This is a genomic window from Flavobacterium sp. (genome assembly GCF_035292545.1).
In the GTDB taxonomy this organism is placed as follows: Bacteria; Bacteroidota; Bacteroidia; order Flavobacteriales; family Flavobacteriaceae; genus Flavobacterium.
In genome coordinates, this window is record NZ_DATDPV010000040.1 from 115,343 (window position 1) to 173,013 (window position 57,671).

Consider the following 57,671-nt stretch of genomic DNA (forward strand, 5'->3'; position numbering starts at 1 on the left):
CAAAATGAATATTTTTTTGTGTTCGTTCAGAACAAAAATTATAGACTTTCAGCGCTTCTTCTTTTTGTGATGGAATATAATTGAAAATGATATCCGCATCGAGTTGCTCTACGGTGAAATCAATAATTTTCGCCATTTTTTCCAAAGGATAGGTTTTATACCATTCGCTGCCCAAAATGCCAAACATTACTAATGGTTTCGTTCCTTGTTGGATGCCAAACTTGGTCAATAGTTTTTTAGCTTCCTCAATTTCAGTTTCGGTCAAAAATATTTTAGGTTTGTAATCGGTAATTGGTTCTTTAATTAGTGGTTTTAAAAGCATCAAACGATTGTCAATCGCTAATCCTAATTCAGATTTCGTCCCGTTTTTAATCCTTTTTACAGTATGATTATAAAACATATTTGAATATCCTTTGTCGTAAGAGATTTTATATTTAGCTCCGGAAAACAATGTAATTAGATTGGTTTCGAGTTTACTGTACGCATCAATCACCACATCATAGTTTCTTTTTCTGATGCCAAAAATGAACTTGAACAATTTTGGATATGATTTTCTAACTTCCTGTGAAAGAACAATTATTTCATCAATATTAGGGTTTTCCAATAAAACATCCACACAATTAGGATAACACATGTAGTCGATTACAGCATCCGGATAAAATTTTTTGAGGTTGTTGCACAAAATAGTGCTCGTTAACACATCTCCGATTCTTTTCTGCTGTATGACTAATATTTTCATTATTTAAGATGTTTTTTAAAGGTGCTAAAATACAAAGTATTTAAAGAAGCCCAAGACTCAAAATAGAAATAAGAGAGAATTCGCCACAAAAGTTATATTTTTGCATCCAATAAATTCAATACAAAATGGCAATTAGCGGTTTAGTGATTTCTTTTAATGAAGAAAAAATGATAGGAAAGTGTATCGATGCGCTTTTTAAAGTTTGTGATGAAGTGATTGTAGTGGATTCACTAAGTAAAGACCGTACCGTTGAAATTGCTAAAGAAAAAGGGGCCATTGTTATTTCCCAATCGTTTTTAGGTGATGGTCCACAACGAACTCACGGATTGCCTTTTTGTAAAAATGATTGGATTTTGAATTTGGATGCCGATGAATTTTTGGACAAAGACGCCGCAGAGTTTATTCTGAAAGAGAAATATTTAGAAGGAGATCATGATGCGTTTAGTTTCAGGATAAAAAACTTTTTAGGCGACAAACTGATTGATTTTGCGGGTTGGTATCCCGATCATAAAGTTCGTTTTTTCAACAAGAAAACGGCTCATCCTTCTGATTCCATAGTGCACCAGAAAATCATAACCCAAAACGAAAAGAAAGTTTCCGTGCATATCTTGCATTACGGTTGGGATTCTTTGGATCAAATTATTGCGAAAAAAAATCAATATTCGGGTTGGCATGCACAGCAATTGTATGATCAGGGGAAAAGAATCAATTCCTTTAAACCGATTCTTAATGGGAAAGTTGCTTTTTTACGTTGTTTTTTCCTAAAAAAAGGTTTTTTGAATGGCATCGATGGATTATCAATTTCAATAATTCAAGGTTTTTTCTCTTATATGAAATATGCCAAACTGCTTAAAATCCAAAAGAAAAATAAATCCTAATCGATGGATAAACCTTATAAATAAAAAAATCCTTATCGGTTTGATAAGGATTTTTTTTATTGTTTAAAGTTTAGTAAAGCAATTAAACTGCCACATCATATTCTCTCAAAGCGTCATTCAAAGACGTCTTCAAATCCGTCGAAGCTTTACGTTTTCCGATAATCAAGGCACATGGCACCTGAAATTCTCCCGAAGGAAACTTTTTGGTATAACTTCCAGGAATCACCACCGAACGAGCCGGAACAAATCCTTTCATTTCAATAGGTTTTTCTCCTGTAACATCAATAATTTTGGTTGAAGCCGTCAAGCATACATTGGCACCCAGAACTGCTTCTTTTCCAACGTGAACGCCTTCCACAACAATACAACGCGAACCAACAAAAGCACCATCTTCAATAATCACCGGAGCCGCTTGCAAAGGTTCTAAAACCCCGCCAATACCAACCCCGCCGCTCAAATGGACATTCTTGCCAATTTGTGCACAGCTTCCCACGGTTGCCCAAGTATCGACCATCGTTCCTTCATCAACATAGGCTCCAATATTCACATAACTTGGCATCAAAATCACGCCTTTCGAGATATAAGCACCATGACGCGCTACTGCATTTGGTACAATTCGAATTCCTTTTTCGGCATATCCGCGTTTCAACGGAATTTTATCATGATATTCAAAAATACCCACTTCAAAGGTTTCCATTTTCTGAATCGGAAAATACAAAACCACCGCTTTCTTTACCCATTCGTTCACTTGCCAGCCATCGGCCGTAGGTTCTGCTACACGTAAGGTACCTGCATCCAATAAATCGATGACCTCCCTAATTGCCGAAGTCGTTTTTTCTTCCTGCAATAAAGCACGATTTTCCCAAGCTTGTTCTATAATGGTCTGTAAAGCGTTCATAAGATTTGATTTTGAACAAAGATAACTTTTTTAAACAACAGCCAAAAGAAGAAAGTAGGGTTTTTCAGGAGCGAATTGCTTGGTCTTTATTTATGATTCATTTTCCCGCTTTCCCTTTTATCTCTCCGCTACGCTGCGAGGATACCGGCTCAATCGGGGCTAAAAGATTGTTTTTTAGAATTTTAATTCTATTTTTATTTATAAATAATTTAATACATGTAACGTCGTAAGGGCTAATTTTTATTAATGATAAATTATTTTGGTAGATTTGTTTTAAATTGTAAATGCATTAGTTTCAATAATAATCTAAGATGAAAGACAATTTCTCCAAACAAGCTTCCGAATATTCAAAATTCCGTCCGCAATATCCGGACAGTATGATTGCTTATATCGTCTCGTTTATCAAAAATAAAGCTGTTGCACTTGACATTGCTACCGGAAACGGACAGGTTGCCCACAAACTGTCTCCTTATTTTGAAACCGTTTATGCTACAGATATCAGCGAAAATCAACTCAAATACGCCATTCAAGCTGATAACATAATCTATAAAAAGGAATCTGCCGAAAAAACTACTTTTAACGATCAACAATTTGACTTAATTACAGTGGCACAAGCCATTCATTGGTTCAATTTCGATTTGTTTTACAAAGAAATCCATCGGATCTTAAAACCAGACGGATATTTTGTTGTGATGGGTTATGGATTATTCTCTACAAATACGGATTCCGATAAAATAATTCAATATTATTATCATACAATTGTTGGGCCTTATTGGGATGCAGAACGAATTTATCTGGACGAAAACTATAAAACAATACCATTTCCTTTTGAAGAATTGAAAACAGAAAAATTTCAGAATGAATTGGTCTGGAGTTTTGAGCAGTTGATTGGTTATCTTCAAACGTGGTCTGCAACGCAACATTATATTGACAAAAATAACCAAAATCCTATTGATTTAATTCATGATGATTTAAAATTTTCATGGCAAAAAGGAGATAAGAAAGTGATTTTTCCTCTATTGCTAAGAATCGGAAAATTAAAATAGTACCTTTAAAATAAAATTAAATGCCAAGAATCCTCGCCATAGACTACGGACAAAAACGCACCGGAATTGCCGTAACTGATGAATTTCAAATCATTGCATCGGGTCTCACTACAATCCCATCCGCAACAGCAATCGACTTCCTGAAAGACTATTTCAGTAAAGAAAAAGTAGAGACAGTCCTGATTGGGGAACCCAAGCAAATGAATGGACAGCCCTCAGAAAGTGCTTCTATTATAAAAGGTTTTGTAACTCATTTTACAAATCATTTCCCAGAGATGAAAGTAATTCGCGTGGACGAGCGTTTTACTTCCAAAATGGCATTCCAATCCATGATTGACAGCGGATTAAAAAAGAAACAACGCCAAAACAAAGCATTAATCGACGAAATTTCGGCAACGATAATGTTACAGGATTACCTCTCCAGAAAGATGTTTTAATATTTTAATTCTGAGCGTTTTCGACGGGTTAAATTTACTTCGGATTAAAACATTTTGTATGAAAATTTAGCAAAACGATAACACAATTTACAAGTATCTTTGCTGCACAAATCACCATTATGACTGATACAAAGCTTCATCCACATACCGATGTTGTGCTTATAGGCGCAGGAATTATGAGCGCCACACTGGGCGTAATCCTAAAACAATTGCAACCCGATTTAAAAATAGAAATCTACGAAAGACTGGACCGCGCCGCAGCCGAAAGTTCCGATGCCTGGAACAATGCCGGGACGGGACATGCTGCTTTTTGCGAATTAAATTATACTCCTGAACGCGAAGACGGAAGCATCGATATCAGTAAAGCCATCAAAATCGCCGAATCATTTGAAGTATCCCGTCAGTTTTGGAGCTATTTAGTACAACAAAACTTTGTTGGTTCCCCAAATAATTTCATCGAAAGTATCCCACACATGAGTTTTGTATGGGGAGAAGAAAATGTCAATTATCTCAAAAAGAGATATGAAGCACTACATAAAAATCATCTTTTTGAAAGAATGGAATTCAGTACAGATTTCAATCAGCTCAATTCCTGGATGCCATTGGTTATGGAAGGTAGAGATAAATTGGCAAAATTAGCGGCAACGTTTATGCCTATCGGAACGGATGTAAATTTCGGTGAATTAACACGGAATATGTTCCAATATCTAATGAAACAAAAAGGCGTAACCATTCATTTCAATCACGAAGTCCGAAAACTGAAGCAAAAAGAAAGTGGGGAATGGAGCATTTCTATCGCAGATTTAGCCATAGAGAAAAAGAAAAAAATGCGGACCAAATTCGTTTTCATCGGTGCCGGTGGCGGTTCTTTACCATTGCTAGAAAAAGCCAATATTCCGGAAGGAGACGGTTTTGGAGGATTTCCAGTTAGCGGACAATGGCTCAAATGCACTAATAAAGCCATTATTGAAAAACATAAGGTGAAAGTTTACGGAAAAGCTTCTGTAGGCGCGCCACCAATGTCGGTTCCGCACATTGACAGCAGAATGATAAACGGTGAGAAAGCCCTATTATTTGGCCCTTATGCCGGTTTTTCTACCAAGTTTTTAAAGAACGGATCCTATTTAGATTTACCACTTTCAATAAAAGCGAACAATTTAATTCCAATGTTATCGGCTGGCTTTAATAATTTACCATTGACTAAATATTTGATAGACCAAGTGCGACAATCCCAAGAAGATCGAATGGAAGCACTTAGGGAATACGTACCCAATGCTGACAGTAAAGATTGGGAATTGGAAACGGCCGGACAACGGGTTCAGGTGATTAAAAAATCTGAAAATGGAGGCGGTGTTTTGGAATTCGGAACCGAAGTAGTCACTAAAGCGGATGGTTCGCTGGCGGTTTTGTTGGGTGCTTCGCCAGGAGCATCCACCTCAGTTTCTATTATGTTGGATTTATTGAAACGTTGTTTCAAAGACAAAATTGATACGGCCGAATGGCAGGAAAAACTAAAGGTTATGATTCCTTCTTATGGTCAGACTTTGAATGATAAACCTAAATTTTTAGCTGAAATCAGAAAAAATACAGCTGCGGTTTTGGATCTAAATAATTAAAATATTTTTAACTCACGTTCCGATAAATTATCGGAATTTGAGTCTAAGCGTTTTTCAATTCTTTTGTAGCTTTTACTATGTTTTCCGTTAAGTTGGTGAGCCAGATTAATTGTTCAATAACCAATTGTGCTTCCTGCATTTTCAATTGAAAAGCCTCTTCATCAATCGGATTTCCTTCTTTTAATTCTTTAGTGCGAATGTTTTTCAGTTCGGTAAAGCGCATGGCCAATTCTTCTTTATGGGTGTTTTCTGGAGACCCGATATTATTCTCTTTTAAAAGCAAAATAGCATTATCCAAATTTTTAATCACGGTGTCTACCACCACATTAAAAGCTTCCGAGGCTGATGTTGTTTTATGCGATTGGATATAAGTTCCCATTGATGCAGATGAAGAAAGTAAAGTGTGATTTAGCACCGCCAATTTATAGACTTGTGGCAATTGTTTTTGTTTCGATTTGGGTTCTTGTGCCATTCTTTGGAAAGAAGCCATCAGATTGCCAATTTCGATGAAAGCATGTTTTCGGGCTAACTTATAAGAAGTAGAGACTTCCCCTTTTTTATTATAAAAAATGGAAATTTCCTTTAAATAATTTCGATTGGCTTCAATGGATTTCTCCAGATAAACCGGAATGTTTAAAAACTCCCACGACGGCCATAAAAAGTAATTGGCGAGAAATGCCAAAACCGCTCCGACCAAAGTATCTAAAATGCGATATTGAACGACATCAACGATATTTGGAGTCAGAATTCCATAAATAAAAACCACATAAATGGTTACGAAAGTAGCGCCGATTTTATAATTTGTCTGAGAAAATGCAAATCCAAAAATCATGGCAATAACTGCCAATGCACCGATTACAATAGTATTATGAATTACCAAAAGAATCCCGAAAGCAATCAGACCGCCTAAAATGGTGCCGAAAATCCGTTGAAATGAACGTTGTTTTGTCAAGCCATAACCGGGTCGCATGATAACGACAATGGTCAATAAAATCCAATATACATTTTGAAAAGGCAGCATTTGACCAATAACAAAAGCAATCAAAATCGTAACCGTTAACCGCAGCGAATGCCTGAAAATTGTGGAGGAGAAACTCAAATTTTCAATTAAAGTGCTCAAAGGGTAATATTGTGGGGTCAGAAATTTTTCTAAATCTTTATCTTTTCCTTTAAAATCTTGTGGATTGATAGCTAAAGTAAAAGCACGTTCCACGATTTTTATCTTTTCAACTTGTTTTTCGGCATATTGAAGCATGGTGGTTAGCATAAACACACCTTCGGAAGCGGCCGTTTTTCCCAAATCATTTTCATAATCGGTGATGGCAAGTTCCAGCGCATTCATATCGTCAAATAACTTATGTTTCGAAACATATTTGGATCTGCTTTCCACACTTTTTGACAATTGTTTTAAAGTTGCCGCAAGATTGTAGGCCAAGTTTTGATAAGTAGCCAAAACCTTCGGATGATTTTGGAATTTTTGATGTAATTTATCATGATCAAACGAAGTAGATAAGGCCAATTCTAATATTTCTACCAAAGAAATAAAAACGATGAGCATCTTTCTATTTTGATTCGAAGATCCCGAACTGGTTCGATTTCCAATAAGAACTTCCCTTAAATTTTCATGAATGGCGTTCAGTTCGACCTGAAGTTGAAGTTGTTTTTTGATAATAGCCGGTTTGTCGGCATTGGCTTTCCATAAATCACCTCTTAACTTTAAGTATTTGGAAGTCAAATGGATGCATTCCGCGATTTGTATTTCGACATAACGATAAGGTCTGATATAGTAAAAAATCAGAGAAATCACTAGATAAAATAAACCGCCAGCCAGTATTAATCCACAGTGTTGCAACAATTGCCAGCCTTCATACATTTGGCTAAAAGCCAAACAAACGGATAGTAAACCTGAAAAGGAGACCAATGTAGCCCGATGTCCATAAACGGAAATCATCGATAATAAAAAAATCAATAAAATCAATACCGGATAAAAAAACCAGGGATAAGGATAAACCATATTGATGGCCAAAGCACTTCCTGCAACAATTATAGAGGCTACTAGAATTCCGTTGATTTTGTGTCTTAAATTACTGGAGATATCACTCGGAAATGTCAGTAAAGCCCCAATTGCTATGGTAAATCCAAGCTGAAACAACTCAAGGTAAGAAAATAGAATTACAGGAATAGCCGCAGCAATAGTAACTTTCGTTGCATTGGCAAAATTCATGCTGTCGGTAAATTTTCGGATTTGATAAACCATAAAATCGGATTACTGGCAAAGGTAAGAATTGTATGATTTATGGAGGGCATTAACCCCCATGATTTAAGACAAAATTATAAAAATTTGCTAATTATCAATTTGGAACAATCCAATGTCTATTTTTTCACTATTTTTGCCATCCGTATTTGAGGAAAAATTTCCCGAATACATTGTAGATAATACGTAATACAACAAAAATGATTTTACCAATTATAGGGTATGGTGATCCTGTTTTGAGAAAAATAGGTGAGGAGATTGCTCCTGAATATCCAAATTTAAAAGAAGTGATTGAGAATATGCATGAAACGATGTACAATGCCTGTGGTGTTGGACTTGCTGCTCCACAAGTTGGATTGGCGATTCGTTTGTTTGTGATTGATACGACTCCTTTTGGAGAAGATGAGGATTTATCGAATGAAGAGCAAAACCAATTGAAAAATTTCAAACGAACTTTCATTAACGCTAAAATGTTAAAAGAAGAAGGGGAAGAATGGGGTTTTAATGAAGGATGTTTAAGTATTCCGGAAGTGCGAGAAGACGTTTACAGAAACGAAAAAATCACTATCGAATATTTTGATGAGGATTTCAACAAAAAAACTGAGGTTTTTGATGGCTTGATTGCCAGAGTGATTCAACACGAGTATGATCATATCGAAGGGATTTTATTTACTGATAAAATATCGTCACTAAAAAAACGTTTAATCCAAAGAAAACTTCAAAACATTATGGAAGGTAAAACCCGACCTGATTACAAAATGAAGTTTGTGGCCAAAAAAGGCCGATAATTAAAAAATAAATTAATTTCAATATAAATAATTTTTAAAATGAATTTAGAAAAAATATTAGCCATTTCTGGGAAACCAGGTTTGTATGCATTAAAAGTTCAAACACGCTCTGGTTTTGTAGCTGAATCTTTATTGGATGGTAAAAAAATCACCGTTGGTTTAAAAAGTAATGTGAGTTTATTGTCAGAGATTTCAATGTACACACAAAGCGAAGAGAAACCTTTGGCAGAAGTAATGAGAAATATCGCTGTCAAAGAAGACAATGGACCTGCATTATCTCATAAAGAAGAAAACGCGAAATTGGTTGCTTATTTCAAAGAAATTCTTCCGGATTACGATCAGGACAGGGTATATCCTTCGGATATTAAGAAAGTTCTGAACTGGTACAACATGTTACAGGCAAAAGGAATGGTTTCAAAAGAAGCTCCAGTAGCCGAGAAAAAAGAAGAAGCTCCGGAAGCAGAAGTAGTTGCAGAAGTTAAAACTCCTGCCAAAAAAGCAAAAGCCGAAAAAGAGTAATTTTCCTATTAGAAAATATATTTTAATCCTGTCACGATACTTTTCGAGACAGGATTTCATATTTTTACAAAAATCAAACCCTTATGAATTCTAGACAAAAACAACTACAGGCTTTCGAGAGACTTTTGGATATCATGGACGATTTACGCGAAAAATGTCCTTGGGATAAAAAGCAAACCATGCAAACTTTACGTCACCTGACCATCGAAGAAACTTATGAATTGGGGGATGCCATTTTGGATAATGATTTAAGCGAAGTCAAGAAAGAACTGGGAGATTTGTTGTTACATATTGTTTTTTATGCTAAAATCGGAAGCGAAACCAACGATTTTGATATGGCAGATGTCTGCAATGAAATTTGTGATAAACTCATTCATCGTCATCCACATATTTACAGCGATACCGTTGTAAAAGATGAGGAAGAAGTGAAACAAAACTGGGAAAAACTAAAACTCAAAGAAGGGAAAAAATCAGTTTTGGAAGGGGTGCCAAAAAGTTTGCCGGCATTAGTAAAAGCCAGCAGGATTCAGGACAAAGTAAAAGGCGTAGGATTTGATTGGGAAGAATCACATCAGGTTTGGGATAAAGTCCAGGAAGAGTTGCAGGAATTGCAGGTTGAGGTCGAGGCCGGAGATCAGGATAAAATTGAAGCCGAGTTTGGCGACGTGCTCTTTTCAATGATTAATTATGCACGGTTTTTAAACGTAAATCCCGAAGACGCTTTGGAACGAACCAATAAAAAATTCATCAAACGTTTTCAGTATCTGGAAAGTAAAGCCGGGGAATTGGGTAAACCTTTAATGGATATGACTTTGGCCGAGATGGATGTTTTCTGGAACGAAGCAAAGAAGTTATAATTTACCAATTTTCTACTATATTTGAAAACCAAAACAGTCTAAATGTCAGAACATAAAACGGAATTAAAACGTTCCTTAGGATTAATAGATGCGACCAGTTTAGTTGCCGGTTCCATGATAGGTTCCGGAATTTTTATTGTAACATCAGCCATGGCCAGAGATATTGGTTCAGCAGCCTGGCTTTTAGTGATTTGGTTGGTGACAGGTTTAATTACGGTTGCGGCTGCATTGAGTTATGGAGAATTAGCTGGAATGATGCCTAACGCCGGAGGACAATTCGTTTACATTCAACGTGCTTATGGAAGATTGGTTTCGTTTCTTTATGGATGGACGGTTTTTACGGTAATTCAAACGGGTGTTATTGCCGCAATTGCGGTTACTTTTGCCAATTATGCCGCGATTTTTTTCCCTGTTTTGGATAATGTACTTTTTACGGTTGGTTCCAATTTTGCTTTTTCAAACAGTAAGGTTCTGGCTATTTTGAGTATTGTTTTATTGACTTATATCAATACAAAAGGGGTTAAAACCGGAAAAATAGTTCAATTAACATTTACTTCCGCAAAACTGTTTGCTCTTTTTTCCCTGATTATTTTAGGATTATATGTTGGTTTGCAAACGGATGTGTTGTCTGATAATTTCACAAACATGTGGCAGGCAAGTAAAACGATCGTCAATTCTGATGGGACGATTACGGTAACAAAATTGGCCGGAATGGCGCTTTTGGGAGCTGCCGGTGCCACCATGATCAATTCATTATTCTCGAGCGATGCCTGGAATAATGTTACTTTTATTGCCGGAGAAATTAAAGATCCGAAAAAGAATATTCCGCGAAGTTTGTTTCTGGGAACTTTGATAGTAACCGTAATTTATGTTTTGGCAAATGTTGCTTATTTGGCTTTACTACCAATAAATGGAACTCCAAATGCTTCCGATATTTTTAATAGCGGAATCATGTTTGCCAGTAACGACAGAATAGGAGCGGCCGCAGCGAGTATGATTATGGGAAATGTCGGCGTTTTTGTCATGGCGGCATTAATCATGGTTTCCACTTTTGGTTGTAACAGCGGATTGATTCTTTCTGGCGGAAGATTGTTTTTTGCGATGGCAAATGACGGATTGTTTTTTAAACAAGCAAAAGAACTCAATAAAAACCAGGTTCCGGCCAAAGCCTTATGGGTACAGTGTATTTGGGCTTGTGTACTTTGTGTTTCCGGTAAATTTGGGGATTTACTGACGTATGCTACTTTCGCGTCATTATTGTTTTATATTTTGACGATTTTGGGTGTTTTCATTTTAAGAAAGAAAGAGCCCAATGCAGAAAGACCTTATAGAGCTTTTGGTTATCCTGTTATTCCGGCTTTGTATATCGTTGTTACAACAGCAATTTGCGGAATTTTATTAGTTTATGATACCTTCAACACCGGCTTAGGATTGTGTATTGTAGCGTTGGGGATTCCGGTATATTATTTTGTAATGAATAAGAAAGACTAAAATGTGAGATTATTATTCAGCTAATTTTTTAAGCTTGGCAATGTCTTTCAGAACAATCTTTTTTCCAATCAATTCAATCAGCCCTAATTTTTTAAAATCAGATAACAAACGAATACAACTTTCTGTTGCGGTACCAATCATGCTGGCTAATTCGTCTCTTGAAAGTTGGACTTTTAAGGTGTCATCTTCGTTTTTACCAAAGGTGTCATGCAAATAAAGGAGTGTAATAGCTAATCTTTCTTTCACGTTTTTCTGTGCCAAATTAACCATAAGATCATCCGCATCTTTCAAATCCCCACAGATAGATTTCATCACACTCATCGAAAATTGATTGTTTTTGTCAAAGAAACCCATTACTTCGGTTTTCGGAATAAAACAAACGTGCATGTCCTCTAGAGCAACGGCGCTCAAATTTACCGGTTCGTCACTAATCATAGAGCGTTGACCCAATAATTCTCCTTTTGCAACCAGTTTCACAATATGGTCTTTGCCATTTGGACTCAATTTTGTGAGTTTGCAAATCCCGTCTTTTATGCAATAAATTCCATTTACATTTTCGCCTTCTTCAAAAATGACTTCACCTTTTTTAATGGTTTTTGTTGTTTTGCAATCAGCAAGTTTGAGAAGTTCATCTTTATTAAGCGATTTCAGTGAGCTGAATTCTCTTACAATACATTGTTCGCATTTGCTCATGGTATATAGTATTTATTTGGGCTTTACAAAATTACGACTTTATATGACAAATATCATATATTTAATACATTCAATTTCTAACCTTTGCAAAAGGTAAAATGAGCAAAGTTTATGGACACACAAAACTGTTTCCATTGTGGTTTAAATATTGTAAAAATAGAAGAAATTAATTTTGATGAAAAAAGTTTTTGTTGCAATGGTTGCAAAACCGTGTACGAAATTTTTAGCCTCAATGATTTGACATGCTATTACGATTTTGAAAAATCACCTGGAGCAACCCCGCAGGATATTAATGGAAAGTATGATTTTTTAGACAATGAAAGCATCGTTTCAAAATTATTGGAATTTCAGGAGGATACAACCGCTATTGTTTCACTCAACATTCCTCATATTCACTGTAGTTCGTGTATTTGGATTCTGGAAAATCTACACCGTCTTCAAAAAGGAATAAGCACTTCACAGGTTAATTTTCCCGAAAAGAAAGTCCGAATAACATTCAATCCTGAAACGGTTTCACTCAAAACTATTGTTTATTTGCTGAGTTCTATTGGTTATGAACCCTATATCAGTTTAGAAAATTATGAAACCGGCAAGAATAATGTAGACAGGAGTTTAACCTATAAATTAGGAGTCGCTTTCTTTTGTTTTGGAAACATCATGCTGCTTTCGTTTCCCGAATATTTCGAAGTTAAAGAATTTTGGTTGGATAATTACAAACCTTTTTTCCGTTGGCTGATTTTCTTCTTATCATTGCCTTCATTCTTTTATTCGGCGAGCGGTTACTATGTTTCTGCCTATAAAAGTATCAAAACCAAAATGCTGAATATCGATATTCCGATTGCTTTGGGAATTATTGTGATGTTTGTGCGAAGTACTTCCGATATTATTATGGATCATGGTTCGGGTTTTTTCGACAGCTTAACCGGATTGATTTTCTTTATGCTTTTAGGCAAAATGTTCCAAATCAAAACCTATAGTTTTTTGAGTTTCGAACGGGATTTTAAATCCTATTTTCCGATTGCTATTACCAAAATAAATACAGATACTTCCGAAGAAAGCGTTCCAATTTATGATATTCAAAAAGGAGATCGATTGCTGATCAGAAATCAGGAACTCATTCCGGTGGATGGCATTTTGATTAGCGAAAAAGCGGAAATCGATTATAGTTTTGTTACCGGAGAAGCCATTCCGATTACTAAAAAATCAGGAGATAAGATATTTGCCGGCGGAAAACAAATCGGTAAAATCATCGAAATGGAAGTCTTACATTCGGTTTCGCAAAGCTACTTAACGCAATTGTGGAGCAATGATGTGTTTCAGAAAAATGTGGAGCAAAAACACAAAACTATAACGGACAGCATCAGCCGTTATTTTACCCCCATTTTATTATTGATAGCCTTTTCCGGTTTTGGCTATTGGATTTTTATTGATACCGATACGGCTTTTAATGTTTTTACCGCGGTATTAATCGTAGCATGTCCATGTGCCCTGGCATTAACAGCGCCGTTTACGATGGGGAATATTTTAAGGATTTTGGGTAAACAGAAATTTTATTTAAAAAATGCTTTGGTTATCGAACAATTAGCCAAAGTAGACACGATAGTTTTTGATAAAACAGGAACAATTACGACCAATAAAAAATCGAATATTTCTTATGAAGGGAAGATACTTTCGGATGAAAATTTATTGTTGATAAAAAATGTACTTCGGGCTTCGAATCATCCATTGAGCAGAATGTTATATGAGTATTTGCCTGTTCAAATTTTGCAAAGTAAATCCGCGAAAGAAACCGAAAAGATAAAAGTGGATCATTTTGAGGAAATTACCGGAAAGGGAATTCAAGCTCAAATTTTTGGATATCAGATTCAAATTGGTTCGGCTGCTTTTGTAGAAAAATCGGAAGAGAACAGCATTCAGCAAACTTCGGTTCATATTAAGATTGATGGTATTTATTACGGGAAATACATTTTCAATAACCAATATAGAGAAGGATTAGAACAGCTTTTCAGAAATTTAAGCACGAATTATCAAATCAAAGTTTTGTCAGGTGATAATGAAGGAGAACGTTCCACTTTAGAGAAATTATTACCTAAAGGAACCGAATTGATTTTCAATCAGAAACCGGAACAAAAATTAGAATTCATAAAAAAGTTACAGGAAAACGGAAGCAATGTCATGATGGTTGGCGATGGGCTGAATGATGCCGGAGCACTGGCGCAAAGTAATGTCGGGATTTCGATTTCAGAAAATGTCAATGTTTTTTCACCGGCCTGCGATGCAATTTTGGATGCAAATGAATTTCAAAAACTGAACTATTTTTTGAAACTGTCTAAAAAATCCATTACTACTATCAAAATGAGCTTTGCATTATCGCTTTTGTATAATGTGGTCGGATTGTCTTTTGCTATTACGGGAAATTTGTTGCCTTTGGTTGCGGCCATTATAATGCCTTTGAGCACAATAACGATTGTAAGTTTTGTGACAATTATGAGTAATTATTATGCAGGTATGAAAAGAAATTTATAATGTTTATAAATGTTTTTTCAGATATATTTAACACAAAAAAATAAGTATGATAAATGTCATATTTTTTAATAAAGCAGCAATGTAATTTTGTTTAACACAAATTAAGGTATGAGTGTCATTTATTTATTAATCTCCATCAGTATAATCGTTGCGGTTGTCTTTTTTATTGCATTTATTTTCGCAGTAAAAACAGGGCAATATGACGACGATTACACGCCGTCTGTCAGAATGCTTTTTGACGACGAAATCAAAAAAGCACCCCAAAAGAATCTACAAACAACAGAAGAAAAACAAATTTAATTTATGGAAATGCAGCAGTTTTATTATGACAACAAAATTGTCAAAAAGTTTATTTATGCCACCATTATTTTTGGAGTAGTTGGAATGTTAGTCGGTCTTATATTGGCTACTATGTTTTTGTTTCCAAACCTGACGGATGGAATTTCATGGTTGAGTTTTGGAAGATTAAGGCCATTACATACTAATGCAGTTATTTTTGCCTTTGTTGGAAATGCCATGTTTGCAGGGATTTATTACTCTTTGCAACGATTGCTGAAAGCAAGGATGTATAGTGATTTATTGAGTAATATTAACTTCTGGGGATGGCAATTAATTATCGTCGCCGCAGCAATTTCACTGCCATTAGGTTATACGTCATCAAAAGAATACGCCGAATTGGAATGGCCAATTGATATTGCCATTACATTGATTTGGGTTGTTTTTGGTATTAATATGATCGGAACAATCTTAAAAAGAAGAGAGCGCCATTTATATGTTGCGATTTGGTTTTACTTGGCAACTTTCGTAACCGTTGCGGTTTTGCATATTTTTAATAGTTTGTCGTTGCCGGTATCTGCAATGAAAAGTTATTCTGTTTATGCAGGAGTTCAGGATGCTTTGGTTCAATGGTGGTATGGTCATAATGCAGTAGCATTTTTCCTTACAACACCTTATTTAGGACTGATGTATTATTTTATTCCAAAAGCGGCAAACCGTCCAGTATATTCTTATCGATTATCAATTGTTCACTTTTGGTCTTTAATATTTTTATATATCTGGGCTGGTCCACACCATTTACTATATTCAGCATTGCCAAACTGGGCACAGAATTTAGGGGTTGTTTTTTCAATTATGTTACTGGCACCTTCTTGGGGTGGAATGATAAACGGACTTTTGACTTTGAGAGGCGTTTGGGATAAAGTACGTGTAGATCCTGTATTAAAATTCTTCGTTGTGGCCATTACCGGTTATGGAATGGTGACTTTTGAAGGACCAATGTTATCGCTTAAAAATGTAAATGCTATTGCGCATTTTACCGATTGGATTATTGCACACGTTCACGTTGGTGCTTTAGCATGGAACGGATTTATGGCTTTCGGTATGATTTATTGGTTGGTTCCAAGAATGACCAAAGGTGCTTTATTTTCTGTTAAATTGGCCAACTTCCACTTTTGGATTGGAACTTTAGGAATTATACTTTATACACTTCCGATGTATGTGGCTGGATTTCAGCAACATTTGATGTGGAAACAATTTAATCCGGACGGAACTTTAACGTATGGAAACTTCCTTGAAACCGTGACGCAAATTATGCCAATGTATTGGATGCGTGCAATAGGAGGAACTTTGTATCTAATTGGAATGTTTGTTTTGGTTTACAATATTATCAAAACGGTTAGAGCAAACGCAGCAATCGAAGATGAATTAGCCGAAGCTCCTGAATTACAAAAAATCAGCAAGGGTAGAGTAAAAGGAGAAAAATTCCACCCATGGTTAGAAAGAAGACCTATTCAATTGACAATTTTAGCTACAGTAGCCATTTTAATTGGTGGAGTAATCCAAATTGTTCCAACGATTATGGTGAAATCTAATATTCCAACTATTGCGAGCGTAAAACCTTATACACCATTAGAATTGGAAGGACGTGACTTATATATCCGTGAAGGTTGTGTGGGTTGTCACTCTCAAATGGTGCGCCCTTTCCGAAGTGAAGTAGAACGTTATGGTCCACAATCTAAAGCAGGAGAATTTGTTTATGATCATCCATTTCTTTGGGGATCAAAAAGAACCGGACCGGATTTATTGAGAGTTGGAGGGAAATACAATGACAATTGGCATTTCAACCACTTATGGGATCCACAAAGTACTTCGGCAGGTTCAATCATGCCAGGATACAAATGGATGTTTGATAATGAAGCTTTGGATATTTCGAATATCGAAGACAAAATGAAAGCCATGAAAACCCTTGGCGTTCCCTATACTGATGCTGAAATTGCAAATGCTAAAAATGCTATAAAAGCACAATCGCTAAAAATTGAAGAAAATTTAAATTCTGATCCTGATTTTGTGAAAAGCTATGAAAATGGCAAGAAAGCGGCCCAAGCTAAAGGAGAAAAATTTGTACCGATGCACGAAAGAGAAATTGTTGCCATGATAGCCTACATCCAACGATTGGGAACGGATATTAAGGTAAAAAAATAATTAAATAATAACAGTTATGTTCGAACAAATAAAACACAATATGGAAACCATTGCAGGAGTTGCAGTATATCCAATCGTATCGTTGTTGATTTTCTTTATTTTTTTTGTTGTACTCGGATTCTGGGTTGCTTCTTATAAAAAAGAAAGAATAAATGAGTTGAGCCAAATGCCATTAGAAGACAATTAAAAGTATAATTTTTTAAAATTTAGAAAATGAAAAAATTAATCCCAGCATACGTTAGAGTCCCCGTTATTTTCTTTGCCATTTTTGGAGCAATGGAATATTTCATTGACTCTGGAGACCGTCCAGCTTTTATAAAATTTCCAATGGTTGCCTTGTTTTTGTTTGTATTTCTGTTTCTTCTGATTGCTATAGAAATTACAGTAAGTGCAATCGATAATATTACTTATATTTTGCTCACAGACGAGGAAAAAAAGAAATTGCAGGAAGAAAATGAATTGCGTTTAAAATCAGACGGATGGTATAAAAAAATGATGAACTCACTGACTAAACAAGAATCAGTAGAGAGCGAAGCAAGTCTTTTGTTACATCATGATTATGATGGAATCAAAGAATTGGATAATAATTTGCCTACGTGGTGGAAATATTTATTCTATGCTTCTATCCTTTTTGCAGGCGTTTATTTGGTGCAATATGAAATCATGGGAGGCGATAACCAGGAAATGGAATTCAAAAAAGAAATGGCTCAAGCCAAAATTGATGTCGAAGAATATAAGAAAACTGCTCCGGATTTAATGGACGAAAAAACGGTTACCTTATCAACCGAACCGGCAGATTTAGCATCAGGAAAAACAATTTACACTGCCAATTGCGCAGCTTGCCACAGAGCGGATGCCGGAGGAATGGTTGGGCCAAACTTAACAGATGACCAATGGATTTTGGGAGGCGGTATAAAAGAAGTTTTTCATACCATAACAAATGGCGGACGAGATTCTAAAGGAATGATTGCCTGGAAGGGAACGCTTAAACCAAAAGAGATTCAGCAAGTATCAAGTTATATTTTATCTTTAAAAGGAAGTAATCCAAAAGAACCAAAAGCTCCTGAAGGCGAAGTTTGGGTTGAAGCAGCGAAATAACAGTGGCTACATAAATAGCGCTAAAGTAAAATAAAAAATATGTCTACCCCGTTTGATGATGATGCTTTTAGAGATACTATTGGAACGATTGATGAAAAAGGAAAACGTAAATTTATTTTCCCAAAAAAACCAAGTGGAAAGCTTTATGACTATAGAAAATATGTAAGTTATTTTTTATTGGCAATTCTTGTTGCAAATCCATTTATTAAGGTAAATGGGAATCAATTCATGTTGTTCAATGTATTGGAACGTCGTTTTAATATTTTTGGATTCCCTTTTTGGCCACAGGATTTCTATTTATTTGTCATATCAATGTTGGTTGGAGTGGTTTTTGTCATTCTTTTTACCGTTGTTTTTGGACGGATATTTTGCGGATGGATTTGTCCCCAGACCATTTTTCTAGAATTGGTTTTCAGAAGAATAGAATATTGGATTGATGGTGATCGAGGTTCGCAAATGCGTTTGTCAAAACAAGAATGGAATGCAGAAAAAATCAGAAAACGCGGACTGAAATGGTTTATCTTTTTTGTGATTTCATTTCTGATTGCGAATGTTTTTCTGGCTTATATAGTCGGAAGTGACGAGTTGTATTTAATGGTGAAAGAAGGACCGTTAAGTCAGTCAAGCAATTTTATTGCATTATTGATTTTTACTGGTGTTTTTTACTTTGTGTTTGTTTGGTTTAGAGAACAAGTTTGTATCATTGCCTGCCCATACGGAAGATTACAAGGCGTGCTTTTAGACAATAAATCTATAAATGTTGCCTATGACTTTGTTCGTGGCGAAAAAGAGCAGGGAAGAGCCAAATTCAATAAGCAGGAAGACAGAGATTCATCAGGAAAAGGCGATTGTATTGATTGTAAACAATGTGTCAATGTTTGTCCGATGGGAATTGACATCAGAAACGGAACCCAATTAGAATGCACAAACTGCACTGCATGTATCGATGAATGCGATACAATTATGGAGGGCGTTGGTTTGCCAAAAGGACTGATTCGTTATGCAACCGAAGATGAAATAGAAAAGAAAGAACCTTTCAGATTCACCGCAAGAATGAAAGGATATACGGCGGTTTTAGCTATTTTGATGGGAATTTTAGTGGGAATGTTATTCTTAAGGAATGATGTCGAAGCCACCATCTTGCGTTTACCGGGACAACTTTTTCAGCATGATGGCGACAAAATCAGTAATGTATATACCTATAAAATTGTAAACAAAACGATTAAAGATTATAATGATATTCATTTTGAATTAATCTCTCATTCAGGAGAAATTAAAAAAGTGGGAAAACAACATTTTAAAGTCATAAATCAAGGTATTTCTCAGGGAACTCTTTTTATAGAAATCAAACAAGTGCAACTTGAAGGCGATAAAACCAAATTGAAAATTGGTGTTTTTGATGGAAAAAAATTGCTTGAAACTACTACAACAAATTTTTTAGGACCACGAAGTTTTAATTAAAAAATAAAATATGAAAATCAATTGGGGAACAGGAATTGTCATTGCAATTGCATTATTTATGACCTTCATTTTATATTTTGTAATCAAAGTACAATCGGATTCAACGTATGATAATGAATTGGTTGTGGAAGAATATTACAAGCAGGATGCTCGTTTTGGAGAAGAAATGATTAGGGTTCAAAATGCTGAGGATTTAGCTGACAAACCAACAATAACAACTATTTCCGAAGGAATAAAAATAGTTTTTCCAGACACATTTATTCCAAAACAAGTTAAAGGAAAAGTGTCCCTTTACAGACCGTCTAACAAAAAATTAGATTTCGAAATTCCCATTTCTTTATCTAATCCATCTTTGCTCATACCTAAATCAGATTTGGCAGGCGGTCGCTGGGACATTAATATGGAATGGGAATACGAAGGGAAACAGTATTTAACCAAAGAAACAATTTATATCAATTAAGTAAACTTATGAATTATCAGCTTAATGTACCCCATAATTCATAATTAATAACTCATAATTAATAATGCTTTACACGGCTTTCATCTTCGGTTTAATCAGTAGTTTTCACTGCATCGGAATGTGCGGCCCTATTGCTATGATGTTACCCGTAGACAGAAATAATCCTATAAAAAAAGTAACGCAGATTATTACCTATCACATCGGAAGATTGTCGGCTTATGCTACAATTGGCTTAATTTTCGGATTGGTTGGGAAAGGATTTCTTATTGCCGGAATGCAGCAGAAATTATCGATATTTATTGGCGTTGCCATGATTGTTGTTATTTTAATTCCAGAAAAAAAATTCGCGAAATACAATTTTTCGAGTCCCATTTTTAAATTAATTTCAAAAATAAAGACTACCTTAGGGAGTCAATTCAAAAACAAAACATATAAATCACTATTTACGATCGGTTTGCTTAATGGATTCTTACCGTGCGGTATGGTTTATGTTGCTTTGTTTGGAGCTATTGCGATGCAAAGTGAAAGTCTGGGTGTTTTATATATGATTTTGTTCGGATTAGGAACCGTTCCGATGATGAGCATCGTGGTTTATCTCCATACTTTTTTGACTGTTTCTACTCGAAATAAAATACAAAAAGTGATTCCTTTTGTAGCAGTAGTAATCGGATTGTTGTTTATTTTTAGAGGTTTGGGATTAGGGATTCCTTATCTCTCACCAAGTAATATGAGTTTGTTTGTACAGGAACAGCCCAATTGTCATTAATATTTTAAACAAAATTTTATGGAAAGACACGATTTATTACACGAATTTCCTGAATACCAGGAAAAAATTCATCAGCTGAAAACTGATAATCCTCATTTTAGAGAATTATTTGATGAATATCATGAATTGGAACATGAAATCCATCGAATAAATACCGGAGTAGAAATCGCTACGGATGAATATGCACATTCTTTGAAAGCAAAATTATTGTTCATGAAAGATGAGTTATACTCCATATTGGAGAACAATTAAATTATCATTTTATATAAAAAAAGCACGCTGAATGGCGTGCTTTTTAGTTTTTGAGTATTTCTAAATGGTCATGGAAAACAATTCCGTTTCCGGTGCTTTTCGTTTTAAACGTAAATCAAACGCCATACAAATATTACGGACAAAAGGTTTTCCGGCTTCAGTAACCTGGATGCTGTCTTTTAAAATGGAAATAAATCCGTCCTTTTCCATTTCTTTCAATTGAATTAAAACTTCTGGAATCTCTTCAAAATAGTCCGACTTGTTACTCCAGGAAGTTTCAAATTGACACATCAGATTCAGAATGTGTTTTCTGATGATGAGGTCTTCGTCTGTCAATAAATGCCCTCTGAAAACAGGCAATTCGTCTTTTTTCAACAGTTCATAATAGTCTTCTATTTTTTTTACGTTTTGAGCAAAACTATACCAACTATCGCTAATCGAAGAAACGCCCAAACCAATCATCAGCTGTGTTTTTGAAGAACTGTAACCCATGAAATTGCGGTGTAATTTACCGTTTTGATAAGAATCGAATAAACTATCGGTTTTCAATGCAAAATGGTCCATCCCAATTTCATGATATCCGTTTTTATACAATAATTTTTTCCCGGTTTCGTAAAGCATACGTTTCTTTTCGTCTTTTGGAATATCTTCATCCTTAAAACCGCGTTGGCCATTTCCCTTTATCCACGGCACATGAGCGTAACTATAAAATGCTAATCTATCGGGTTGTAATGATTTTGTTTTTTCAATGGTGTCAATTACATCTTCGATTTCCTGAAACGGCAAGCCAAAAATAATATCATGACCAATCGAGGTATAACCTATTTCTCTGGCCCAAAAAGTAACTTTTGCCACATTATGAAAAGGCTGATCACGATGAATGGCTTTTTGTACTTTTTCAGAATAATCCTGCACACCAAAACTCACTCTTCGAAAACCTAAATCATACAGTTTTTGTAAATGGTCTCGTGTCGTATTGTTTGGATGGCCTTCAAAACTGAATTCGAAATCTTTGGCTTTATTGGCAGAACTAAAAATACCATTGATTAAATGCTCTAAATTTTGAGTTGAAAAAAATGTTGGTGTTCCTCCACCTAAATGAATTTCTTTTATCGAAGGTTTTTTATCAAGAATATCGCAATACATCGCCCATTCTTTCAGTACGGCTTCAATATATTGATTTTCTACATCATGATTTTTGGTGATGCGTTTGTTACAGCCGCAAAAAGTGCAAAGACTTTCACAAAAAGGAAGATGGATGTAAAGACTTATTCCTTCTGAAATATTGCTCTCTGAGAATGATTTTTTAAGTGTATCTATCCAGATTCGTTGCGTAAAATCTGTTTCGTCCCAATACGGAACGGTAGGATAACTGGTATATCTTGGGCCAGGAACATTGTATTTTTGAAGAAGGGAGTTTTTCATAACAAAGACATTTTTCAATATTCAAAATTAAGACTACTTATAAAATATTAAAATGATAAATATCATATTTGGATTTCCTTTTATAAAAAAGAGACCCCATCGGATCTCTTTAAGGTATTATAATTTAAGAATTGTCTAAATGCAATCCTGAATAATTTTGGTCCATTTTTTGGCCAATTGATGATCCTCATACAAACAAACTTGTCCTATTTGATCTTTTTCAATGGTGTAAAACGAAATTAACTCTTTTTTATGCCCTTCTTTATATTGAAATTCAAACTCAATTTTTATTATTGTATCTGAGTTGTTTTCAGTTGTTGGGATTAATTTGCATGAGTTTACGTCATTTAAGTTTATAAATGAAACCTGTTCTTTTTCTGAATTAAAATCTATTAAAAGGAAGCCTTTGTTTTTTTTGTCTAAAGCCAATACTTTCTTGTTTTGCGATTCGGTTAGTTCAAAATTAAAGTGATTGTTTTGACTATTTTCAGCTAGTATTTTTTTAATTTTTGATTTATTCACAGATTGTGAGCGAACTGAGTAGTAAAGTGGAATTCCAATTAAAATTGTTATTATTAAACCGATTATTGTTACGGATGTATCCATTTTTTTATTTTTAAAGTTATTTTTATAGCATGATAATTTGAACTGATGAGAATAGGAATCAATTCAAAAAAGAAGAAGTTAGTATCTTCTTAAAACGTTATGAAAGATTTAAAATCACCAAAAATAATGGAAAGGGAAGAGTAAGAGCGATACATTCTGACATCGGTTGATGTCTTGAACTAGGAATGTATTTAAGTGTTTTAAAATTTTAAAATCAGGAATTTTAAATAAAAAGTTGTCAAACCATTTGATAAAAACTGGACTGTCGACTTTATGATTTACTACAAAAGTATTCGTAACCTGAGGTTGAATAAATGCAGAAGCATGAATACTGTCATTAGAAAAATTGGAATTGGAATTTTCGTGCTGAATTTCAGCAATAGTATTTGTTTCTCCTTTAAAGGCGAAGAGTAATACTATTGAAAGTACTGTTAAAACAAGTGTTTTTTTTATCCAGTTCATTTGGCAAATGTAATTCATGCGGACTTCTCTTGCGTGGTATTCTCTAATAAATGTAAGTTAAATTTGTGCTTTAAGAATTTAAATCTCATAAAAAAACCTCGAACTTTAAATAGAACGAGGTTTGTATGTTAAAAAAAATTACATTTTTATTCTTGTTTGATACTTCTTACTTGTTTCAGTTTTTCTTTCCACATATCCATACTTTCTTTGTGTCTTTCGATGTTCTTTTTCACTTCAAGCACCATAGGATTGTCTTTTTTTGCATTTGCAAAAAACTGAATGTTGTTTTCTAACTGGAAAATTTCGCTTCGAACTTCTTCGATTTTTCTCATCAAGAAAATTTTCTCGTTTTCCAATTTACGGGTATCATCCATACTGGATAATTGATCCATTCTGTTCGAGAAACGCATCATTTCCGTGTCTTTTTTACTCAGACTTAATTTTTCAAAAAGAGCATCTAGGATTTTGTTGAACTTTCCTTCAATATGTCTTCTTGTAAAAGGAACTTTTCCGAAATTTTTCCAAGTTTCAATATGCAGTTTTATGGCGTCCAAGTCGGTTTTGTGTTCACCTGTTAATTGGAATTCTCTTAATGTTTCTAAATAAGTCTTCTTTTTGTCAAAAGCTTCCACTTCTTCCTCATTTACTTCGGATTTTTGTGCTTTTAATTTGTCAAAATAATGATTACAAGCTTCCTTAAATTCTTTCCAGATTTTATCCGAATATTTTCTTGGAACGTGTCCCACTAGTTTCCATTCCTCTTGAATTTGCTTCATTACAGGAGTCGTTGCGGTAAAATCTTCACTTTCCTGAAGGGCTTTCGCTTTGGCAACCAACTCCATTTTTTTGTTCAAATTGTCTTGTTGCTCTTTTTTAATGTCTTTGTAAAACGAATTTTTGAAAGTATTAAAATTACGAACAGCGGTTTTGAAAGCCGCCCAGGTTTCTTCGTTTACCTCACTCGGCACTTTTCCGGCGGCAAAAAAAGCACTTCTTAAAGCTTCTACTTTTTCAATCTGACCTTGCCATTGGGTGTGAACAGCCACTTTTTCCTGAGCTAAAACTTCAATTTGCGCAATAATATCTTTTTTACTGGCTAAGTTTTCAACTTCATTTCCTCTTTGTTTTTCATACAAAGCTTCGCGTTTATCGTGCATTTGTTTGGTCAAATCACTGAATTTATTCCAAATTTCCTCACGATGGTCTCTGGAAACGGGTCCGATGTCTTCTTTCCAGATTTTATGTAAATCCTGCAATTCACGAAATGCTTTGTTCACATCGACTTCTTGTACCAATTCTTCAACACGTGCCACAATTTTTTGTTTTAGCTCCAAATTGTGTTTGAAATCTAAATCACGTGCTTCTCTGTCCAAGTGTAAATAATCATAGAAATTCTCTACATGAAAATGATAATTATTCCAAACATGATTGTATTTGTCTTTTGGAATAGAACCCGCATTTTTCCAGCGCTCTCTCAATTCATTAAAGGTTTTTAGCGTGTCTTTAATGTTTTCCTGCGGATTGATTAATTCTTTTAACTCTTCAACAATAGTCAAACGGGTTTCTAAGTTCGACTTCAAATTGGTTTGAAGGCTTTTGAAATGGGTATTTTTTTTGTCTCTAAAAAGAGAATATAATTGGTCAAATTTTGACTTTAATGGCATATGATAATGAAAATCTTCGGTGCTCTCTGGATTTTCGGCAATATATTCATCCTTTTTTTCTTCAATAAAATGATTGTATTTTGAAAGAAAAGCGGATTTAATTTCCTCAACGTGATCTTTTACAGACATTACTTTTTCAACTTCAACCAGTTTCTCTAACTCAGCCACAAGCTCGTCCATAGACAAGGTTTCATAGTTAAGCATAGGAATTTCATGGCGGTCTTTTAAAGTTTCATCTTCGCTTTCTTCCGCATTTACATTTTCAATGGCATTGATGGCCGATTCATTCACGTCTTCAAGGACTAATGTATCGTCGGCTAACTCTTCTGGAGAAAGTTCAGTCACATTTAAATTTTCAGGAGTTTCTGTAACTTCCTGTACTTCTGTCAGAACCACATCTTGTGGAACATATTCTACATTTCCATCTGCATCTTGCAGGTTATCATTCTTTTCTTCTAACATTTTATAAATGTTTAAGGTTCATATTCTTTGAGGTCGAAAGATACTAAAGCCATAACAAAAATCAAAGAAAATCGGCTATTTAAACATTTTTTCTGTTAAACAGTATTTGCTTTTTTTATTTATAGGAATTTTCGTAAATTTAATGTATTACTTATTCCAAATTTTCCAAGATTTTTCTGCCTGAAAAACCAACATTTCCATTCCGTTTTTAATTACGGCCCCATTTTGTTTGGCTTTTTGAAGGAAAAGGGTTTCTTCAGGATTGTAAATCAAATCGAAAGCGATGTGTTTTGAAGTGAAATTTTCATAAGGAAGATCAGGGCAAACAGCCACATTCGGACTGGTTCCTAATGGCGTACAATTGATTATGATTTGGTAATTATCAAATGTGGTGGCATTAATTCGGTTGTAATCGATGGTGTTTTCGGTGGCTTCGCGGGATACAAAAGTGTATAATATCCCTAACTGTTCCAATGCAAAAGCTACTGCCTTAGAAGCGCCGCCAGTTCCGAGTATTAACGCTTTTTTATGATGGCCTTCCAATAATGGTTTCAATGATTTTTGGAAACCATAATAATCGGTATTGTAGCCTTTTAGTTTTCCTTTTTTGGTAAACTTAATTGTGTTTACAGCACCAATTTTCAAAGCTTTTTCTGATAATTTATCTAAAAAAGGAATCACGGTTTCTTTATACGGAATCGTTACGTTTAATCCTTTAAGATTGGGATTGCTTTTTATGATCTGCGGAAACTCCTCAATGTTTTGAATGTCAAAATTTTCATAGGAATAATCGACCAAATTGTTGTCTTCGAATTTCTTTGAAAAATAAGTTTTTGAAAAAGAATAACTGATATTTTTTCCGATTAAACCGAACTGGTGACTTTTTTCCATTTAGAACAAATTGGTAATTTTTGAAAACAGGCAAAAACTGTTAAAATAACAGTTAACCTGAAAGTGAATTTTTATAAAAACAAACAAACCTAATGGATTAGATTAGGTTTGTTTTTAATTTATCTATTTTTATTAATAGCATTCTGAACCATTTTTCGTGCCCAAACAACAGGAAATAATTCTTCCAGCATTATATGGTTTTTGAAATTTAGACGAAGACCATTACTCAAATGGAATTTCCCCTTTTTGTCGTCGTGTATCATAAAATACAATCCTGCCAAACGATATTCTACTTCGTATTCTTCCGGGAAGTATTCCGAAGCTTGCAATAAAGTCTGAATTGCACTTTCGAATTCACCCAAAAACTGAAGGATGTCTACCCAAAACAACCAGGTATCCAATTGGTAATCACCAAACTCAACTGCTTTTCTATATCCGAATTCCGCTTCTTCAAAGAAGCTCAATTCTTTGTTAATGGTTGCATATCGTTTCCAGTACAAACGGTTTTGATTGTCGATACTCAATGCTTTGTTTACATAAAACAATGCTTTTTGGTAGTTTTTCTGACGTACATAAAAATCGGTAATGGCAATCCAGCCTTTGTCTAAAAGCGGGTCTTCATGAACGGTTTTATTGAAATATTTCAGTGCTAAAACTTTTTTTCCTAACTTCTCATAACACTTTCCAATTCTCAGTAAAGCATAGGAAGTTGCATCGTCTAACTCAATGGTACGGTTGTAACTTTCGATTGCTTCTTCGTATTTTTTGAGTCTTTCGTATGTTTTTGCTTTTTCCATAAAAGCGCCAAGAAATTCATCATCGATTAAAGTAGCGTAATCAAAAGCACGTAAGGCTTCTTCATAGTTTTTTAAGCCATAATACAATCGGCCCATTTGATGCCACGCGATTTCGCTGTATGGATTCTTATCGATATACTTGTTTAGGTAATCGATGGCTTCCTGATTTTGGTCTAAAAACTCAAAGCAATACACCACATTATACAATGCGGCCTGGTCTTCGGTATCTTCTTCAAGACATTTGATGAAGTTTTCTTTGGCCAATTCCAGATTGTCCATAAAGAGGTATTCCATTCCGATTAAATTGTACACATCGGCATAATCATCGGTATATTTCAAAGCGGTTTTTAATAGTTCGACTGCTTTTTCGTGGTTGTCTCTTTTGGAATAAATATTGGCTTTTTGAATATAGATTTCTTCATTAGTAGGCTCAATGGCGTATAGCTCGTTCAATAGCTTTTCGGCTATGTCGAGTTTGTCATCATACACCAGCATTTCTACCTGAACCAGTTTTAAGCCAGTAGATTTAGGATGTTGTTCAAGGGCTAATTTTAAGGCTTTTTTGGCCAAAGCAGCTTTACCCATGTCCAAATAATGAAGGATAATTTCTTCAAATTCTTCGGAGTCAAAGAAGAGCACTTTGTTGGTTTTCAACATGGACTCAAACTTTGATAAGGATAAGTTATAATTTTCTTCTTCGTCGTTCAATTGCATGATCGTAGGTTTTAATATTATCCTTAATAAAGTTAAGGATTTAATTCTTGTTTTGGGAGGGAAAGAGATTTGTTGTGAACAATTTAATTAACAATATTTAATTGTTTGTTCTTGAATATCAAAGGCCTAGCCCAGATAGGAGAGGAAATCCTTTTTGTTTTTTCTTTAAAAACAAAAAGATTGGAACGGATAGCTGGAAATAGCTCCAAAAAACACTACTTCTCGTTCAATATTTCATCCATTGCTTCCAGAATTATCGCGCAACCTTCTTTAATTTCTTCGTTAGAAATCGTTAGGGGCGGTGTAATTCGAATAGCGCAACCTTCGAACAATAACCAAAATAATATCAGACCTTTGTCTTGACATTTGAAAATCACTTTATTCGTGATTTCGGCATTCTCGGTCATTGCGGCTAACATTAATCCTTCGCCTCTAACTTCTTGTATCAAAGGGTGTACCAAAAGTGTTCGGAAGAGTTTTTCTTTTTCTAAAGCTTCTGACATGAGTTCCGTCTCGGTAATTTCCTGCAATGTTGCCAAACAGGCTGACGCAATGACAGGGTGACCGCCGAAGGTCGTGATGTGACCTAATTTTGGGTTGTCGCTCAATAAATCCATGTGTGCTGCCGATGCGGTGAAGGCTCCAACGGGCATTCCGCCGCCCATTCCTTTTCCCATGACGATGATATCGGGAACGACATCATAGTTTTGAAAACCGAATAATTTTCCGGTTCTTCCGAATCCCGGTTGGATTTCGTCAAGTATCATTAAAGCGCCAACATCAGAGCAACGTTGTCTGACTTTTTTGAGAAAATCGTTATGGGGTTGTATAAATCCTGCGCCGCCTTGGATGGTTTCGAGAATTATTCCTGCGGTTTTGGTCGTTATCTTTTGTAAGTCTTCTTCGTTATTGAAGGTGATGAAATCGACATCGGGAATCAGCGGACGAAAAATTTGTTTGCGTTCTTCGAATCCCATGACGCTCATGGAGCCCATGGTATTGCCATGATAGGCGTTATGACAGGAGATAAACTGGCTTCTTCCGGTGACTCTTCGGGCTAATTTTAAGGCGCCTTCGGTAGCTTCGGTTCCGGAATTGACCAAATAGGTTTTTTCCAGTGGATAAGGCAAGTGAGAGGCTAATAATTTGCAATATTGAACGGCTGGATTCTGTGAATATTCGCCATAAACCATTACGTGCGAATATTTGTCCAATTGGTCTTTGATGGCATTATTTACTCTCGGATGCTGATGGCCAAGCGTGCAGGCAGAAACTCCGGCAACAAAATCCAGGTATTTTTTATTGTTGGTGTCGTATATATAGGAACCAAAAGCGTGAGACACTTCCATTCCGAGTGGATAGGGAGAGGTTTGCGCTTGGTATTTTAGGAAATCTTGATTCACTTTTATGAAGTTAATTCGTTGATTATTGCTGTTGGAAAGTCGCTTATTGCACCTTAGGTTTCGGATTGTTTTTGTCGTAATCCAGAGTTTCTTTCAACACTTCCATCGGAACATCTTCTTTCGCATTTTTGGCTTTGCTTTCTTTGACGATTTTGTCGTTGAGTTCGTTTTCTTCGGATGGAAAAATATCGTCTTTGCTTTTGATTCGTTCATCACCACGCCATATAAATCCACGAAGTTTTCTGGCGTTTTCCGGTAAATCTTTTTCGGGATAAATTTCACCTTCTGGCTTTTCGAAAATCGTCAGGGTGTCGATTTTGTTTTTGTCTAAAATCAAATTAATTTTACTTCCCACGCTTTTATTGATGCCGATGAGTTCCTGTTCTTCACTTCGCATATAATAAATGACTTCGGTATTTTTGACAATATCGACTTCCTGAAGCGCATTGTCTTTGAATTTTCCGTAAAGATTTTGCCCTTTTACCTGATTGAAACCAGTTCCAACAGTATCTTTCGAAACGATAAACGCATTGTTGAGCACTTTGAGCGAATCGAGTTTTTCTGTTTTATTATTTCCGACAAGATGAATGACATCGCCGGTCATTTGGTTGTCAAAATTCCAAAGAATGGGTTTTCCAATTAATTGGGTCAAACCTTTTGTTTGATCGGAATGGATAGAATCACATTTTCCGCTTAAATCGGTTTTGAAAAAACGGGCATTGTTAAAACCTCTGACGATTCGATTGCCTTCTTTTCCGGTTACCATCAGTTTTTTGGCGTGTATATAAACGGAATCTTTGTCAACAAGGCTTACAGCAACTGCTCTTTTAGTAACAAACATAGAATCTTTGAACTTATAAATTTCTGCGTAATGCCCTTTGATGATGGTTTTGTTAATAGAATCGGTAATTTTTACATTATTAACGCCAGAAGCAAAACCTGTTTTTTTATTATAAAACAAACTATCACCTTTGACTAACAGATTGTTGTACCTTATAGTTGAATTTCGCTGTAAACGGGCAATGTCTTTTTTTGTATCATAAAATCCGTTTTCAGTATAGATTTTATTGTCTTTTCCAACGATGGTGGAAGGCCCCAAAAGATAGGAATGTCCTGAGTTGGTATAATAATCCAAATGATTGGATTTGATTACATTTTCGGGAGTGGTGATGGTAACGGCAGTAAGGAACTGGTATTTTTTTTGATTTACAAAATATCTTCCTGACTTACTTCGGAGTGTATTTCCTTTGTTGGTAATGGTTCCGTAAGTAGTATAATAGGCTTCCTGGCTGTTTCGGTCAAAATTTAAGGTATCGGTTACCATTGACATTTCCGGAGATTGCAATACTACATTTCCAGTCGCAAAAGCTTGTTTGTTTTCCCCATTATATTCGGCGTACTTGCTGCTCATGGTAAGCGTGTCACCTTGTACGATTCTTACATTTCCAAATGCTTTTATATAATTTTCTTTTTGAAAATAGTAGGCTTTGTTGCAAGTCAAAATCGCACCATCATGATTGACCCGTACGTTTCCAGTAAGCAAAGCCGCATCGGGAGTTTCGAGTTGGTTGATATCTGCAAAATCGGAGTGTTCAATTATGATTTTCTTTGGTGTTTGTGCCAAAATCGTATTGAAACTGAACAGAATTAAACAAAATTGGATGAAATATAGTTGCTTCTTCAATGGATATATTTTTTGCCAAATTTAGGAAAAAGGAAACAAGGATACTCTTTATTAAGAATTATTTATAAGTTATCAAAAAGAGGACTTATTTTTTATTTTTCAAGGTCAGTTTCAAGGTCATAAAACCAAAAATTCCTGCAATTAAAGAAGCAACCAGTATAGCTATTTTTGAGTTGTTGATTACATCCGAATCCTCAAAAGCCAGCAGCGTTATAAAGATAGACATCGTAAAACCAATTCCGCCTAAAAGTCCTGCGCCAATGATATTTATCCATTTTAAGCCCCTTGGCAAAACGCAAAGTCCCAATCCGACTCCAATATAAGAAAGCAACCAAATTCCCAATGGTTTTCCAATTACCAGTCCCGTAATAATTCCTATGCTGTTGGAATGTCCTAAACTGCTTTGCCAATCATCGCCAATTGCGATACAAGTGTTTGCCAAGGCAAATAACGGCAAAATGAAAAAAGCTACCGGTTTGTGCAGGAAATGTTGAAGTATGTACGAGATAGATTTTTTACTCCCGTCACCAAACGGAATAACAAATGCCAATAAAACACCAGTAATGGCGGCATGAATTCCTGAATTCAACATGAAATACCACATAAAAATGCCTCCGATTAAATACGGAATTAAGTTATTTATTCTTAAACGATTTAAAATAAACAAAAAGCCCATTATACCCAATGCAATTGCCAAATTCACAAATGCTATAGTTGATGTATAGAAAATGGCGATGACAATAATTGCACCCAAATCATCAATTACGGCTAATGCGGTTAGGAATATTTTTAAAGAAACCGGAACCCGATTACCTAAAAGCGATAAAATACCAATGGCGAATGCAATATCTGTAGCCATCGGAATTCCGGCTCCCGCTTGGGTTGCGGTCCCGAAATTAAATAATAAAAAAATACCTGCCGGAACAAGCATTCCTCCGAAAGCACCAAAAAGGGGCAAAGCTGCATTTTTAATACTCGAAAGCTCTCCCTGATAAATTTCCCGTTCTAACTCTAAACCGATGAGCAGGAAAAAAATAGTCATCAAACCATCATTAATCCAATGAACCACGCTGTGTCCTGCAAAACCAAAATGCCAAAGGTTGAGATATTCCGTTTGCCACATTGAATTGGCCAATACAAGGGAAAGTAACGTTACGAAAACTAAAATGAGTCCGCCTGCTTTTTCGCTTTCAAAGAATGCCGTAAATGTTTTGGTTAGTTTCGTTTTCATTGTTAATCTTTCAATTTTTTATTAAGGCTTGTATTTTTTTAACTATTTTCTAACAGAAAAAACGCCTTGATTTCTCAAAGCGTTTCAATAATTATTTCATAATCGTTTGCTTTCTATCTGGTCCGACAGAAACGATTTTTATCGGCACTTCAACTTCTGTTTCGATAAATTCGATGTATTCTTTTAATTCTGTTGGTAACTCCTCATAAGTGGTCATTCCTGTTAAATCGGCTTTCCAGCCTTTGAATTCTTTGTAAACTGGAGTTACATTTTCAGGTTCAATATTGTATGGAAAATGTGAAATTATTTCCCCTTTATATTCGTAACCTGTACACACTTTTAAAGTAGCAAATCCGGATAAAACATCCCCTTTCATCATCATCAATTGCGTAACGCCATTCACTTGAACAGCATATTTTAAGGCAACTAAATCCAACCAGCCACAACGTCTTTGTCTTCCTGTAACTGAACCAAATTCGTTTCCGACTTTTGCCATTGTAGCACCGGCTTCTTCAAAATCTTCCGTAGGGAATGGGCCGCTACCAACACGGGTAACATAAGCTTTGAAAATTCCGTATACTTCTTTGATTTTATTCGGTGCAATTCCCAAACCGGTACAGGCGCCCGCAGCAGTAGTATTGGAAGAGGTTACAAAAGGATAGGTTCCAAAATCAACATCTAATAAAGATCCTTGCGCACCTTCACATAAAATCGATTTTCCGGCTTTTTGAGCTTGGTGCAAATATTCTTCACTGTCAATAAAAGTCAGTTTTTTTAATTCTTCAATCGCCTCAAAAAACTCAATTTCCAATTCTTTTAAATTGTACTGAATAGCAACATCATAGAATTTAATCATTGCTTCATGCTTGTCAGCTAAAGCTCTGTAGCGTTCCTTGAAATCTTCCAATTCAATATCACCAACACGGATTCCGTTTCTACCGGTTTTGTCCATATAAGTTGGACCAATTCCTTTTAAAGTAGAACCGATTTTCGCTTTTCCTTTCGAAGCTTCTGAAGCTGCATCAAGCAAACGATGAGTAGGCAGAATTAGATGCGCTTTTCTCGAAATGATTAATTTATTCTTAATGTCTAAATTAAATTTCTCTAAACCTTCGATTTCTTTTTGAAAAACAACCGGGTCAATCACCACACCGTTTCCGATGATATTGATAGAATTTTTATGAAATATTCCAGATGGAATTGTTCTTAAAACGTGTTTTATTCCGTCAAATTCTAAAGTGTGTCCGGCATTTGGTCCACCTTGAAAGCGAGCAATAATATCGTATTTTGAAGTAAGAACGTCAACAATTTTTCCTTTGCCTTCATCGCCCCATTGTAATCCTAGTAATAAATCTACGGTCATTCTGTTTGTTGTTTATTATTTGTAGTTAGTTGTTTTTTTCTTCTGGAATGTCGCTATCCGATTTTGGTATTTTTTTACTTCCGTAAAGATATAAAGAGTGATTGTGGATATCGATATCGAAAATTTCCTCAATCGTTTTTTTGATCATTTGTATACGTGGATCACAAAATTCGATTACTTCGCCAGTATCAGTCATGATAATATGATCGTGCTGTTTGTCGAAATAAGATTTTTCGTAATGCGCCTGATTTTGTCCAAACTGGTGTTTGCGAACCAAGGCACAATCCAGAAGTAATTCGATAGTATTGTAAAGTGTTGCCCTGCTGACACGGTAGTTTTTGTTTTTCATCTTGATATATAGATTTTCTATATCAAAATGTTCTTCGCTTTCGTAGATTTCCTGAAGAATAGCATAGCGTTCAGGTGTTTTACGATGTCCTTTGTTTTCAAGATACATTGTAAAAACATTTTTTACAATTTCTTGGTTCTTGCTGTTATCAACGGATATTAGTGTCATATCTGGCAAAGATAAATTTTTTATTTTGAAAGTTTAAAGTTTAAGGTTCAAAGTTTAAATGCCTTCTACTATAGACTCGTAGTTTTTAGAAAAGTAGCAATTATAAACTCTAATTCTTATAAACCCGAGTCACTTTATCGATACCGTCAATTTTTTTGATATTATCAATCAGTTTTTTCAAAATAGTATTGTTTGGAACGATGACAGCCACTTGTCCGTTAAAAATTCCTGCTTCGCCACTCAAAGAAATACTCTGAATATTTACACTCATATTGTTAGAAATCACTTTTGTCAGTTCATTAGTTAAACCTAAAGTATCCATTCCTGTAATATCCAAAAGTGCCTTGAATTCCTGTTGAGAAGAATCGATCCATCTGGCCAGAATAATACGATAAGCATAGTTCGATTGCATACTGATGGCATTTGGGCAATCTTTCTTATGTACTTTTATTCCTTCATTGATGGTAACGAATCCAAAAACATCATCACCGGGAATTGGACTGCAACAGCTTGATAATTTATAATCCAGTTTATCCTGGTCAATTCCAAAAACAAGCATGTCGTAGTTACTGCTTAACTCTTCTTTCTGAATTTGTTCCGGTTGATAACTTGGGGTTCTTTTTATTTTGCTTTTAAAGAAATTCATTATCGTATTGCTCTTTAAAGCAGCAAATTCCTTGAGTTGTTGGTTTTCTATAGAACCAATTCCAACACGATAGAATAAATCTAAACTGGTTTTTAACTTGAAGAAATTGACCAATTCATTAATAGTACTTTCATTTAAAGTAACTTTTAGATGACGCAACTTTCGGGTTAATATTTCTTTACCGTCTTCGGCTGCTTTTTTGGTATTCTCGTTCAGAACACTTCTGATTTTATTTTTAGCTCTTGAAGTAGTTACATAATCCAACCAATGTGAAGTTGGTTTTTGATTGGCCGAAGTAATTACTTCCACCTGATCACCACTTTTCAATTCGTAATTTAGCGGAACTAATTTTCCGTTGACCCTTGTTCCTCGGGTACGAACACCGATGGCTGAGTGGATACTAAAAGCAAAATCAAGGGAAGTGGCACCTTTCGGCAAGGATTTGATTTCTCCTTTTGGTGTAAACACGTAGATTTCTTTGGCATACAAATTCATTTTGAAATCTTCTACAAAATCTACCGCATTGGTTTCCTGATTTTCCAGTGCTTCTTTCAATAAATTCAACCAAACGTCTAAACCGCTTTCTTCAGTAGCGCCTTGTTTGTATTTGTAATGCGCCGCATATCCTTTTTCGGCAATTTCATTCATGCGCTCACTTCGAACCTGTATTTCTACCCAACGGCCTTTGGGTCCCATAACAGTAATATGTAAGGCTTCGTAACCGGTTGATTTTGGTGACGAAATCCAATCTCGCAATCGGCTTGGACTTGGTCTGTAATGATCGGTGACGATGGAGTATATTTTCCAGGCGATAAATTTTTCATCGTGTGGATTTGATTTGTAGACAATTCGAAGCGCAAATTTGTCATAAACTTCATCGAAGCTTACATTTTGAGCCTGCATTTTTCTACGAATGGAATAAATCGATTTTGGACGGCCTTTGATAACATATTCAATACCTTCGGCATCCATCGATTTTTTTAGAACATCTGAAATGTTTTTTATGTACTCGTCCTGTTCCTCCTTGGTTTCTTTAATTTTGCTTACAATCTCATTATAAACGGTGGGTTCGGTATATTTCAGCCCTAAATCTTCGAGTTGGGTTTTAATATTATACAGACCCAAACGATGGGCGAGCGGGGCATAAATATATAAAGTTTCAGAGGCTATTTTGGTCTGTTTAGATTCTGCCATCGAATCCATTGTTTGCATATTGTGCAAACGATCGGCCAATTTTATCAGAATGACACGGACATCATCATTGAGTGTAAGTAGCATTTTACGAAAATTTTCCGCTTGCATCGAAACATTCATGTCTTTTTGAACCTGTGCGATTTTGGTTAAACCTTCAACGATTTGAGCTATTTTTGGATTAAACATTCGCTCAATGTCAGCAACGGTGATGTCTGTATCTTCGACTACGTCATGCAATAACGCCGCCGCAATAGAGGTAGCTCCCAGACCAATTTGTGAAGCAACAATTTTTGCCACAGCAATAGGATGGAAGATATAGGCTTCGCCCGATTTTCGTCGTTGTTCCTGATGCGCTTCAACAGACACATCAAATGCTTTGCGAATGAGTTTTTTATCTGCATCCGTCAAGGTTTGATAACTTATTCGAAGTAATTCTTTATATTCTTGTGCAATTGCTTTATTTTCTTTTTCAATATCAATCTCTACCATAATCCGTCAAGTTCATTTTTTTAAAAATAACAATAAGAAATGGAATATGCAAGAAGTTTATAAATTTAATTAGTTAAAATTTCGCTGTCTTTTAGCTTCAAATATCAAAATTGCGGCTGCTACCGAAACATTCATAGAGTCGATTTCACCCTGCATGGGTATAATGATATTTTGCGTGGCAGCGTCCCGCCATTCTTGAGTTAGTCCGGTAGCTTCAGTTCCAACAACCAAAGCTGTTGGCAGCGTATAATCCTGTGTATGGTATGAAGTTGAATTTTGCAAAGTGGCGCAGTAAAAGTTGATTTTATTGTCTTTCAAAAACGTAATAATTTCCTGAGTTGTTCCTGTAGCAATTTGGTTTGTAAATAAACAACCCACACTGGAACGCACCACATTTGGGTTGAATAAATCGCCTTTTGGATTAGCGATAATCACCGCATCAAGATTTGCGGCATCGGCAGTACGTAATAAAGCACCAATATTCCCCGGTTTTTCTGGTGCTTCAGCAATTAGAATTAAAGGGTTTTCGCTTAATTTTAAATCAGATAAAAGTAAGCTTTTGCTCTTTGCAATTCCAATTACGCCTTCGGTAGTGTCGCGGTAGGCTAGTTTTTCAAAAACTTCTTTATTAATTTCAATTAACTCGGCATGTCTTGATAATTTTTTGGCTTCCGTTTCAGAACAGATCTCGGGATAAAACAAAATCATTTCTACTTCATATCCGCCTTTGATAGCAAGAGTTATTTCCCTTTGGCCTTCAATTAAAAAAGTGCCTGTTTGTTTTCTGGCTTTTGCTTTTTCCTGTAATAAAACCAAAGATTTTATAAAAGGGTTTTGAAGTGAAGTGATTTGTTTCATTTAGAGAATTGACAAGTTACAAAACGTCAAATTTACAAAGGTTTATAGTTTTCAAACACATAAAAGTTGAGTTTCTATTGAAAATTTTAAACCTTATGTAAAATAAAAATTTTTATTAAGATATATGTTTTTATTTATTCTTCGTTCGAGTCGGAATCTTTTGATTCAGTATTCTTTGAAAGATCAGAAGATATGGGATCTTTTTTGCCTTTGTAAAATCGTTTGAAAGCAGCCCATCCGGCAGCAATAGCAAGCATTCCTACCTTCCAGAATTTTAATATTAAAGCAAAAAAACCAACTTTCGCCAATACTTTTCCGGCAACAAGACCACCAATAGTCCAAGCAGCAACTGTATCTGTATCGGCATCAAAATCTGCATAATTGCTTCCTTTGTCAAATTCAATGCTCGAAATAACATTATTGATATTGGCTTTTACTTCCGGTAATTGTTTGATTGGCGCAACAGCTGAAAATATAAAAACGCCCTTTCTGCCAAGGACTCTCAAATCATAATTTAATGTATTGGCAGTTTCATTTTCAAAATGAAATTCTTTTGCCCAATGCAATATTTTTTTATCTTCATCATAATAAGGTTTGGAAGCCCATCCGATTAATTCTGCAGTTGGAAAATTTAGTTTTTTTCTTTCTATGTTTTCATTTTTTACATCCTCTTGTATGTCTTTCAATAAATCGTCATAATCTACGTCTTTTGCATCATCATCTTTCACAAATCCCATTTCGTCATAATTGATGGTAAACAACCAACTGTTTTCGCCTAAAACCCCTTTACTTTCCGGGACTAATGCTCCTAAAAGTGTTAAATCTTCCGGGTTGCCCCATAAATCTTTCATCACGTACTGCGCTTGTTTTGCATCTAAAAATTTAAATCCTTTCGGAACATTCAATGTCGCATTTCCGGAAGTTAATTTTATTATCCCCGTTTGATATACTAATGATTTTTCAATATCAGCAATTTTCACAGCTGTACTGTCTTCATTCTGAGCATAACCAAGAAATGTAATGCCAAAAAGTAATATAAAAATAAGTAATGATTTTCTCATAAATAAGGTTTTAAATAGTTGTTTTAATTTTGAATTATTGTAAATTATTTTTTATAAGTTTATTACTGTTAAACTTTATTAAAATTTTTCAAACTTAATGTTTTGTTTTTTAAATTAATAAGTTTTTACTTAAAAATTTAGAATTATAATTAATATGCATCAACTTTAAGCAAGTTGTGAATTTATCCAATCTTAAATAATCATATTGGAGGTATAGCAAAAAACTAAGAGGGGATAAAATTGAACAATATTAATTTTAAAATATTTAATTTAATTGAAAAATGATTGATTAATTGCATTTATAACCAATCATTTCAGGAGTTTTTCTTTAATTTTACCCGAATTATTTTCTATAAAAAACAATTTCAATTTTTCCAATTTATACCCAAAATAAAGATGTTTTACCTTTTAGATATTTTAGGAACAATGGCTTTTGCCATTTCAGGAGTCTTGACGGCGATGCATAAAAAAATGGATCCTTTTGGCGTTTTCATCATTGCATTTGCGACTGCAGTTGGAGGCGGAACCTTACGGGATATCATGATTGGAAGAACGCCAGTAGGATGGATGCGTGATTTGAATTATGTTTACGTGATTTTAATTGGATTTTTTCTGGCTTTGCTTTTTAGAAAAAAACTGGATAAACTTCGAACCTCTTTGTTTCTATTCGATACCATCGGTCTGGGGGTTTTTACTATTATAGGACTTGAAAAGGGAATTGAAATTAATCTGCATCCTGTGATTTGTATTGCTTTAGGAACGATGACGGCTTGTTTTGGCGGCGTTATTCGGGATATTTTATGCACTGAGATTCCGGTGATTTTCAGAAAAGAAATTTATGCGACGATTTGTATTATTGGTGGAATTGTGTTTTTTGCTTTAAGAAAATTAAATCTTGACAATGATATTTTGTATTTAATCACCTCATTGATTATCATTGTTATCCGATTGATGGCCGTGAAGTTTAAATGGTATTTACCCGCTTTAGAAAAAGAATAAATTCTATAACAGAAATATTACCTCGTCAAATACAAATAACCTACTAATGGACTTTGATAATCCGGATCATTTAATTCGATAACATAATAATAAGTTCCAGCCGGAATTTGATGATTATCCAAAAGGATTCCTTTGGTGGCAAATCCGTTCCAATCCTCAGTATTGTTATTTCCGGTCCAAACCAAAGCGCCCCAACGGTTGTAAATGGAAGTTTTAAAATTTAAGAAGATATCACGCAGGCCTTCAACAAAAAAAGTATCATTGTACGGATCATTATTTGCCGAAACAAAATTGTGAACTATCGGCGGACAATTTTTTGTGGTTAGTAAAAAAGAAGTGATACTAAAACAATGTTCGTTTTCGATTCGAATGAAAATGGTTGCAGGAGTGGTTACGGCTATATAATTATTCGTATTAAAAATGGGATTTACTTCATTTTCAGCATCTTCCTGAGTGGCATAAAAACTAACGGAATCGGTTAGATTTACTTTTACCAATTCCTCATAATCAGAGAAATCGAAAGTTCCGCGTCCTAAACCTTCATTGCAAGCTTCTTTATTTGGCATTAAATTAAAAATTGGCGAAAGCCATAACGATATTGGCATTAAATCGATATTGTTATTTTCATTTAATTCCGTTACCACACCAATTCCGCTTCCATTATCATCGACAACAAATTGTAAATCAAAATCAGCAGGAATACTATCGGGAATTAGAATTGAAATTTGACCATTTTCACTCCCATCAATTGGAATTGTGGTTAAAGTTACCGTTGGTTGTATAAAGATCCCGTTTGCATAAATGGCAATTGGAGTTCCTGAAGGTAAAATATTGGTGCTGTTAAAATTCGAAACCGTATAATCAACTACTATTTGTCTTGAATTACAGCTTAAATCTACATTATTTATAGCAATTGTAGCATCGGGCAATTGGCTGTTCAATTTGGTGACAATGGCATTAATCATTACAAAATCCTGTCCGGAAGTTAGTTGAATTTGTGCCGATGTATCTCCAATATTAATGTTGTTTTGAATGTTATAAACATCTAAATCCATATTGTACATAGTACTTGAATCTGTAAAACTATTGGTGCCGTTAAACGCATTATTAACTGGATTTAAAGGCGGATTACCAATGAGATTTCCATTAATGCGAAGCGACTCGGTAACTGAAATATTTTTATCCCCTTCCCAGGCTACAAAACCAATTTTCGCGTCTTGATTGTCAATAACATTCAAACTGTTTAAAGTGATATTGATGGCACTGGGAACAGCTTGCATCCCATCATAAATATTAAGTTGATTTAATGGCAAAACATTATTCTTATAAATAACTACAATTGCCCAACCGCCAAAATTGCCTCCGTGCGGACAATAATCTGCGATAATAGAGGTTAAATCTAAATCCGAAAAAGTATAGGTTCCATTTCCAGCAGAAAGAACTAAAGAAGTTATATTTGAAAAAGCACTAAAACAAGGCAGTCCCGATGAATTGATAATGCTAAAAGTGCGCTGGGGTGTAATATCCTGGCCGTTGAGTTTTACCTGAAAATCCCCAGTTCCAGAACCCGCCCAATATAAATAAGCGCTTTCTATGACATCGTCAGAATTTAAACTTAAGTCAGCAGATGAACTGGTTAAAATAGTACATGGTGGTGCTGGTAGACCATTAATATTGTTGTTTTCGATAGTATTGAGTGTGTTTCCAAAAAAAACAAAATCGTATCGTCCGTTAAATTGCTGATACAATGAAATATCTTGTCCAAAAACAGAACAGGATAAAAACAAAATAACGCTAAAAAGAGTGTAATGTAATTGTTGTTTCACGTAGATTTAGTTAACGGTTTTAAAATTAGTGAATTATTTTTAAAAATCTAATTTTATAAAAAAAGAATGTTCTTATTAAATAATTTGATTAATTTTCCAATGTTTAAAAACCGACCTTGAAAAACTATACCGTAAAACGATACGAAACTAAAGATTACAGCGATTGGAATGCTTTTATCAGCAAATCCAAAAATGCCACATTCCTGTTTCATCGTGATTTTATGGACTATCATTCCGACCGTTTTCAGGATTATTCGCTGATTGTTATGGAAGGCGAAAAATGGGTTTCGGTGCTTCCTGCAAATATTTTAGGAAGCGAAGTTTTCTCTCATCAAGGATTGACTTATGGCGGATTGGTTTATGACGAAAAAATAAAACTAGTGGCTGTGATTGCTATCTTCAGAAGTGTTTTATTCTTTTTAAATGAAAATAAAATCGAGAAAATTCATATCAAAACCATGCCGTCCATTTATCATGATAAACCAGCCGAAGAATTAAATTACGCACTATTTTTGGCGGAAGCCAAGTTAGAAAGAAGAGATTCCTTAGCGGTTATTGATTTATCAAAGCCTTATTTCATAGCAAATGGAAGAAAAGAAGGCATAAAAAAAGGAACTAATAATAATTTACAAATTAAGGAGGTGGATGGTTTTGATGATTTTTGGAACAAAATATTAATCCCAAATTTAAAAAATAAACACAAAGCCAATCCGGTACATAGCTTACAGGAAATTACAAAACTGAAAATGCAGTTTCCTGAAAATATTCGTCAATTTAATGTTTTTGATAACGAGAATATTGTAGCAGGAGCCACTGTTTTCGAAAGCAAAAATGTCGCTCATTCACAATATATTTCTGCCAATGAAACTAAAAACGAAAATGGCAGTCTGGATTTTTTACATTATTATTTATTGACTGAAGTTTTTAAAGAAAAGCGATTTTTCGATTTTGGAATTTCTAATGAAGAACAAGGAAAAAAGCTGAACGGAGGTTTGCTTTTTTGGAAAGAAAGCTTTGGTGCAAGCACAATTGTTCATGATTTTTATGAAGTAGCAACCACAAATTTTTCCAAATTGGACAATATAATTATATGATACCATTTTTAGATTTACATAAAATCAATAAACCATATGAAGAACGCTTTCAGCAAAAGTTGAAAGTGTTCTTAGATAAAGGTTGGTATATTCTGGGCGATGAAGTGCAGCTTTTTGAGAAAAATTTCGCTCTTTATTGCGGGGCAAAACATTGCATCGGTGTAGGGAATGGTTTGGATGCTTTAACGCTGATTTTTAAAGCATATATTCAATTGGGAAAATTGCAAAAAGGCGATGAAGTTATTGTTCCTGCAAATACCTACATTGCCAGTATTTTGGCTGTTTTTCAGGCAGATTTAGTTCCGGTTTTGGTCGAGCCAAAATTAGAGACTTACAACATCAATCCTGATTTGATTACCGATAAAATCACTTTGAAAACTAAAGCAATTCTTGCCGTTCATTTATATGGACAATTGGCTGAAATGAATGCCATTTCAGCGATTGCAAAACAAAATAAGCTATTGGTTGTTGAAGATGCAGCTCAGGCTCATGGTGCTGCAAATACAGAAAATTTCAGAGCGGGAAACTTAAGTGATGCCGCTGGATTTAGTTTTTATCCGGGAAAAAACCTCGGCGCTTTAGGCGATGCCGGTGCAGTAACCACAAACGATGATGAACTTGCTAAAACGATATTTTCACTTCGCAATTATGGCTCGGAAACCAAATATCAAAATGATTTTATTGGTGTAAACAGTCGTTTAGATGAATTGCAGGCCGCTTTTTTAAATGTGAAATTACCATATCTGGATTCCGATAATGATAAAAGAATGGTTATTGCCAATCGATATTTGAGCACCATTATTAATCCGAAAATTATTTTACCTGAATTTAATGGCGGATCCCATCATGTTTTTCATTTGTTTGTAATCAGAACCGAAAAAAGGGAAGCACTTCAAAATTATTTAAAGGATAACGGGATAGAAACATTGATTCATTACCCGATTCCGCCGCATCAGCAAAAAGCATTAGTAGCCTGGAATAATTTATCATTTCCGATGACAGAAAAAATCCATCGTGAAGTATTGAGCATTCCAATTAGTCCGGTAATGACAATGGAAGAAGTTGATTTTGTGGTGAAAATTTTAAACGAGTATTAAATGGGAATAATCGACAGAATAAAACAATTTTGCTTTGTTACTTTACGAATTAAAAAGTACCAATTGTTATCCGATTGTAAAAGAGTCTCGGGAATCCCAAACTGTTATCATCCCTTATTATTAAAAGGAAAAGGGAAAATCACTTTTGGTAAAAACGTTCAAATAGGTGTGGTAAGATCACCAAATTATTATTCTCATTATACTTACTTAGAAGCCAGAGAAGAAGCCAGTGAAATTTTTATTGGTAATAATGTAGCGATAAATAATGCTTTTTCTGTCGTTGCTTTTTGCAAAATTGTTATTGAAGATCATGTTTTAATAGGTGTGAATTGTTCCATTATTGATAATGACGGACATGATTTAGCTATTATGGAAAGAAATACCGGAAACCCTAAAACTGCGGAAGTTCATATTCATGAAAATGTATTTTTGGGTTCGAATGTTTCAATTTTAAAGGGAGTCACTATCGGTAAGAATTCAGTTATTGGAAATGGATCTGTTGTGACTCAGAACATTCCGGAAAATGTAATTGCTGCCGGAAATCCCGCCAAAGTGATTAGAAATTTATAATATTGAAAATCTTAAAACAAAATACCTTACTAAAAGTATTATCACTGAATTCCATTTCGGTGGTTGTGAGTTTTTTTTTAGGAATAATTTCGACAAAAATCGTGTCGGTATTTTTGGGTGCTTCAGGGATGGCTTTGTTGGGAAGTTTCAGGAACTTTTCGACTATGTCAAAATCAATGGCCACGTTAGGAATAAACAATTCGTTAGTGAAATTATTTGTTGAGAATAAGGATGACAAAAAAGAACTTTCCGTTATTTATTCTACTTTTTTTTGGCTATTTCTATTGGTTTCAACACTTTTAGGGACTCTGATTTTGGTCTTTGCAAAGCCTATTTCTGAATTTTTATTTTTCACTATTTCTTATACAAGCCCGATACGATTTTTCGGATTGTTGCTGCCTTTGATGGTCATCAATACTTTTTGGATTGCTATTTATAATGGATTGGAAAAATTCAAAAAAATTATTTTTATCCAAATCATTTCCAATGTTTTAACTTTTGGATTGACCGCAGTTTTAATCTGGAAACAGCATATTTATGGAGGACTCCTGTCGATAGCTTTGGGCGAATTCCTGATGGTAATTGTCACTTTTTTATTTGTACGAAAAGATAAAAGCTATTTCCGGTTTGATTTGCAAAAAATCATTGATAAACAATACCTGGAGGTTATCAGGAAATTTTCTGTAATGGCTTTGTTGAGTGCGATTTTAGTGCCATTAACATTGATACTTATCCGGAATTTTATTGTTGATTCCCATTCAATAGAAACAGCAGGAATTTGGGATGCAGTAAACCGATTATCTGGTTTTTACATGCTGTTTTTTAGTTCTGGCTTATCGTTATATTATATGCCAAAGTTAGCTTCTCTAAATACCGATGCCGAATTTAAAATCGAACTGAAATCCTATCTTAAAACCTTTGTTCCTTTGTTCTTAATCATGCTAATTGCAATATTTTTACTCAAGGGAATTATTTTGAAAGCCGCTTTTACAGATGAATTTTCAAAGATTAAAGATGTGTTAATCTGGCAGCTTTTAGGCGATTTTTTCAGAATACTGACTTTGGCTTTTGGGTTTCAGATCTTAGTAAAAACAATGATAAAAAGATATTTTATAATTGAAATTGTTTTCAATTTATCTTATTTATTGCTTTCTTTTTATTTAGTCAAACAGTTCTCTGTTGAAGGAGTTTTACAAGCTTATTTCATAGCCAATTTAATTACATTCATAGTGATTCTGGGAATGTTTAGAAAAATGTTTTCAGTTACTAAATAGCTTTCCAAACCTTCAAATATTTCTCAGCAATTCTAACATAATCATGTTCCTTTTCAACAAAAGTCCTGGCTCGTTTTCCAATGGCTACAATTTCCTTAGGGTTTTCAATTAAAAAGGACAATTGGTTAACCAAATAAGCTACATCTGGTAAAGCATTAACCGCTACTTTTTCGGTTAGATTATAATATTTCTCAAACTCTTTTTCAGCACCGGTAAAAACCACTTTCCCTTTTGCCATAGCTTCCAAAGCGTTATAACCTTGGTCGAAAGCATACACCTGATCTAATAAAATATGAGCTTCATCATACAACTTTATGTATTGATTATAAGGAATGCTTCGGGTTATGATAATGGAGACTTTTTCGGGATATTTTGCTTCAATAATCTCCAATGCCTTTTCAAAATAATCACTTCCTTTTTTATAATAACTCTCCTTATTTATTCCAAGAAAAAGGACGATTTTATTCGAAATTATCAGGGGCTGAAAAACTATTTTTTCAACATTAATTGGATTGGGAATTAATCCTAAATACTTCGGATTATCAATTAAGGGCAAATGATAATCCATATCGGAAGCAATGACGCCGGCAATGTTTTTATATATAAAATCATGCAGTTTTTCAAATGACTTTTTTCTAAATTTTAAGACGCCCAAAAAGTTTTTACGTCTAATTTTACCCATTAAATAGGGCTGAACTACCGATTTTATTTCAGGATTTTCAAAATTGTATTTTACATTCAGATAATCATCGCCACAGGATAGCAAAAAAGCTTTTTTATTATTTTGGAATAAAAAATTCAGAATCTTTTTTTCGAAATAAGGCTCGCAATAAAAACTGTTTTCATTGATAAGCTGCACGACATCAAAACCAGTAAACTGTGATTTGTTTTTCAGGAATTGCTGATAGATTAAATAAGAAGTGACATCAAAATTAGTGAGTTTATAGATGCCTACTTTGATTTTTTTCAGCCAGCCTTCATTCCACTTTTTTTCAAGCTTAAAATCTACCGGAAAGTCTTTAAAACCATCATTAAAACCGAGAATGACAACATGATGCCCTAGTTTTTGCAGTCCTTCTTTCAAAGAATTGTGAAGCCGGCTGTATTCTCCTATGAGTAAGATGTTCATATATTGTTATATTTGACAAATATATTTACAATTTTGCAATAATGAGTGCATCCAAAACTAAAATAGCAATTATTTCCTACTCACTTGGTGGAGGCGGTGCAGAGCGTTTTGGTGGTTTATTGAGTTGTATTTTAAATAATTTAGGATATGAAATCCACAATATAATTATAACCGAAAAGGTAGATTATGATTATTGCGGGGTATTATACAATTTAGGTGAAATCTGTAAAAATGAAGCCGTTTTGACGGGTAAAATCAGAAAAGGCATTTTGTTGAAACGCTATCTTCAAAATCATAAAATTGATATCATCATAGATAACCGATCCAGAAATGTTTTTTTACGGGAATGGATTGCCAAGTGGATTTACGGTAAAAGAAAAACATTTTATGTTATTCACAGTTACAATTTAAAAAACTATTTGCCGGATTCTGTTTTTCTTGCAAAATTATTATACAAAAAGGCCGAAAAATTAATTTGTGTTTCAAAAGCAATTGAAGCTAAAGTAAAAGAAAAATATAATTTCAAAAATACCATTACGATATACAATCCGATAGATTTATCTCAAATAAAGACCGAAGATACAATTGAAGTACCGGAAAAATACATTTTGTTTTATGGAAGATTGGAAGAAAAAGTGAAAAATTTCAGTTTAATGCTGGAAGCCTTTTCCATTTCAAAAATCTATGAAAAAGGATATAAATTGCTAATTATGGGGAATGGACCAGATGCTGATTTTATTCAAAAAACCATTGCAAAATTCAACTTGCATGATGCAGTAAAAAGTATTCCTTTTCAAAAGAATCCGTTCGGATATGTTAAAAAGGCCAGATTTACTGTTTTAACAAGTCATTACGAAGGTTTTCCTATGTCGATAATTGAATCCTTGGCATTAGCAACTCCTGTTGTTTCCGTTAATTGTAATTCAGGTCCGGCCGAAATAATTGTAAATGAACAAAACGGATTATTGGTCGAAAATTATAACAGTGCCGCATTGGCAAATGCGATGATCAGGCTTGCAGAAGATGATAAATTATATCATATTTGTAAAGAAAATGCTTCAAAGAGTGTGGGATATTTGTCTTTAGAAAATATTTCAAAGCAATGGCAACAAATTTTATCTTAATAAAATGAGAACTACAATTGATGATATTCAAATTATTGATATTCCGAAAATTCACGACATTCGGGGCAATCTCTCTGTTGTTGAAGGAAATACAATTCCATTTGAAATAAAACGGGTTTATTATCTATATGATGTTCCAAGTGGTTCGGAAAGAGGCGGACATTCTCATATCGAACAACTTGAATTATTGATTGCTTTGAGCGGAAGTTTTGAAGTGGTTTTAAAAGATGGCAGTAAAAATAGAACCGTAACACTCAACAAACCCAATCAGGGGCTATTGATTCCAATTGGAATTTGGAGAGAATTACAAAATTTTTCTTCGGGTTCCGTTTGTTTGGTTCTCGCTTCGGATGTTTTTAGCGAAAAAGATTATATTCGGGAATATGCTGATTTTGTTTTATTTAAAGACGGAATGTGCTAAACCTAAGTTCGCCAAAACTTGTTGTAAACCAATCATTTTTTTTAAAACAAAAGAAGGAAGTAATAATAGCACTCTTTTTTTAAACGTTAAATTTTTTAAATCAATGGCTTTGTAAAATAGATTAAAATTTACATTATCTCCGTTCAGTTTTGATTTTATAGCTAGCGAAAACCGATTAAAATCCAGGAATTTTTTTAAATCCATATTTGTTTTTTCTAAAGTAGAAAACTTAGAAAAATTGATTTTTGTAGTCGTGTAATTTTTATTTTTGGAAAGACTCTCAGCATCAAAAATATATCGGGCCAAAATTTTCCAAGAAAATAAAACAGGATAAACCAACCCAATCCGAATCCATAAATCGGTATCCTGACCGCTTTTAATAGCCACATCAAAAACACCTGTTTTTTCAAAAACGTTTTTATGAAAAACGGCACAGGAAGTCCAGATAACAGATTCCCTTGAACTGGCATTAAAGTAATTTACAAGTTCACAATCCTTAGTTTTTTGTATCGAATATTGAGCTGGAAATACATTTTTTGAGGTTTCTATTTCGAAAGCGGCCGCAAATACCCTTTGTTCTGGAAATCGATTAATATTTTCAAACATGGTTTTCAAAAAGTCCGGATACCAATAATCATCGGCATCAATAAAAGTAATGTAATTGGATTGAGCCAGGCTTATTCCGAGATTTCGGGCTACAGAAACGCCTTCATTTTTTTTGGAGTAATACCGAATTCGCGAATCCTGAAATTGCTGTACTTTTTGTTCACTATAGTCAGTCGAACCATCATTTATAATAATTATTTCAAAGTCGGAAAAGGTTTGAGATAAGACACTTTTTAGTGTATTTTCTACAAACTTTTCTTTGTTGTATAATGGAATAATAACTGAAAAAAAAGGCATAAATGGATGAATTGATTTCAAATATACTGATTTTAGTACGTTTTGATAACTTAAAATATTCTATTTTTGTTTTTAGATGTATGCAAAATAAAAAACTTCATATTATTAGTTTCGACAATCCATTTCCACCTGTTTACGGCGGTGTAATTGATGTTTTTTATAAAATAAAAGCATTACATGAATTAGGAATCGAAATCTATTTGCATTGCTTTGTTGATGAAATTACGGAGGAGAATTCAGTTTTAAAGCAACATGTTAAAGAAGTCTACTATTATAAAAGGAATAAAAAAAACATATTCAAACTGCTTTCCAGATTTCCTTTTGCGGTAGCTTCCCGTTACGATACAGCTTTAGTTTCTAATATCAATAAAGTTGAAGCGCCCATTCTTTTCGAAGGTTTGCAGACTACTTTCGCGATGCATCAACATCATTTCAAAAATAGAAAATTGATGTTGAGATTGCATAATTTGGAAGCGAATTATTTTTCAGGATTGGCAAAAAGTGAAACTAATTTGGCCAAAAAGACACTTTTCGGACTGGAAGCGACTAAATACAAATCATACCAGAAAATCATATCAAAGTTTGATGCGACATTTACCCTTTCAGTTTCTGAAACCGATTATGTTGAGGAACATTTTGGCAATGCGAATTATATTCCTGTTTTTCATGGAAATGAAACGATTGTTAAACTTTCTGAATTTGGAAAATATGCCTTTTATCATGGCGATTTACGAATGGCAGATAACAAAAGAGCAGTGGCTTTCTTAATAAAAGTATTTAAAAAAATTCCTGATTATAAGCTGGTAATTGCCTCAGGTTGCGGAGCCGATTTTGTAAAAAATAAAATAGTATCAGCATCAAATATTTCATATGTTTCTATTGAAAACCAGGAATATTTGAATCAATTGTTAGAAGAAGCCCATCTCAACGTGATGCTGTCTTTTCAGCAATCAGGAACCAAATTAAAGCTAATTAATTCCCTATATAAGAGCCGTTTTTGCATTATTAATAGCAATATGGTTGATGATGAAAATATCAGGAATTTATGCGAAATGGCGGAAACACAAGCTGAGTTTATCAATGTTGTGAATCGATTAAAAAATCAACCTTATTTGGGTTTTGATAAAAGGAAATGGGTTTTAAACCAGATTTTGAATGACAAAATAAATGCGATGAAAATGATTGAAATCATTGAAATCATTGAAAAATAAACTAGTTCGATTCCGTCACAATATTATTTTTCGAAAAATTTCGATTTAAACTGTTCTCTGCACTACCTCAAAAATAGTATTGTCCTCACATTTCAATGTTTTCGATGGGAATTTCATCAAAAGGGCATAATCATGCGTGGCCATAATTACTGTTTTTCCGTTAGCATTAATTTTTCGTAATACTTCCAAAACTTCGGCGCTTGTTTGAGGATCAAGGTTTCCCGTTGGTTCGTCGGCAAGGATTAATTCGGGATCATTCAATAAAGCGCGGGCAATAGCCACACGTTGTTGTTCCCCACCTGATAGTTGATGCGGCATTTTTGAAGCAAAAGACTTCATGTCCACTTTGTCCAAAACTTCATCAATTTTTACCTGCATTTCGGTTTTATCAGTCCAGCCGGTTGCTTTGAGTACAAACATCATGTTTTCATTGACACTTCTGTCCGGTAATAATTTAAAGTCCTGAAAAACAATCCCTATTTTTCTTCTCAAATACGGAATATTATCTTCTTTTAAAGTCGCCAAATCAAAATCAACAATGCTAGCCTGACCTTCTGTTAAAGGTAAATCAGCATATAGTGTTTTCATAAAACTACTTTTTCCTGAACCCGTTTTTCCGATAATATAAATAAATTCGCCGTGATTAACTTCAAGGTTAATGTTGGATAAAATGACTTTATTTTCTTGGTAAATCGTTACATTTCTTAAAAAGAGAACTGGCTGTGACATAAGTAATTTTGTTTATGGGGTAAAAGTAATAAGATTTAATCAATTAGCAATTGACAATTAACAATTATCAGATTTTTTACGTTTGTTAGAAAAATGTTCATAATAAAAACCAAAAAAGCACCGTTATACACTGTAGAATACGATATATTTGAAATTATTAAAAAACAAAAACGACTATGCGCAAACAATCTTGGCTATTTTTATTGTTATTTTTCATTGGAATAACAACCATTTCGGCCCAAAAATCAGCGATTTATACCCACGATTTAGAAGATTACAACAGGGCACTTTCCTTATTCAATAACAATCAATACCAATCCGCGCAAATTATTTTTGACAAAGTAAAATCGGAGAACAAAAACACCGAAGTGAAGTCCGATTGTGCTTATTACAGTGCTATTTGCGCCATTCATCTTAATCAGGCTAATGCCGATGTGATGATAGAAAATTTCGTTGCCGATTATCCAACGAGTACCAAACAAAACCAGGCGTATATTGAAGTCGCACATTATTATTTTGAGCAAGGAAGATTTCCTCAAGCTTTGCAATATTTTGATAAAGTCGATGAGAGCACTTTGAGTAATGACGATATAGAAAAATTCAATTTCCAGAAAGGCTATGCTTTTTTCAGCGCTAATAATAAAAAAGAGGCCACGACTTACTTCAATAAAGTAGTTAATTCGCAAATATATGGTTCTCAAGCCAAGTATTATTTGGGTTTTATGGCCTATGAAGGCGATGATTATAAAAAAGCTACCAAATATTTTGATGAAGTTTCCGGAGAAGAGAAATACAAAGAAAAGCTTTCTTATTTTCAGGCGGATATGAATTTCAAATTAGGAAATTTTCAAAAAGCGATTGATTTAGGATTGGCTGCCATGCCAAAATCAAATGCTTTAGAGAAATCGGAATTGAATAAAATTATTGGAGAAAGTTATTTCAATTTAAAACAATACGACAAAGCGATTCCATATTTAACATTGTATAAAGGCAAAAAAGGCAGGTGGAACAATACTGATTTCTATCAATTAGGTTATGCGTATTACAAGCAAAACGATTATGAAAATGCGATAGCTCAATTCAATAAAATCATTAATGGGAATGATTCGGTAGCACAAAACGCCTATTATCATTTAGGGGAAAGTTACCTGAAAACGGATAAAAAACAACAGGCTTTAAATGCTTTCAAAAATGCTTCTGAAATGTCATTTGACGAAAAAATTCAGGAAGATGCTAATCTAAATTATGCCAAACTGAGTTATGAAATCGGAAATTCCTACCAAAGTGTTCCGGATGTATTGTCGGCTTTCTTGGAAAAATATCCAAATTCTCCAAGCAAAACTGAGGTTGAAACCATATTGATCAGTTCTTATATTACTTCAAAAAATTACAAGGGGGCTTTAGATTTATTGGAGAAAAATAAGAATTTTGCCAACAAACAAATTTATCAGAAAGTAACTTTCTACAGAGGTTTGGAATTATATACTGACGGAAATTATCAGGAAGCTTTGGCAATGTTCAAAAAGTCAATTGCCGAACCAAAAGATGCTAAATTCACCGCTCGTGCCACTTTCTGGAAAGGCGAAACGGAATATGTTTTGGATAATTTTAAAGAAGCTTTGATTAGTTTCAAGCAATTTACCGGTTACGCTGAGGCAAAAAACACGCCCGAAATCAAAAATATCAATTATAATATTGCCTATTGTTATTTCAAACAAAAGGAATATGAGCAGGCCGGAAATTATTTCCAAAATCAAATTGATGCGGTAAAAGAGGACAAAGTACGTTTGAATGATTCCTATTTGCGTTTGGGCGACAGCCGTTTTGTAACTGCAAAATATTGGCCGGCTATGGATGCTTACAACAAAGCGATTGAATTGAAAAGCATCGATTCGGATTATGCCCAATTTCAAAAAGCGATTAGTTATGGTTTTGTTGCCAAAAACGACAAGAAAATTGAAGATTTGAATAAATTCATTTCTTTATATCCAAAATCTCAATATCGTGATGATGCGTTGTTCGAACTTGGAAATACGTATGTTACGGAAAAGAAAACAGATTTAGCCATTAAAACTTACGACCAGTTAATCAGCGAATTCAAAAAAGGTTCTTATGCTTCGAAAGCGATTTTACGTCAGGGATTGGTTTATTATAATGGCGAAAAAGATGATTTGGCCTTAACCAAATTCAAAAAAGTTGCGGCAGAATATCCTAAAACTCCGGAAGCTTTAGAAGCAGTTTCGACAGCACGTATCATATATGTAGACAACGGAAGAGTAGATGAATATGCATCTTGGGTAAGAACATTGGATTTTGTTGATGTTTCTGATGCGGATTTAGATAATGATACTTATGAAGCGGCGGAAAAACAATATTTGCAGAACAATACGAAACAATCAATTTCAGCTTTTAGCGGTTATGTTTCTAAATTTCCAAACGGAATTCATAGTTTGAAAGCTAACTTTTATTTAGCGCAATCGTATTTTGCTGATGGATTGGAAAGCAATTCGATTCCAAATTATGAATTTGTCATTGCTAAACCAAGAAATGAATTTACCGAGCAATCATTGGCAAGACTAGCATCAATTCATTTGAAAAAAGAGGATTTTGTAAAAGCCGTTCCGGTTTTAAAAAGATTGGAAACCGAAGCTGATTTTCCTCAAAACGTCACTTTTGCGCAAGCCAATTTGATGAAATCCTATTACGAACAAAAGGATTATCCAAATGCGGTGGTTTATGCCGATAAAGTATTGAGCAATCCAAAAACGGATGATAAAGTAAAAAGTGACGCACAGATTATCGTGGCCCGTTCGGCAATGAAATCGAATGATGAAACAAAAGCCCGATCAGCTTACGCCAAATTATTAACGATTGCCAAAGGAGAATTGGCAGCGGAAGCCTTGTATTATGATGCTTATTTTAAAAATAAAGACGGGAAATTTGAAGCATCCAATACGGCTGTTCAAAAATTGACTAAAGATTATTCAGGTTATAAATATTTTGGTGCCAAAGGGTTGGTCGTGATGGCGAAAAACTTCTACGGATTGAAAGACAGTTTTCAGGCAACGTACATTTTGGAAAGTGTGATTAAAAATTTCTCAGCGTATCCAGATGTAGTGGAAGAGGCGCAAACAGAATTGGATAGCATCAAATCGCAGGAAGCCAAAACAAATTCATCCATTCAAAATTAATTAGAGCTAATCTTATTTCTCAATACTTAAGCTATTAAAATATGACATTCAAAATTCAATATAAAATCGCTTTCATCTTATTATTTGCCGGTTTGCAAACCGCAATGGCGCAAAAGAAAGATGAAAACATCGGAACGGAAGTAGTAAACGTTGTAAAACCATACACCCCAACAATTTCGGATGCTTTCAAAGTAAAGGAAACGCCTGCGCTGGAAGATGAAGACAATACCAAAAAGGAAGTGATTAAATACAATATTTTCTCTTTTCCGGTAGCTTCGACTTTTACACCATCAAAAGGAAGAGCCGCAAGCGTAGATAAATCGGAAGCCGAAAAACTATTCAAAAACTATGCGACTTTAGGTTTCGGAAATTATGCCACCATCAACGCGGAACTTTTTATTACCGAAAACATCAGCGACAATGAATATGTTGGTGGAATGTTGCGTCATCTTTCGTCACAAGGCGGAATAAAAGGAGTGGAATTGGATGATAAATTCTACGATACTTCTTTGGATTTGACTTACGGAAACCAACAAGAAAACATGTCGTGGAATGCCGATTTGGGTTATCAGAATCAAGTGTATAATTGGTATGGTTTGCCTACAGAATTTGGTGCGACTTTGTTGCCTGAGGACAGAGCAGCTTTAATCAACGGAATGGATCCGCAACACATGTTTCACAATGCCTATGCCGGAGCCAAATTCAATTTCAATGAAAGTATTTTTAGCGAAGCGAGTCTGAAATACAATCGTTTTTGGGATGCCCGTGGTTCAGCCGAAAATAGATTTTATGTAAAGCCTTCCTTTGCATTTGACGTAATGGATGAAAAAATCAAAACCAATTTCATCGTAGATTATGTTGGTGGTACTTTCGAAAAAGATTACTTGGGAACAACAGCAATTAAATACGGGTATACCAATTTTGGAATTCATCCCAGTATTGTAATCAACAAAAATGATTGGTCGGTAAATGTAGGTGCTGCCGTTTTTTATAGCTTAGATATGGAACACGACAATAACAATAAATTATTTGTTTACCCGCAAATAAATGCTTCGTTAAAAGTGGTGGGTGATTTAATGGTGTTCTACGCGGGAGCCGAAGGAGGTTTGGAACAAAACTCATATCGTGATTTTACTAATGATAATCCATTTGTTTCTCCAACATTGAACATTGCGCCAACAGACAAACAATATGATGTCTTTGCAGGTCTAAAAGGGAAATTAGCGAACAGTGTGAGTTATAACATTCGTGGTTCGTATAAAAGTGAGAAAAACAAAGCCTTGTTCAAAAGCCATGATTATACAGAAAATTTTGCAAATGAAGATTATGCTTTCGGAAATTCCTTCGACGTAGTTTATGACGATATGAAAACCCTTAACTTTTATGGAGAATTGAAAGCTGATTTCTCTAAAAATGTATCTTTTGGAATAAACGGAACTTACAACAGTTTCCAGAATGATATTCAGGAAGAAGCCTGGAATTTACCAGCTATAAAACTTGGTTCTAGTTTAGACGTGAATATTACTAAAAAATGGTATGCCGGAGCCAATGTCTTTTTCGTAGGCGAAAGAAAAGACATGCAATTAAATAGTAATATTATTACATTAACGCCAACGACTTTAGAAAGTTATTTTGATGCGAATGCACATATTGGATACAAACACAACGAAAGATTAACCGGTTTTCTAAAATTTAATAATATCGCGAATCAAGCCTATGAAAAATGGATGAATTATCCGGTTCAAAGTTTTCAGGTTATTTTAGGGGCGAGTTATAAATTTGATTTCTAAGAAAAATTTGATAATATTTGTAAAGAAACCTATAAGTGAATCTTCTTATAGGTTTCTTTTTTATAAATAAAACTATGACTTTCAAACAAAAAATACACCAATACTATCTTCAGCAAGTCCAGGACAAAATCGATGTTTTTCGTGACATGATTTCTGCTTTAACTGAAGATTCAAAAAACGATGCCAAAGGTTCCGCCGGAGACAAGCACGAAACGGCTTTGTCAATGATGCATATCGAACAGGAAAAACTCAATTATAAACTCAAGGAAGCTTTAGAGCAAAAAGCGGTTTTGGATAAGATTGATGCGACTTCTGTTTTAAATAAAATTGCTTTGGGAAGTCTGGTTCAGGCCAATGGAATCTATTTGTATGTAAGTTTGGCACTTACCAAAATCTCTATTGAAGGGACAAATGTGATTGCTTTATCGCCTCAATCACCATTAGGAAACAAATTATTGGGGAATGAAGTAGGATTTACTTTTGAAATCAATACCACAAAATACACTATAGAAGAAATTTTATAAGTTTCTTCAATCTAATTTATTCGTTTGTACTTTACAATTGTTTGAGCTTTTTTTTATATTAGCCCAACTAAATTGTGTACAATGAAACCTATCGTCTTACTTCTTGCTTTGTTTTTATTGATTTCCTGCAATCAAAAAAATAAAATTTCCGTTGATACCATTATCACTAATGCAACTATTTACACTGTCAACAAAACGTTTGGAACGGCTTCGGCCATGGCAATCAATGAAGGTAAAATTGTAGCTATTGGTACCAATGATGAAATCACAAGTAATTATGAATCTAAAAATACGATAGAAGCCAAAGGTAAATTCATCTATCCAGGCTTGATTGATGCGCATTGTCATTTTTATGGTTTTGGCCTCAGTTTACAAGAAGTTGACTTGCGAGGAACTAAAAGTATGGCTGAAGTAATAGCGCGAATAAAGACTTTTCAAAAAGAAAAAAACCCGACGTTTATCGTCGGAAATGGTTGGGATCAGAATGATTGGGACGTTAAAAAATTCCCGACAAAGGCAGACTTAGATGCTCATTTTCCAAATATCCCGGTAGTTTTGAATCGAGTGGATTTTCATGCAATGATTGTCAATAGCAAAGCATTGAAATTAGCTGGAATTACAAAAGACACAAAAACTACAGGCGGTCGAATTGAAATGGCTAATGATGAACCAACCGGTATCTTAGTAGACAATCCAATGAATTTAATTTATAAAATAATTCCAAAACCAAGCCGTAAAACACAAATTTCAGCTTTATTGGATGCCGAAAAAGTAATGTATGATTATGGATTGACAACAGTAAATGATGCAGGTTTAGATCCTGATATTATTAATTTAATTGATAGTTTGCAAAAAGCAAAGGCAATGAAACTTAATGTATATGCAATGATTACTGCAAACCAAAAGAACATCGATTTATATCTTAAAAAGGGCATTTATAAAACGGATAATTTAGATGTACGTTCCTTCAAAATGTATGGCGATGGCGCTTTAGGTTCTCGTGGCGCTTGCCTGCATAAAGGATATTCGGATATGCCAAAACAGTTCGGGGCTTTGGGAGCA

51 protein-coding genes (2 of these 51 running past the window's edge) are annotated in these 57,671 nt (G+C 34.5%); 29 read left to right on the forward strand and 22 right to left on the reverse strand.

Annotated features, from left to right (window positions below; all coding sequences use genetic code 11):
* Window positions 1–739 carry the 5' portion of a glycosyltransferase family 9 protein gene (locus VI621_RS07170; RefSeq protein ID WP_324217694.1) on the reverse strand. 341 nt of this gene lie to the left of the window's left edge, so the window shows 739 of its 1,080 coding nt (coding positions 1–739); it begins with the start codon at window positions 737–739; its stop codon lies off the left edge, out of view.
* Between the two features lie 125 nt (window positions 740–864).
* Between VI621_RS07170 and VI621_RS07175 the strand changes: the two genes are divergently transcribed.
* The gene (locus VI621_RS07175; RefSeq protein WP_324217695.1) at window positions 865–1,617 is read left to right on the forward strand and encodes a glycosyltransferase family 2 protein; all 753 of its coding nucleotides are present in this window, start codon (window positions 865–867) and stop codon (window positions 1,615–1,617) included.
* Between the two features lie 82 nt (window positions 1,618–1,699).
* Here VI621_RS07175 and VI621_RS07180 read toward each other — a convergent pair whose 3' ends face one another.
* Window positions 1,700–2,515, reverse strand: coding sequence for a 2,3,4,5-tetrahydropyridine-2,6-dicarboxylate N-succinyltransferase (locus VI621_RS07180; protein WP_324217696.1), 816 nt, complete (start codon window positions 2,513–2,515; stop codon window positions 1,700–1,702).
* Window positions 2,516–2,826: 311 nt separating this feature from the next.
* Between VI621_RS07180 and VI621_RS07185 the strand changes: the two genes are divergently transcribed.
* The 3 genes from VI621_RS07185 to VI621_RS07195 all read left to right on the forward strand — a co-directional run bounded on the left by VI621_RS07185 (window position 2,827) and on the right by VI621_RS07195 (window position 5,614).
* Window positions 2,827–3,561 carry a class I SAM-dependent methyltransferase gene (locus tag VI621_RS07185; RefSeq protein WP_324217697.1) on the forward strand — a complete coding sequence of 245 codons (735 nt, stop codon included), beginning with the start codon at window positions 2,827–2,829 and terminating at the stop codon, window positions 3,559–3,561.
* A 20-nt stretch (window positions 3,562–3,581) separates the two neighbouring features.
* A complete protein-coding gene (gene ruvX / locus VI621_RS07190; RefSeq protein ID WP_324217698.1) occupies window positions 3,582–3,998 on the forward strand; it encodes a Holliday junction resolvase RuvX in 417 nt (138 codons plus the stop codon).
* A 95-nt stretch (window positions 3,999–4,093) separates the two neighbouring features.
* Window positions 4,094–5,614 carry a malate:quinone oxidoreductase gene (locus VI621_RS07195; RefSeq protein ID WP_324217748.1) on the forward strand — a complete coding sequence of 507 codons (1,521 nt, stop codon included), beginning with the start codon at window positions 4,094–4,096 and terminating at the stop codon, window positions 5,612–5,614.
* 43 nt (window positions 5,615–5,657) lie between these two features.
* On the opposite strand, the gene VI621_RS07200 is transcribed toward VI621_RS07195, so the two are convergent.
* The gene (locus tag VI621_RS07200) at window positions 5,658–7,871 is read right to left on the reverse strand and encodes an FUSC family protein (protein WP_324217699.1); all 2,214 of its coding nucleotides are present in this window, start codon (window positions 7,869–7,871) and stop codon (window positions 5,658–5,660) included.
* A gap of 197 nt (window positions 7,872–8,068) precedes the next feature.
* Here VI621_RS07200 and def point away from each other — a divergent pair, with 197 nt between their 5' ends.
* From def to VI621_RS07220, 4 genes are all read left to right on the forward strand, one after another.
* Window positions 8,069–8,656 (forward strand): peptide deformylase, encoded by a 588-nt coding sequence (gene def / locus VI621_RS07205; RefSeq protein WP_324217700.1) that lies wholly within the window; start codon window positions 8,069–8,071, stop codon window positions 8,654–8,656.
* A gap of 39 nt (window positions 8,657–8,695) precedes the next feature.
* Window positions 8,696–9,175 carry a DUF5606 domain-containing protein gene (locus VI621_RS07210; RefSeq protein ID WP_324217701.1) on the forward strand — a complete coding sequence of 160 codons (480 nt, stop codon included), beginning with the start codon at window positions 8,696–8,698 and terminating at the stop codon, window positions 9,173–9,175.
* Window positions 9,176–9,258: 83 nt separating this feature from the next.
* Complete coding sequence (gene mazG / locus VI621_RS07215) at window positions 9,259–10,032, forward strand: nucleoside triphosphate pyrophosphohydrolase (RefSeq protein WP_324217702.1); 774 nt, start codon at window positions 9,259–9,261, stop codon at window positions 10,030–10,032.
* Window positions 10,033–10,074: 42 nt separating this feature from the next.
* Window positions 10,075–11,523: an APC family permease gene (locus tag VI621_RS07220; RefSeq protein ID WP_324217703.1), complete on the forward strand. Its 1,449-nt coding sequence runs from the start codon at window positions 10,075–10,077 to the stop codon at window positions 11,521–11,523.
* A gap of 12 nt (window positions 11,524–11,535) precedes the next feature.
* Here the strand turns inward: VI621_RS07220 and VI621_RS07225 are convergent, their stop codons facing one another.
* Window positions 11,536–12,216 (reverse strand): Crp/Fnr family transcriptional regulator, encoded by a 681-nt coding sequence (locus VI621_RS07225; protein ID WP_324217704.1) that lies wholly within the window; start codon window positions 12,214–12,216, stop codon window positions 11,536–11,538.
* A 111-nt stretch (window positions 12,217–12,327) separates the two neighbouring features.
* On the opposite strand from VI621_RS07225, the gene VI621_RS07230 reads away from it, so the two are divergent.
* From VI621_RS07230 to VI621_RS07270, 9 genes are all read left to right on the forward strand, one after another.
* Complete coding sequence (locus VI621_RS07230) at window positions 12,328–14,742, forward strand: heavy metal translocating P-type ATPase (RefSeq protein WP_324217705.1); 2,415 nt, start codon at window positions 12,328–12,330, stop codon at window positions 14,740–14,742.
* A 108-nt stretch (window positions 14,743–14,850) separates the two neighbouring features.
* Window positions 14,851–15,042, forward strand: a complete 192-nt coding sequence (ccoS, locus tag VI621_RS07235; RefSeq protein ID WP_324217706.1) for a cbb3-type cytochrome oxidase assembly protein CcoS — start codon at window positions 14,851–14,853, stop codon at window positions 15,040–15,042.
* A gap of 3 nt (window positions 15,043–15,045) precedes the next feature.
* The gene (gene ccoN, locus VI621_RS07240) at window positions 15,046–17,223 is read left to right on the forward strand and encodes a cytochrome-c oxidase, cbb3-type subunit I (protein WP_324217707.1); all 2,178 of its coding nucleotides are present in this window, start codon (window positions 15,046–15,048) and stop codon (window positions 17,221–17,223) included.
* A 16-nt stretch (window positions 17,224–17,239) separates the two neighbouring features.
* Window positions 17,240–17,410 carry a CcoQ/FixQ family Cbb3-type cytochrome c oxidase assembly chaperone gene (locus tag VI621_RS07245; protein WP_324217708.1) on the forward strand — a complete coding sequence of 57 codons (171 nt, stop codon included), beginning with the start codon at window positions 17,240–17,242 and terminating at the stop codon, window positions 17,408–17,410.
* 26 nt (window positions 17,411–17,436) lie between these two features.
* Window positions 17,437–18,321, forward strand: a complete 885-nt coding sequence (locus VI621_RS07250; RefSeq protein ID WP_324217709.1) for a cbb3-type cytochrome c oxidase N-terminal domain-containing protein — start codon at window positions 17,437–17,439, stop codon at window positions 18,319–18,321.
* A 39-nt stretch (window positions 18,322–18,360) separates the two neighbouring features.
* Window positions 18,361–19,782, forward strand: a complete 1,422-nt coding sequence (gene ccoG / locus VI621_RS07255) for a cytochrome c oxidase accessory protein CcoG (RefSeq protein ID WP_324217710.1) — start codon at window positions 18,361–18,363, stop codon at window positions 19,780–19,782.
* Between the two features lie 10 nt (window positions 19,783–19,792).
* The gene (locus tag VI621_RS07260) at window positions 19,793–20,242 is read left to right on the forward strand and encodes a FixH family protein (RefSeq protein WP_324217711.1); all 450 of its coding nucleotides are present in this window, start codon (window positions 19,793–19,795) and stop codon (window positions 20,240–20,242) included.
* 64 nt (window positions 20,243–20,306) lie between these two features.
* Window positions 20,307–21,008, forward strand: coding sequence for a sulfite exporter TauE/SafE family protein (locus VI621_RS07265; protein ID WP_324217712.1), 702 nt, complete (start codon window positions 20,307–20,309; stop codon window positions 21,006–21,008).
* 18 nt (window positions 21,009–21,026) lie between these two features.
* On the forward strand, window positions 21,027–21,260 hold the full coding sequence (locus tag VI621_RS07270) for a YdcH family protein (protein WP_324217713.1): 234 nt from the start codon (window positions 21,027–21,029) through the stop codon (window positions 21,258–21,260).
* Between the two features lie 60 nt (window positions 21,261–21,320).
* Here VI621_RS07270 and hemN read toward each other — a convergent pair whose 3' ends face one another.
* The 14 genes from hemN to VI621_RS07340 form a co-directional block, all read right to left on the reverse strand.
* The gene (gene hemN / locus VI621_RS07275) at window positions 21,321–22,685 is read right to left on the reverse strand and encodes an oxygen-independent coproporphyrinogen III oxidase (RefSeq protein WP_324217714.1); all 1,365 of its coding nucleotides are present in this window, start codon (window positions 22,683–22,685) and stop codon (window positions 21,321–21,323) included.
* Window positions 22,686–22,820: 135 nt separating this feature from the next.
* Window positions 22,821–23,291 (reverse strand): hypothetical protein, encoded by a 471-nt coding sequence (locus tag VI621_RS07280; RefSeq protein WP_324217715.1) that lies wholly within the window; start codon window positions 23,289–23,291, stop codon window positions 22,821–22,823.
* A gap of 114 nt (window positions 23,292–23,405) precedes the next feature.
* Window positions 23,406–23,753 carry a hypothetical protein gene (locus VI621_RS07285; protein WP_324217716.1) on the reverse strand — a complete coding sequence of 116 codons (348 nt, stop codon included), beginning with the start codon at window positions 23,751–23,753 and terminating at the stop codon, window positions 23,406–23,408.
* A 146-nt stretch (window positions 23,754–23,899) separates the two neighbouring features.
* Window positions 23,900–25,879, reverse strand: coding sequence for a DUF349 domain-containing protein (locus tag VI621_RS07290; RefSeq protein WP_324217717.1), 1,980 nt, complete (start codon window positions 25,877–25,879; stop codon window positions 23,900–23,902).
* A 147-nt stretch (window positions 25,880–26,026) separates the two neighbouring features.
* A complete protein-coding gene (aroE, locus tag VI621_RS07295; protein WP_324217718.1) occupies window positions 26,027–26,770 on the reverse strand; it encodes a shikimate dehydrogenase in 744 nt (247 codons plus the stop codon).
* Between the two features lie 119 nt (window positions 26,771–26,889).
* The gene (locus tag VI621_RS07300; protein ID WP_324217719.1) at window positions 26,890–28,281 is read right to left on the reverse strand and encodes a tetratricopeptide repeat protein; all 1,392 of its coding nucleotides are present in this window, start codon (window positions 28,279–28,281) and stop codon (window positions 26,890–26,892) included.
* A gap of 215 nt (window positions 28,282–28,496) precedes the next feature.
* Window positions 28,497–29,684 carry an aspartate aminotransferase family protein gene (locus VI621_RS07305; RefSeq protein WP_324217720.1) on the reverse strand — a complete coding sequence of 396 codons (1,188 nt, stop codon included), beginning with the start codon at window positions 29,682–29,684 and terminating at the stop codon, window positions 28,497–28,499.
* 43 nt (window positions 29,685–29,727) lie between these two features.
* Window positions 29,728–31,368 carry an OstA-like protein gene (locus VI621_RS07310; protein ID WP_324217721.1) on the reverse strand — a complete coding sequence of 547 codons (1,641 nt, stop codon included), beginning with the start codon at window positions 31,366–31,368 and terminating at the stop codon, window positions 29,728–29,730.
* An 85-nt stretch (window positions 31,369–31,453) separates the two neighbouring features.
* On the reverse strand, window positions 31,454–32,599 hold the full coding sequence (gene nhaA / locus VI621_RS07315; RefSeq protein WP_324217722.1) for a Na+/H+ antiporter NhaA: 1,146 nt from the start codon (window positions 32,597–32,599) through the stop codon (window positions 31,454–31,456).
* A 91-nt stretch (window positions 32,600–32,690) separates the two neighbouring features.
* Window positions 32,691–33,962 (reverse strand): adenylosuccinate synthase, encoded by a 1,272-nt coding sequence (locus VI621_RS07320; RefSeq protein WP_324217723.1) that lies wholly within the window; start codon window positions 33,960–33,962, stop codon window positions 32,691–32,693.
* A 25-nt stretch (window positions 33,963–33,987) separates the two neighbouring features.
* Entirely contained in the window at window positions 33,988–34,479 is a 492-nt protein-coding gene (locus VI621_RS07325) for a transcriptional repressor (RefSeq protein ID WP_324217724.1), read from the reverse strand.
* 109 nt (window positions 34,480–34,588) lie between these two features.
* Window positions 34,589–36,808: a RelA/SpoT family protein gene (locus tag VI621_RS07330; RefSeq protein WP_324217725.1), complete on the reverse strand. Its 2,220-nt coding sequence runs from the start codon at window positions 36,806–36,808 to the stop codon at window positions 34,589–34,591.
* A gap of 69 nt (window positions 36,809–36,877) precedes the next feature.
* On the reverse strand, window positions 36,878–37,666 hold the full coding sequence (locus VI621_RS07335; protein WP_324217726.1) for an RNA methyltransferase: 789 nt from the start codon (window positions 37,664–37,666) through the stop codon (window positions 36,878–36,880).
* A gap of 134 nt (window positions 37,667–37,800) precedes the next feature.
* Window positions 37,801–38,727, reverse strand: a complete 927-nt coding sequence (locus VI621_RS07340) for a DUF2167 domain-containing protein (protein WP_324217727.1) — start codon at window positions 38,725–38,727, stop codon at window positions 37,801–37,803.
* Between the two features lie 396 nt (window positions 38,728–39,123).
* Here VI621_RS07340 and VI621_RS07345 point away from each other — a divergent pair, with 396 nt between their 5' ends.
* On the forward strand, window positions 39,124–39,726 hold the full coding sequence (locus VI621_RS07345) for a trimeric intracellular cation channel family protein (protein WP_324217728.1): 603 nt from the start codon (window positions 39,124–39,126) through the stop codon (window positions 39,724–39,726).
* A gap of 17 nt (window positions 39,727–39,743) precedes the next feature.
* Here VI621_RS07345 and VI621_RS07350 read toward each other — a convergent pair whose 3' ends face one another.
* On the reverse strand, window positions 39,744–41,552 hold the full coding sequence (locus tag VI621_RS07350; RefSeq protein WP_324217729.1) for a gliding motility-associated C-terminal domain-containing protein: 1,809 nt from the start codon (window positions 41,550–41,552) through the stop codon (window positions 39,744–39,746).
* Window positions 41,553–41,668: 116 nt separating this feature from the next.
* Here VI621_RS07350 and VI621_RS07355 point away from each other — a divergent pair, with 116 nt between their 5' ends.
* From VI621_RS07355 to VI621_RS07370, 4 genes are read left to right on the forward strand one after another with little or no spacing between them, the layout of a single operon-like run.
* Entirely contained in the window at window positions 41,669–42,646 is a 978-nt protein-coding gene (locus VI621_RS07355; protein WP_324217730.1) for a GNAT family N-acetyltransferase, read from the forward strand.
* Window positions 42,643–43,743, forward strand: coding sequence for a DegT/DnrJ/EryC1/StrS family aminotransferase (locus VI621_RS07360; RefSeq protein WP_324217731.1), 1,101 nt, complete (start codon window positions 42,643–42,645; stop codon window positions 43,741–43,743). Before VI621_RS07355 ends, VI621_RS07360 begins: the two co-directional genes overlap by 4 nt.
* Window positions 43,744–44,313 carry an acyltransferase gene (locus tag VI621_RS07365; protein WP_324217732.1) on the forward strand — a complete coding sequence of 190 codons (570 nt, stop codon included), beginning with the start codon at window positions 43,744–43,746 and terminating at the stop codon, window positions 44,311–44,313. It begins immediately after the preceding gene.
* A gap of 2 nt (window positions 44,314–44,315) precedes the next feature.
* Window positions 44,316–45,587 carry an O-antigen translocase gene (locus tag VI621_RS07370; protein WP_324217733.1) on the forward strand — a complete coding sequence of 424 codons (1,272 nt, stop codon included), beginning with the start codon at window positions 44,316–44,318 and terminating at the stop codon, window positions 45,585–45,587.
* Here VI621_RS07370 and VI621_RS07375 read toward each other — a convergent pair.
* Entirely contained in the window at window positions 45,580–46,716 is a 1,137-nt protein-coding gene (locus VI621_RS07375; protein ID WP_324217734.1) for a glycosyltransferase, read from the reverse strand. The two genes, VI621_RS07370 and VI621_RS07375, sit on opposite strands and share 8 nt — an antisense overlap.
* A 41-nt stretch (window positions 46,717–46,757) precedes the next feature.
* Between VI621_RS07375 and VI621_RS07380 the strand changes: the two genes are divergently transcribed.
* Together VI621_RS07380 and VI621_RS07385 are read left to right on the forward strand one after the other, a co-directional pair.
* Window positions 46,758–47,840 (forward strand): glycosyltransferase, encoded by a 1,083-nt coding sequence (locus VI621_RS07380; RefSeq protein WP_324217735.1) that lies wholly within the window; start codon window positions 46,758–46,760, stop codon window positions 47,838–47,840.
* 4 nt (window positions 47,841–47,844) lie between these two features.
* Window positions 47,845–48,261 carry an FdtA/QdtA family cupin domain-containing protein gene (locus VI621_RS07385; RefSeq protein WP_324217736.1) on the forward strand — a complete coding sequence of 139 codons (417 nt, stop codon included), beginning with the start codon at window positions 47,845–47,847 and terminating at the stop codon, window positions 48,259–48,261.
* Here the strand turns inward: VI621_RS07385 and VI621_RS07390 are convergent.
* Complete coding sequence (locus VI621_RS07390) at window positions 48,238–49,185, reverse strand: glycosyltransferase family 2 protein (RefSeq protein WP_324217737.1); 948 nt, start codon at window positions 49,183–49,185, stop codon at window positions 48,238–48,240. The two genes, VI621_RS07385 and VI621_RS07390, sit on opposite strands and share 24 nt — an antisense overlap.
* A gap of 59 nt (window positions 49,186–49,244) precedes the next feature.
* On the opposite strand from VI621_RS07390, the gene VI621_RS07395 reads away from it, so the two are divergent.
* The gene (locus VI621_RS07395; RefSeq protein WP_324217738.1) at window positions 49,245–50,375 is read left to right on the forward strand and encodes a hypothetical protein; all 1,131 of its coding nucleotides are present in this window, start codon (window positions 49,245–49,247) and stop codon (window positions 50,373–50,375) included.
* A 45-nt stretch (window positions 50,376–50,420) separates the two neighbouring features.
* Here the strand turns inward: VI621_RS07395 and VI621_RS07400 are convergent, their stop codons facing one another.
* Window positions 50,421–51,104, reverse strand: a complete 684-nt coding sequence (locus VI621_RS07400; RefSeq protein WP_324217739.1) for a cell division ATP-binding protein FtsE — start codon at window positions 51,102–51,104, stop codon at window positions 50,421–50,423.
* A 176-nt stretch (window positions 51,105–51,280) separates the two neighbouring features.
* Between VI621_RS07400 and VI621_RS07405 the strand changes: the two genes are divergently transcribed.
* From VI621_RS07405 to VI621_RS07420, 4 genes are all read left to right on the forward strand, one after another.
* Window positions 51,281–54,295, forward strand: a complete 3,015-nt coding sequence (locus VI621_RS07405) for a tetratricopeptide repeat protein (protein ID WP_324217740.1) — start codon at window positions 51,281–51,283, stop codon at window positions 54,293–54,295.
* A 41-nt stretch (window positions 54,296–54,336) separates the two neighbouring features.
* The gene (locus tag VI621_RS07410; RefSeq protein ID WP_324217741.1) at window positions 54,337–56,085 is read left to right on the forward strand and encodes a TonB-dependent receptor; all 1,749 of its coding nucleotides are present in this window, start codon (window positions 54,337–54,339) and stop codon (window positions 56,083–56,085) included.
* Window positions 56,086–56,159: 74 nt separating this feature from the next.
* A complete protein-coding gene (locus VI621_RS07415; RefSeq protein WP_324217742.1) occupies window positions 56,160–56,609 on the forward strand; it encodes a hypothetical protein in 450 nt (149 codons plus the stop codon).
* 81 nt (window positions 56,610–56,690) lie between these two features.
* Window positions 56,691–57,671: the 5' portion of an amidohydrolase gene (locus VI621_RS07420; protein ID WP_324217743.1), read on the forward strand. The gene runs 645 nt beyond the window's last position; the window shows 981 of its 1,626 coding nt (coding positions 1–981); its start codon is at window positions 56,691–56,693; its stop codon lies off the right edge, out of view.

What these genes read in the sequence shown, in the direction of transcription:
- VI621_RS07175 (WP_324217695.1), top strand. Translation starts at nt 865, where the DNA reads ATGGCAATTAGCGGTTTAGTGATTTCTTTTAATGAAGAAAAAATGATA.
- VI621_RS07180 (WP_324217696.1), bottom strand. Translation starts at nt 2,515, where the DNA reads ATGAACGCTTTACAGACCATTATAGAACAAGCTTGGGAAAATCGTGCT.
- VI621_RS07185 (WP_324217697.1), top strand. Translation starts at nt 2,827, where the DNA reads ATGAAAGACAATTTCTCCAAACAAGCTTCCGAATATTCAAAATTCCGT.
- ruvX (WP_324217698.1), top strand. Translation starts at nt 3,582, where the DNA reads ATGCCAAGAATCCTCGCCATAGACTACGGACAAAAACGCACCGGAATT.
- VI621_RS07200 (WP_324217699.1), bottom strand. Translation starts at nt 7,871, where the DNA reads ATGGTTTATCAAATCCGAAAATTTACCGACAGCATGAATTTTGCCAAT.
- def (WP_324217700.1), top strand. Translation starts at nt 8,069, where the DNA reads ATGATTTTACCAATTATAGGGTATGGTGATCCTGTTTTGAGAAAAATA.
- VI621_RS07210 (WP_324217701.1), top strand. Translation starts at nt 8,696, where the DNA reads ATGAATTTAGAAAAAATATTAGCCATTTCTGGGAAACCAGGTTTGTAT.
- mazG (WP_324217702.1), top strand. Translation starts at nt 9,259, where the DNA reads ATGAATTCTAGACAAAAACAACTACAGGCTTTCGAGAGACTTTTGGAT.
- VI621_RS07220 (WP_324217703.1), top strand. Translation starts at nt 10,075, where the DNA reads ATGTCAGAACATAAAACGGAATTAAAACGTTCCTTAGGATTAATAGAT.
- VI621_RS07225 (WP_324217704.1), bottom strand. Translation starts at nt 12,216, where the DNA reads ATGAGCAAATGCGAACAATGTATTGTAAGAGAATTCAGCTCACTGAAA.
- VI621_RS07230 (WP_324217705.1), top strand. Translation starts at nt 12,328, where the DNA reads ATGGACACACAAAACTGTTTCCATTGTGGTTTAAATATTGTAAAAATA.
- ccoS (WP_324217706.1), top strand. Translation starts at nt 14,851, where the DNA reads ATGAGTGTCATTTATTTATTAATCTCCATCAGTATAATCGTTGCGGTT.
- ccoN (WP_324217707.1), top strand. Translation starts at nt 15,046, where the DNA reads ATGGAAATGCAGCAGTTTTATTATGACAACAAAATTGTCAAAAAGTTT.
- VI621_RS07245 (WP_324217708.1), top strand. Translation starts at nt 17,240, where the DNA reads ATGTTCGAACAAATAAAACACAATATGGAAACCATTGCAGGAGTTGCA.
- VI621_RS07250 (WP_324217709.1), top strand. Translation starts at nt 17,437, where the DNA reads ATGAAAAAATTAATCCCAGCATACGTTAGAGTCCCCGTTATTTTCTTT.
- ccoG (WP_324217710.1), top strand. Translation starts at nt 18,361, where the DNA reads ATGTCTACCCCGTTTGATGATGATGCTTTTAGAGATACTATTGGAACG.
- VI621_RS07260 (WP_324217711.1), top strand. Translation starts at nt 19,793, where the DNA reads ATGAAAATCAATTGGGGAACAGGAATTGTCATTGCAATTGCATTATTT.
- VI621_RS07265 (WP_324217712.1), top strand. Translation starts at nt 20,307, where the DNA reads ATGCTTTACACGGCTTTCATCTTCGGTTTAATCAGTAGTTTTCACTGC.
- VI621_RS07270 (WP_324217713.1), top strand. Translation starts at nt 21,027, where the DNA reads ATGGAAAGACACGATTTATTACACGAATTTCCTGAATACCAGGAAAAA.
- hemN (WP_324217714.1), bottom strand. Translation starts at nt 22,685, where the DNA reads ATGAAAAACTCCCTTCTTCAAAAATACAATGTTCCTGGCCCAAGATAT.
- VI621_RS07280 (WP_324217715.1), bottom strand. Translation starts at nt 23,291, where the DNA reads ATGGATACATCCGTAACAATAATCGGTTTAATAATAACAATTTTAATT.
- VI621_RS07285 (WP_324217716.1), bottom strand. Translation starts at nt 23,753, where the DNA reads ATGAACTGGATAAAAAAAACACTTGTTTTAACAGTACTTTCAATAGTA.
- VI621_RS07290 (WP_324217717.1), bottom strand. Translation starts at nt 25,879, where the DNA reads ATGTTAGAAGAAAAGAATGATAACCTGCAAGATGCAGATGGAAATGTA.
- aroE (WP_324217718.1), bottom strand. Translation starts at nt 26,770, where the DNA reads ATGGAAAAAAGTCACCAGTTCGGTTTAATCGGAAAAAATATCAGTTAT.
- VI621_RS07300 (WP_324217719.1), bottom strand. Translation starts at nt 28,281, where the DNA reads ATGCAATTGAACGACGAAGAAGAAAATTATAACTTATCCTTATCAAAG.
- nhaA (WP_324217722.1), bottom strand. Translation starts at nt 32,599, where the DNA reads ATGAAAACGAAACTAACCAAAACATTTACGGCATTCTTTGAAAGCGAA.
- VI621_RS07320 (WP_324217723.1), bottom strand. Translation starts at nt 33,962, where the DNA reads ATGACCGTAGATTTATTACTAGGATTACAATGGGGCGATGAAGGCAAA.
- VI621_RS07325 (WP_324217724.1), bottom strand. Translation starts at nt 34,479, where the DNA reads ATGACACTAATATCCGTTGATAACAGCAAGAACCAAGAAATTGTAAAA.
- VI621_RS07330 (WP_324217725.1), bottom strand. Translation starts at nt 36,808, where the DNA reads ATGGTAGAGATTGATATTGAAAAAGAAAATAAAGCAATTGCACAAGAA.
- VI621_RS07335 (WP_324217726.1), bottom strand. Translation starts at nt 37,666, where the DNA reads ATGAAACAAATCACTTCACTTCAAAACCCTTTTATAAAATCTTTGGTT.
- VI621_RS07340 (WP_324217727.1), bottom strand. Translation starts at nt 38,727, where the DNA reads ATGAGAAAATCATTACTTATTTTTATATTACTTTTTGGCATTACATTT.
- VI621_RS07345 (WP_324217728.1), top strand. Translation starts at nt 39,124, where the DNA reads ATGTTTTACCTTTTAGATATTTTAGGAACAATGGCTTTTGCCATTTCA.
- VI621_RS07360 (WP_324217731.1), top strand. Translation starts at nt 42,643, where the DNA reads ATGATACCATTTTTAGATTTACATAAAATCAATAAACCATATGAAGAA.
- VI621_RS07365 (WP_324217732.1), top strand. Translation starts at nt 43,744, where the DNA reads ATGGGAATAATCGACAGAATAAAACAATTTTGCTTTGTTACTTTACGA.
- VI621_RS07375 (WP_324217734.1), bottom strand. Translation starts at nt 46,716, where the DNA reads ATGAACATCTTACTCATAGGAGAATACAGCCGGCTTCACAATTCTTTG.
- VI621_RS07380 (WP_324217735.1), top strand. Translation starts at nt 46,758, where the DNA reads ATGAGTGCATCCAAAACTAAAATAGCAATTATTTCCTACTCACTTGGT.
- VI621_RS07385 (WP_324217736.1), top strand. Translation starts at nt 47,845, where the DNA reads ATGAGAACTACAATTGATGATATTCAAATTATTGATATTCCGAAAATT.
- VI621_RS07395 (WP_324217738.1), top strand. Translation starts at nt 49,245, where the DNA reads ATGCAAAATAAAAAACTTCATATTATTAGTTTCGACAATCCATTTCCA.
- VI621_RS07400 (WP_324217739.1), bottom strand. Translation starts at nt 51,104, where the DNA reads ATGTCACAGCCAGTTCTCTTTTTAAGAAATGTAACGATTTACCAAGAA.
- VI621_RS07405 (WP_324217740.1), top strand. Translation starts at nt 51,281, where the DNA reads ATGCGCAAACAATCTTGGCTATTTTTATTGTTATTTTTCATTGGAATA.
- VI621_RS07410 (WP_324217741.1), top strand. Translation starts at nt 54,337, where the DNA reads ATGACATTCAAAATTCAATATAAAATCGCTTTCATCTTATTATTTGCC.
- VI621_RS07415 (WP_324217742.1), top strand. Translation starts at nt 56,160, where the DNA reads ATGACTTTCAAACAAAAAATACACCAATACTATCTTCAGCAAGTCCAG.